This window comes from Pedobacter sp. KH_004 (assembly GCF_057840755.1).
Genome location: NZ_CM174519.1, coordinates 346028 through 402611, shown reverse-complemented (window position 1 = coordinate 402611; position 56584 = coordinate 346028). Strand labels below are relative to the sequence as shown.

Annotated in this window: 64 protein-coding genes, 2 tRNA genes and 1 pseudogene (2 of these 67 cut by a window edge); 42 read left to right on the top strand and 25 right to left on the bottom strand. The window is 37.0% G+C overall.

Annotated elements, in window-relative coordinates; all coding sequences use genetic code 11:
• From AC3ITD_RS01805 to AC3ITD_RS01790, 4 genes are all read right to left on the bottom strand, one after another.
• Nucleotides 1-173, bottom strand: the 5' portion of a protein-coding gene (locus tag AC3ITD_RS01805) for a hypothetical protein (RefSeq protein WP_489363496.1). It extends 64 nt beyond the left edge of the window; only the first 173 of its 237 coding nucleotides appear in the window; the start codon lies at nt 171-173; the stop codon falls past the left edge of the window.
• 255 nt (nt 174-428) lie between these two features.
• Nucleotides 429-1142: a serine hydrolase domain-containing protein gene (locus AC3ITD_RS01800; protein ID WP_489363494.1), complete on the bottom strand. Its 714-nt coding sequence runs from the start codon at nt 1140-1142 to the stop codon at nt 429-431.
• On the bottom strand, nt 1139-2146 hold the full coding sequence (locus AC3ITD_RS01795; RefSeq protein WP_489363492.1) for a sensor histidine kinase: 1008 nt from the start codon (nt 2144-2146) through the stop codon (nt 1139-1141). The genes AC3ITD_RS01800 and AC3ITD_RS01795 overlap by 4 nt, the downstream gene beginning before the upstream one ends.
• Nucleotides 2147-2239: 93 nt before the next feature.
• A complete protein-coding gene (locus AC3ITD_RS01790) occupies nt 2240-2722 on the bottom strand; it encodes a GNAT family N-acetyltransferase (protein WP_265798305.1) in 483 nt (160 codons plus the stop codon).
• Between the two features lie 97 nt (nt 2723-2819).
• Between AC3ITD_RS01790 and AC3ITD_RS01785 the strand changes: the two genes are divergently transcribed.
• The 4 genes from AC3ITD_RS01785 (at nt 2820) to AC3ITD_RS01770 (ending at nt 4909) form a co-directional block, all read left to right on the top strand.
• Nucleotides 2820-3236, top strand: coding sequence for a hypothetical protein (locus AC3ITD_RS01785; protein WP_489363490.1), 417 nt, complete (start codon nt 2820-2822; stop codon nt 3234-3236).
• Between the two features lie 65 nt (nt 3237-3301).
• The gene (locus AC3ITD_RS01780) at nt 3302-3904 is read left to right on the top strand and encodes a hypothetical protein (protein WP_489363488.1); all 603 of its coding nucleotides are present in this window, start codon (nt 3302-3304) and stop codon (nt 3902-3904) included.
• 182 nt (nt 3905-4086) lie between these two features.
• Nucleotides 4087-4446: a DUF1801 domain-containing protein gene (locus AC3ITD_RS01775; protein ID WP_265798302.1), complete on the top strand. Its 360-nt coding sequence runs from the start codon at nt 4087-4089 to the stop codon at nt 4444-4446.
• 16 nt (nt 4447-4462) lie between these two features.
• Nucleotides 4463-4909, top strand: coding sequence for an SRPBCC domain-containing protein (locus AC3ITD_RS01770; RefSeq protein ID WP_489363486.1), 447 nt, complete (start codon nt 4463-4465; stop codon nt 4907-4909).
• A gap of 43 nt (nt 4910-4952) precedes the next feature.
• Here the strand turns inward: AC3ITD_RS01770 and AC3ITD_RS01765 are convergent.
• Both AC3ITD_RS01765 and AC3ITD_RS01760 read right to left on the bottom strand, forming a co-directional pair.
• A tRNA-Phe gene (locus AC3ITD_RS01765) sits at nt 4953-5025 on the bottom strand.
• 125 nt (nt 5026-5150) lie between these two features.
• Nucleotides 5151-5223: transfer RNA gene (locus AC3ITD_RS01760), tRNA-Phe, on the bottom strand.
• 259 nt (nt 5224-5482) lie between these two features.
• On the opposite strand from AC3ITD_RS01760, the gene AC3ITD_RS01755 reads away from it, so the two are divergent.
• Genes AC3ITD_RS01755 through AC3ITD_RS01745 form a run of 3 tightly spaced genes read left to right on the top strand, consistent with a single transcriptional unit; the run spans nt 5483 to nt 8175 of the window.
• Nucleotides 5483-6781 carry a 4Fe-4S dicluster domain-containing protein gene (locus tag AC3ITD_RS01755; RefSeq protein WP_489363484.1) on the top strand — a complete coding sequence of 433 codons (1299 nt, stop codon included), beginning with the start codon at nt 5483-5485 and terminating at the stop codon, nt 6779-6781.
• Nucleotides 6782-6788: 7 nt separating this feature from the next.
• Nucleotides 6789-7340: a TPM domain-containing protein gene (locus AC3ITD_RS01750; protein WP_489363482.1), complete on the top strand. Its 552-nt coding sequence runs from the start codon at nt 6789-6791 to the stop codon at nt 7338-7340.
• 46 nt (nt 7341-7386) lie between these two features.
• Nucleotides 7387-8175, top strand: a complete 789-nt coding sequence (locus tag AC3ITD_RS01745; protein WP_056851773.1) for a (Fe-S)-binding protein — start codon at nt 7387-7389, stop codon at nt 8173-8175.
• A gap of 58 nt (nt 8176-8233) precedes the next feature.
• On the opposite strand, the gene AC3ITD_RS01740 is transcribed toward AC3ITD_RS01745, so the two are convergent.
• Nucleotides 8234-8707 carry a hypothetical protein gene (locus AC3ITD_RS01740; protein ID WP_489363480.1) on the bottom strand — a complete coding sequence of 158 codons (474 nt, stop codon included), beginning with the start codon at nt 8705-8707 and terminating at the stop codon, nt 8234-8236.
• A 50-nt stretch (nt 8708-8757) separates the two neighbouring features.
• Here AC3ITD_RS01740 and AC3ITD_RS01735 point away from each other — a divergent pair, with 50 nt between their 5' ends.
• Together AC3ITD_RS01735 and AC3ITD_RS01730 are read left to right on the top strand one after the other, a co-directional pair.
• A complete protein-coding gene (locus tag AC3ITD_RS01735; RefSeq protein ID WP_056851771.1) occupies nt 8758-9237 on the top strand; it encodes a hypothetical protein in 480 nt (159 codons plus the stop codon).
• A gap of 125 nt (nt 9238-9362) precedes the next feature.
• Nucleotides 9363-11780, top strand: coding sequence for an AsmA family protein (locus AC3ITD_RS01730; protein WP_489363477.1), 2418 nt, complete (start codon nt 9363-9365; stop codon nt 11778-11780).
• Between the two features lie 63 nt (nt 11781-11843).
• Here the strand turns inward: AC3ITD_RS01730 and mtgA are convergent, their stop codons facing one another.
• Nucleotides 11844-12566 carry a monofunctional biosynthetic peptidoglycan transglycosylase gene (gene mtgA, locus AC3ITD_RS01725; protein ID WP_265798293.1) on the bottom strand — a complete coding sequence of 241 codons (723 nt, stop codon included), beginning with the start codon at nt 12564-12566 and terminating at the stop codon, nt 11844-11846.
• Between the two features lie 142 nt (nt 12567-12708).
• On the opposite strand from mtgA, the gene AC3ITD_RS01720 reads away from it, so the two are divergent.
• From AC3ITD_RS01720 to AC3ITD_RS01705, 4 genes are all read left to right on the top strand, one after another.
• A complete protein-coding gene (locus AC3ITD_RS01720) occupies nt 12709-13518 on the top strand; it encodes a 3-keto-disaccharide hydrolase (protein ID WP_489363474.1) in 810 nt (269 codons plus the stop codon).
• A 30-nt stretch (nt 13519-13548) separates the two neighbouring features.
• Entirely contained in the window at nt 13549-14247 is a 699-nt protein-coding gene (locus AC3ITD_RS01715; protein ID WP_489363472.1) for an SDR family oxidoreductase, read from the top strand.
• 398 nt (nt 14248-14645) lie between these two features.
• Nucleotides 14646-15008: an IS110 family transposase gene (locus AC3ITD_RS01710; RefSeq protein WP_489363470.1), complete on the top strand. Its 363-nt coding sequence runs from the start codon at nt 14646-14648 to the stop codon at nt 15006-15008.
• A gap of 3 nt (nt 15009-15011) precedes the next feature.
• Nucleotides 15012-15638, top strand: a complete 627-nt coding sequence (locus AC3ITD_RS01705) for a transposase (RefSeq protein WP_489363468.1) — start codon at nt 15012-15014, stop codon at nt 15636-15638.
• 85 nt (nt 15639-15723) lie between these two features.
• Here the strand turns inward: AC3ITD_RS01705 and AC3ITD_RS01700 are convergent, their stop codons facing one another.
• The 7 genes from AC3ITD_RS01700 to AC3ITD_RS01670 form a co-directional block, all read right to left on the bottom strand.
• Nucleotides 15724-16947, bottom strand: a complete 1224-nt coding sequence (locus AC3ITD_RS01700; protein ID WP_489363466.1) for an IS256 family transposase — start codon at nt 16945-16947, stop codon at nt 15724-15726.
• Between the two features lie 178 nt (nt 16948-17125).
• On the bottom strand, nt 17126-18400 hold the full coding sequence (ltrA, locus tag AC3ITD_RS01695; RefSeq protein ID WP_489363464.1) for a group II intron reverse transcriptase/maturase: 1275 nt from the start codon (nt 18398-18400) through the stop codon (nt 17126-17128).
• Nucleotides 18401-19035: 635 nt separating this feature from the next.
• Nucleotides 19036-19479: a 50S ribosomal protein L9 gene (gene rplI, locus AC3ITD_RS01690; RefSeq protein WP_265798289.1), complete on the bottom strand. Its 444-nt coding sequence runs from the start codon at nt 19477-19479 to the stop codon at nt 19036-19038.
• Between the two features lie 13 nt (nt 19480-19492).
• Nucleotides 19493-19756, bottom strand: coding sequence for a 30S ribosomal protein S18 (gene rpsR, locus AC3ITD_RS01685; RefSeq protein ID WP_010599582.1), 264 nt, complete (start codon nt 19754-19756; stop codon nt 19493-19495).
• Complete coding sequence (gene rpsF, locus AC3ITD_RS01680) at nt 19756-20112, bottom strand: 30S ribosomal protein S6 (protein WP_010599581.1); 357 nt, start codon at nt 20110-20112, stop codon at nt 19756-19758. Before rpsF ends, rpsR begins: the two co-directional genes overlap by 1 nt.
• Before the next feature lie 189 nt (nt 20113-20301).
• The gene (locus AC3ITD_RS01675) at nt 20302-21000 is read right to left on the bottom strand and encodes a DUF1826 domain-containing protein (protein ID WP_489363459.1); all 699 of its coding nucleotides are present in this window, start codon (nt 20998-21000) and stop codon (nt 20302-20304) included.
• A gap of 133 nt (nt 21001-21133) precedes the next feature.
• The gene (locus tag AC3ITD_RS01670) at nt 21134-21727 is read right to left on the bottom strand and encodes a hypothetical protein (RefSeq protein ID WP_265798287.1); all 594 of its coding nucleotides are present in this window, start codon (nt 21725-21727) and stop codon (nt 21134-21136) included.
• A 177-nt stretch (nt 21728-21904) separates the two neighbouring features.
• Here AC3ITD_RS01670 and AC3ITD_RS01665 point away from each other — a divergent pair, with 177 nt between their 5' ends.
• From AC3ITD_RS01665 to AC3ITD_RS01650, 4 genes are all read left to right on the top strand, one after another.
• A complete protein-coding gene (locus AC3ITD_RS01665) occupies nt 21905-22777 on the top strand; it encodes an AraC family transcriptional regulator (protein ID WP_265798286.1) in 873 nt (290 codons plus the stop codon).
• 53 nt (nt 22778-22830) lie between these two features.
• Nucleotides 22831-23724, top strand: a complete 894-nt coding sequence (locus AC3ITD_RS01660) for a hypothetical protein (RefSeq protein WP_489363456.1) — start codon at nt 22831-22833, stop codon at nt 23722-23724.
• Between the two features lie 64 nt (nt 23725-23788).
• Entirely contained in the window at nt 23789-25615 is a 1827-nt protein-coding gene (locus AC3ITD_RS01655; protein ID WP_265798284.1) for a DNA polymerase III subunit gamma/tau, read from the top strand.
• A 1-nt stretch (nt 25616) separates the two neighbouring features.
• Entirely contained in the window at nt 25617-26141 is a 525-nt protein-coding gene (locus AC3ITD_RS01650; RefSeq protein ID WP_489363453.1) for a hypothetical protein, read from the top strand.
• Between the two features lie 76 nt (nt 26142-26217).
• Here AC3ITD_RS01650 and AC3ITD_RS01645 read toward each other — a convergent pair whose 3' ends face one another.
• A complete protein-coding gene (locus tag AC3ITD_RS01645) occupies nt 26218-26625 on the bottom strand; it encodes a hypothetical protein (RefSeq protein ID WP_489363451.1) in 408 nt (135 codons plus the stop codon).
• An 83-nt stretch (nt 26626-26708) separates the two neighbouring features.
• Nucleotides 26709-27701, bottom strand: coding sequence for a helix-turn-helix transcriptional regulator (locus AC3ITD_RS01640; protein ID WP_489363449.1), 993 nt, complete (start codon nt 27699-27701; stop codon nt 26709-26711).
• A gap of 78 nt (nt 27702-27779) precedes the next feature.
• Here AC3ITD_RS01640 and AC3ITD_RS01635 point away from each other — a divergent pair, with 78 nt between their 5' ends.
• The 4 genes from AC3ITD_RS01635 to AC3ITD_RS01620 all read left to right on the top strand — a co-directional run bounded on the left by AC3ITD_RS01635 (nt 27780) and on the right by AC3ITD_RS01620 (nt 32367).
• Nucleotides 27780-30224 carry a TonB-dependent receptor gene (locus tag AC3ITD_RS01635; RefSeq protein ID WP_489363447.1) on the top strand — a complete coding sequence of 815 codons (2445 nt, stop codon included), beginning with the start codon at nt 27780-27782 and terminating at the stop codon, nt 30222-30224.
• A 7-nt stretch (nt 30225-30231) separates the two neighbouring features.
• Complete coding sequence (locus AC3ITD_RS01630; protein ID WP_489363445.1) at nt 30232-31650, top strand: DUF4374 domain-containing protein; 1419 nt, start codon at nt 30232-30234, stop codon at nt 31648-31650.
• Nucleotides 31651-31772: 122 nt separating this feature from the next.
• Nucleotides 31773-31967: a hypothetical protein gene (locus AC3ITD_RS01625; RefSeq protein ID WP_489363443.1), complete on the top strand. Its 195-nt coding sequence runs from the start codon at nt 31773-31775 to the stop codon at nt 31965-31967.
• Nucleotides 31957-32367: a transposase gene (locus tag AC3ITD_RS01620; protein WP_489363442.1), complete on the top strand. Its 411-nt coding sequence runs from the start codon at nt 31957-31959 to the stop codon at nt 32365-32367. Before AC3ITD_RS01625 ends, AC3ITD_RS01620 begins: the two co-directional genes overlap by 11 nt.
• 58 nt (nt 32368-32425) lie before the next feature.
• Here the strand turns inward: AC3ITD_RS01620 and AC3ITD_RS01615 are convergent, their stop codons facing one another.
• Nucleotides 32426-34645, bottom strand: coding sequence for an NADP-dependent isocitrate dehydrogenase (locus tag AC3ITD_RS01615; protein ID WP_489363440.1), 2220 nt, complete (start codon nt 34643-34645; stop codon nt 32426-32428).
• A gap of 261 nt (nt 34646-34906) precedes the next feature.
• Between AC3ITD_RS01615 and AC3ITD_RS01610 the strand changes: the two genes are divergently transcribed.
• From AC3ITD_RS01610 to AC3ITD_RS01585, 6 genes are all read left to right on the top strand, one after another.
• Nucleotides 34907-35254, top strand: coding sequence for a hypothetical protein (locus AC3ITD_RS01610; protein ID WP_489363438.1), 348 nt, complete (start codon nt 34907-34909; stop codon nt 35252-35254).
• Nucleotides 35255-35641: 387 nt separating this feature from the next.
• Nucleotides 35642-36865, top strand: coding sequence for an ankyrin repeat domain-containing protein (locus AC3ITD_RS01605; protein ID WP_489363436.1), 1224 nt, complete (start codon nt 35642-35644; stop codon nt 36863-36865).
• Nucleotides 36865-38058 carry an ankyrin repeat domain-containing protein gene (locus AC3ITD_RS01600; RefSeq protein ID WP_265798273.1) on the top strand — a complete coding sequence of 398 codons (1194 nt, stop codon included), beginning with the start codon at nt 36865-36867 and terminating at the stop codon, nt 38056-38058. The genes AC3ITD_RS01605 and AC3ITD_RS01600 overlap by 1 nt, the downstream gene beginning before the upstream one ends.
• A gap of 18 nt (nt 38059-38076) precedes the next feature.
• Entirely contained in the window at nt 38077-39417 is a 1341-nt protein-coding gene (locus AC3ITD_RS01595) for an ankyrin repeat domain-containing protein (RefSeq protein ID WP_489363433.1), read from the top strand.
• 177 nt (nt 39418-39594) lie between these two features.
• On the top strand, nt 39595-40914 hold the full coding sequence (locus AC3ITD_RS01590) for a PQQ-dependent sugar dehydrogenase (RefSeq protein ID WP_489363431.1): 1320 nt from the start codon (nt 39595-39597) through the stop codon (nt 40912-40914).
• Nucleotides 40915-40999: 85 nt separating this feature from the next.
• Nucleotides 41000-43048: a TonB-dependent receptor gene (locus AC3ITD_RS01585; RefSeq protein ID WP_489363429.1), complete on the top strand. Its 2049-nt coding sequence runs from the start codon at nt 41000-41002 to the stop codon at nt 43046-43048.
• Nucleotides 43049-43106: 58 nt separating this feature from the next.
• Here the strand turns inward: AC3ITD_RS01585 and AC3ITD_RS01580 are convergent, their stop codons facing one another.
• Both AC3ITD_RS01580 and AC3ITD_RS01575 read right to left on the bottom strand, forming a co-directional pair.
• Nucleotides 43107-43208 (bottom strand): hypothetical protein, encoded by a 102-nt coding sequence (locus tag AC3ITD_RS01580; protein WP_265798269.1) that lies wholly within the window; start codon nt 43206-43208, stop codon nt 43107-43109.
• Between the two features lie 19 nt (nt 43209-43227).
• A complete protein-coding gene (locus AC3ITD_RS01575; protein ID WP_265798268.1) occupies nt 43228-43449 on the bottom strand; it encodes a single-stranded DNA-binding protein in 222 nt (73 codons plus the stop codon).
• Nucleotides 43450-43686: 237 nt separating this feature from the next.
• On the opposite strand from AC3ITD_RS01575, the gene AC3ITD_RS01570 reads away from it, so the two are divergent.
• The 3 genes from AC3ITD_RS01570 to AC3ITD_RS01560 all read left to right on the top strand — a co-directional run bounded on the left by AC3ITD_RS01570 (nt 43687) and on the right by AC3ITD_RS01560 (nt 45110).
• Nucleotides 43687-44052 carry a hypothetical protein gene (locus tag AC3ITD_RS01570; protein WP_265798267.1) on the top strand — a complete coding sequence of 122 codons (366 nt, stop codon included), beginning with the start codon at nt 43687-43689 and terminating at the stop codon, nt 44050-44052.
• A 36-nt stretch (nt 44053-44088) separates the two neighbouring features.
• Entirely contained in the window at nt 44089-44526 is a 438-nt protein-coding gene (locus AC3ITD_RS01565; protein WP_265798266.1) for a VOC family protein, read from the top strand.
• A gap of 104 nt (nt 44527-44630) precedes the next feature.
• A complete protein-coding gene (locus tag AC3ITD_RS01560; protein WP_265798265.1) occupies nt 44631-45110 on the top strand; it encodes a CPCC family cysteine-rich protein in 480 nt (159 codons plus the stop codon).
• 507 nt (nt 45111-45617) lie between these two features.
• Here AC3ITD_RS01560 and AC3ITD_RS01555 read toward each other — a convergent pair.
• Nucleotides 45618-45731 carry a hypothetical protein gene (locus tag AC3ITD_RS01555; RefSeq protein ID WP_489363425.1) on the bottom strand — a complete coding sequence of 38 codons (114 nt, stop codon included), beginning with the start codon at nt 45729-45731 and terminating at the stop codon, nt 45618-45620.
• Nucleotides 45728-46099, bottom strand: coding sequence for a hypothetical protein (locus tag AC3ITD_RS01550; RefSeq protein WP_265798263.1), 372 nt, complete (start codon nt 46097-46099; stop codon nt 45728-45730). Before AC3ITD_RS01550 ends, AC3ITD_RS01555 begins: the two co-directional genes overlap by 4 nt.
• Before the next feature lie 895 nt (nt 46100-46994).
• Between AC3ITD_RS01550 and AC3ITD_RS01545 the strand changes: the two genes are divergently transcribed.
• The 9 genes and pseudogenes from AC3ITD_RS01545 (at nt 46995) to AC3ITD_RS01505 (ending at nt 52264) form a co-directional block, all read left to right on the top strand.
• The gene (locus tag AC3ITD_RS01545; protein WP_489363422.1) at nt 46995-47234 is read left to right on the top strand and encodes a hypothetical protein; all 240 of its coding nucleotides are present in this window, start codon (nt 46995-46997) and stop codon (nt 47232-47234) included.
• Between the two features lie 170 nt (nt 47235-47404).
• Nucleotides 47405-47629: a hypothetical protein gene (locus tag AC3ITD_RS01540; RefSeq protein WP_489363420.1), complete on the top strand. Its 225-nt coding sequence runs from the start codon at nt 47405-47407 to the stop codon at nt 47627-47629.
• A gap of 14 nt (nt 47630-47643) precedes the next feature.
• The gene (locus tag AC3ITD_RS01535) at nt 47644-48069 is read left to right on the top strand and encodes a hypothetical protein (protein WP_265798260.1); all 426 of its coding nucleotides are present in this window, start codon (nt 47644-47646) and stop codon (nt 48067-48069) included.
• A gap of 411 nt (nt 48070-48480) precedes the next feature.
• Nucleotides 48481-48911, top strand: a pseudogene (gene arr, locus AC3ITD_RS01530) (NAD(+)--rifampin ADP-ribosyltransferase).
• A gap of 136 nt (nt 48912-49047) precedes the next feature.
• Nucleotides 49048-49617 carry a Crp/Fnr family transcriptional regulator gene (locus tag AC3ITD_RS01525; protein ID WP_265798257.1) on the top strand — a complete coding sequence of 190 codons (570 nt, stop codon included), beginning with the start codon at nt 49048-49050 and terminating at the stop codon, nt 49615-49617.
• A gap of 76 nt (nt 49618-49693) precedes the next feature.
• Nucleotides 49694-50431 carry an SDR family oxidoreductase gene (locus AC3ITD_RS01520; RefSeq protein WP_265798256.1) on the top strand — a complete coding sequence of 246 codons (738 nt, stop codon included), beginning with the start codon at nt 49694-49696 and terminating at the stop codon, nt 50429-50431.
• Nucleotides 50432-50597: 166 nt separating this feature from the next.
• Nucleotides 50598-51164 (top strand): DUF4256 domain-containing protein, encoded by a 567-nt coding sequence (locus AC3ITD_RS01515; RefSeq protein ID WP_489363417.1) that lies wholly within the window; start codon nt 50598-50600, stop codon nt 51162-51164.
• 101 nt (nt 51165-51265) lie between these two features.
• Entirely contained in the window at nt 51266-51640 is a 375-nt protein-coding gene (locus tag AC3ITD_RS01510) for an iron chaperone (RefSeq protein ID WP_265798254.1), read from the top strand.
• 15 nt (nt 51641-51655) lie between these two features.
• The gene (locus AC3ITD_RS01505) at nt 51656-52264 is read left to right on the top strand and encodes an alpha-ketoglutarate-dependent dioxygenase AlkB family protein (RefSeq protein WP_265798253.1); all 609 of its coding nucleotides are present in this window, start codon (nt 51656-51658) and stop codon (nt 52262-52264) included.
• 58 nt (nt 52265-52322) lie between these two features.
• Here the strand turns inward: AC3ITD_RS01505 and AC3ITD_RS01500 are convergent, their stop codons facing one another.
• A complete protein-coding gene (locus AC3ITD_RS01500) occupies nt 52323-53114 on the bottom strand; it encodes a stalk domain-containing protein (RefSeq protein ID WP_265798252.1) in 792 nt (263 codons plus the stop codon).
• A 137-nt stretch (nt 53115-53251) separates the two neighbouring features.
• On the opposite strand from AC3ITD_RS01500, the gene AC3ITD_RS01495 reads away from it, so the two are divergent.
• Complete coding sequence (locus AC3ITD_RS01495) at nt 53252-53773, top strand: GNAT family N-acetyltransferase (protein ID WP_265798251.1); 522 nt, start codon at nt 53252-53254, stop codon at nt 53771-53773.
• Between the two features lie 325 nt (nt 53774-54098).
• Here the strand turns inward: AC3ITD_RS01495 and AC3ITD_RS01490 are convergent, their stop codons facing one another.
• The gene (locus AC3ITD_RS01490) at nt 54099-54638 is read right to left on the bottom strand and encodes a hypothetical protein (RefSeq protein WP_489363413.1); all 540 of its coding nucleotides are present in this window, start codon (nt 54636-54638) and stop codon (nt 54099-54101) included.
• A 357-nt stretch (nt 54639-54995) separates the two neighbouring features.
• Here AC3ITD_RS01490 and AC3ITD_RS01485 point away from each other — a divergent pair, with 357 nt between their 5' ends.
• Complete coding sequence (locus AC3ITD_RS01485) at nt 54996-55394, top strand: META domain-containing protein (RefSeq protein ID WP_265798249.1); 399 nt, start codon at nt 54996-54998, stop codon at nt 55392-55394.
• 76 nt (nt 55395-55470) lie between these two features.
• The gene (locus AC3ITD_RS01480) at nt 55471-56397 is read left to right on the top strand and encodes a YihY/virulence factor BrkB family protein (RefSeq protein WP_489363410.1); all 927 of its coding nucleotides are present in this window, start codon (nt 55471-55473) and stop codon (nt 56395-56397) included.
• A 47-nt stretch (nt 56398-56444) separates the two neighbouring features.
• Here AC3ITD_RS01480 and AC3ITD_RS01475 read toward each other — a convergent pair whose 3' ends face one another.
• Nucleotides 56445-56584, bottom strand: the 3' portion of a protein-coding gene (locus AC3ITD_RS01475) for a porin family protein (protein WP_265798247.1). It continues 451 nt past the right edge of the window; 140 of the gene's 591 nt are visible here — the last part of the coding sequence; its start codon lies off the right edge, out of view; its stop codon occupies nt 56445-56447.

Below are 56584 nucleotides of genomic sequence, written 5' to 3'. Positions count from 1 at the left end.
CCCATCCTCACAATAATTACATTATTTTTTGGATTGACATATACGTATTGACCTAAAATACCAATAGCCGTATAATCAAAAGCTTTCACTTTGAAATAATACCCATTGTATTTAGTTTTCTTAATAGCGGTATTTAAACTCAACTTGTTAAGTGCAGCTTCGGCACCTTTCAAATCCTTAAAATAACGATAATCATAACAAGCCCACCATTGATTTTTATATCCAAGTTTTTCGAGTGTATCGGGATTTGTAGTGTCTTCAATCCATTTAGCAGAGAGAATGCGCTTGCCCTCCCAGTTTCCTTGATTAAGATAAAGCCTCCCTAATTTTGCAAAATCGAGAGCAGTTGCGTTTAAACAACAAAATGCTTTTGCTGTTTTTTGATTATCTAAACTCCAAATGGCATTTGATTCTGCCCCTAAAGGTTGTCATAAATATTCTGCTAGTAAATCTTGCAGTTTCCTATTTGTTGCCTTCTCTAAAATTGCAGCCAAAATTTGAGTATTTATGCTTTGATATTCAAATTTTAAGCCCGGCTCCCCTTTCATCTTGAGTTTTGAAACCTGACTATTTATAGAGGCACCATAATATAATTTTGTTATAGGAGAAAATGGGGTCTCTTTGTGTTCATCATAATCAATAGCGGAGCGCATATCTAATACATGCTGAATAGTCAACCTCTTGAAACGCTCATCATTCTTTTCAAGTTCTGGTAAATATCTAATCACTAAATCTTCTGTTGAAAAAACGTCTTTTTTATCAATTGCGATACCCAGTAGTGTAGCTACAAACGATTTAGCAACAAAAAAGCTTGGATGTAAAGACTCTTGATTTACGCCAGTTGCAAAATGCTCGTATACAATAGTGTCATTTTTAATTATTATAAAAGCATTGGTATTTGTGCGATTAAGAAATGTATCTAAATAGATTTTTAATTCATGGTATTTGGAAGGATCATTTCCGTTGATAAATCGAAAGGGTAATTTAGACGGCCGTACCCTAGCACTTTTAAATTTGCTACTATCATTTAAATCTGGCGACCACCATCGCACCGCTCTTATAGGAGCACAAGACGAGTATAAAGCTAAGATGACCAAACCTATCAATTTGCTAGCTCGTCTATTTAATATCTGCAGGATCATATATTCAGTATCAAAGTAGTTTTATAAGTATTCCCATTATTTGATACCAGCAATTCATGCTGATCAGGATAAATTAAATCCAATCGCCTTTGAATATTAACCAATCCCACACCACTCGAATGGTCTTTCTGCCCCCGATTTATCTTATTGCTCACTTCAAAACTCAATCGTTTAGCCTGCACTTTTAGCTTAATACGGACTGGGTGTTGCTCATCATTCAAAACGCCATGCTTAAATGCATTTTCTACAAAAGGAATTAACATTAAAGCGGCTAACTTTTGTTCTGCTATGCCTTCAGTAATAAAAATCACATAGAATTTAGGCTCGAAACGCATTCTAAAAAGCTCGATATAACTTTCCAAATATTCAACCTCTTTATTTAGCGTCACCTTGCCATCAACACTTTCATTTAAAGTATAACGCATCAAATCTGAAAGACGCAAAACCGCATTTGCAAGTTGATCAGAAACTGGAATGGCCAGCGAATAAACGTAATTTAAAGTGTTGTAAAGAAAATGTGGGTTAATCTGCGATTTTAAAAAAGCCAATTCCGATTTAACCACTTCTGCTTTCAGCTTCCGATTGGTAATTTCGGTTTTAAAGTTTTGTTCCACGCTGTAAACGGCTGCTGGCATAACTAAAAATGCCAGACTGTAATAAATATTATCTGCAATGTATTTCGATATTGGTGTATCATCTGTATAGTTTTGCATATCAAACCAATGCTTGTACAAAACCTGCTCAATGAGGTATCGCGAAGCAATAAAAACAGCAATGGTAAAAAACATTGCTCCAATAAGCTGAGGGATTTTATCTCTTTTTAAAAAATATGGATATACCCATAGATAACAGATATAAAATTCGACTATTTGAATAAAATTCATCGAAATATCAAATGCCGATTGCCTCAAGGTTACCCCTTTTATCAGCGCCCCACCATACAGATAGGCCAATACCACTAGCCAGCAAACAATGTGTATGATTACGATTCTTGTCCTTTTCATAAATAAAAGTAGTTTAACCCTGATCAGTGATAAACTTTGTTATGCCAACAGGCTGAAAAATTATCCCAACTGGCTATTTCGAGGATAATTTTATCAAAGTACAAGTAGCATCCAAACGTTGCAAGCAAAGTGGCCAGAATTGCCCAGTGGTGCTGATAAATACTTGAAGCCAGTGTTTTCATACATCGAAATGGCGGTTGTTAATTCCGGAAACGACTCCAGATAAATTTCATTGTAGCCGAAATGTTGAGCAGATTCTATACTTTTCTGCATCAATGCCTTCCCTACGCCTTTACCCCGTGCTTCAGCCGATGCATAAAGTTTCACCAGCTCTACACAACCTTCTGGCAAACCAGCGGTGGGATAAATGCCACAGCCACCCAGCAATTGTCCATCTTCTTCAGCAACCCAGTAAACAGATTGCGCTGCAGTAAAAACTGCTGATAAATGGTCAGTTGTTGGATCAGTATAAACCGTACCTGGCTTATCAATCTTAAACTCTCTAAATATTTTTCTAATTAAATCTGCAAGCGATTCGTCGTCCCGCTCCTCTATTTTTCGGTATGTAATAGCCATAGCTTTTTCCTCAAAGGTAGAAATCGCAGACTAAAGCATTGAAGAAATTTGAAACAAAATTGTGGTCGAATTCATTTAATAAAGAAAAGATATTACCATGGAAAACGAAAAAGATAAAACAACGGAAGAAAACACAAATACACAGCCGAAACCGACAGATGATGTTCAATTGGATATTGAAACAGTTGTTCCCTCGGCCCATAAAGAAGAAGTCGATCCATCAAAGCCTGTAGATGAAAATACCAATGAGGCGCAAGAACAGCCTAAAGACACCGAAGATACAGCTGAAAAAAGTGCTGAAGCAGCGCAAACTGGATCTGAAAGTAAAGCACCAGAAAGTGAAGGATTACCAGTAACTGAAGGTGAAAAAAGCGCAGAAACCGCTGATCAAAGCGAACAATCCACCAAGGAAGAAATTAGCGAAAACGAAGAGGCTACAGAAGAGGCAACTGAAAAACAAGATGATAGCAACCGGGATGATAAACGTGATGACATTGAAACGGTAAGTCCGTAATGCTAATTTTAGTTAAAGAAATGTTGTTCCTGAAATAGTTTGCCTAAATTGGCGTTATGATTAACATGAAAAACACACTATTGCTTTGCCTGGTAACTATTACCCTTTTTAGTTGCGGCATAAACAGGCAGGCGCAACAAATAAAGGCGCTGGAAGACTGTACTTATAAAATAACAAATGTTCAACAGATTACCATTGCCGGTACCGATGTTAAAAAATTAATTGATCAGCAAAGTTTTAGTTTAACCAGCTTGCCTGGGGTGGCTTTGGGTTTATTAAGAAAAGATATTCCGTTAAAAGCAAATCTAAACCTGGAGATTACAAATCCATCAGCGAATTTGGCGGCAATTAACCAGTTTGAATATAAAATTTTAGTTAATAACACCGATTTGGCAGAAGGAATTGTGAACCAGAATGTGAGCATTGCGCAAGGACAAACCGTGACTGTACCTGTTCAATTGATCAGCAACATTTATGGTTTAGTTTCAAATGGAAATGTTTTCAATGATATTGTGAAGGCTGCTCAAAAAGGGTCTTCTTCAAAAGATGAGAAGTTGGGATTATTAACGATAAAAATCAAACCGACTTTTATGCTTGGCAATACGCCAGTCAAATATCCTGGTTACATCACCATCAACAAAGATATTAGCAGCAAGATATTGCTTTAAACAAGAAACTCCCTTCAAATAATGAAGGGAGTTTTTTTATGCTACTTTTTTATCAGGAAACAATTTTATTTCTGTTTATAAAATGGTTGACTCAGGAAATTCTTAAATCACACCCGAAAAATGTCGCTATTACACCGCAACTTTAAATTTTCATGTTCTCATATTTGAATATAGAACTTTTAATGATGAACGATAAAATACAGCAGGTGATTGATACAATTGATCATCCTTTAAAAAAGGAAATGGTTAAAGTGATCACGATTATACAAAATGCCAACCCTAAAATTGAAAGCAGTATAAAATGGGGCGGACCGAGTTTTAGCTTCAAAGGCGATATGGCAACGATAAATCCAAAAATCAAAAAATATGTTATTGTAATATTTCACAAGGCATCACTTTTTAATGATGATTTTGGTTTGTTGGAAGAACAGACTAAGGGCAAAGCTTATGCTAAATTTTACAATATGGAAGACGTAGAAAAGCATGCTGATGGATTGAAAAAAGCGGTTAATGCCTGGGTAACATTGCTGGAAAACGCTTAATCAAAATTCAGATAATATGGAAAAGATTGAATTCAAAACGGAAATTAATGCCAGCGCAGAAAAGGTATGGAATGTACTTTTTGGTGGGGATACCTATCCAAAATGGACTCTAGCCTTTGCAGAAAATTCTTCAGTAGAAACCGATTGGCAAAAAGGCAGCAAAGCAATATTTGGTGATGGAACGGGAAACGGAATGCTTGCTGTTATTGAAGACAATATCCCTAACAAATTTATGTCTATTAAACATTTAGGCGAAGTGAAAGATGGTAAAGAGGAACTTAAAGACTGGGGAGAACCTTTAGAAAATTATTCGCTTAGCGAAAAAGACGGAAAAACTGAGCTGAAGATAGACATGGGTATCATAGACGAATGGAAAGGCTATTTTGAGGAAACCTGGCCTAAAGCCTTACAAAATGTTAAAGATTTGGCCGAAGGAAGTGCAAAAGATCACATCGAAACCTGATAAAAAACGAGAGCCTTTAGATTTTCATCTAAAGGCTTTTTTGTGGTGCCACCTGGATTCGAACCAGGGACACAAGGATTTTCAGTCCTTTGCTCTACCGACTGAGCTATGGCACCATTCGTTTAGGAATGCAAATGTAGTATTCTTTTCTTCAAATGCAACAACCCAATTTAATTTATTTCCCCATCGCAGAGAATCTTTTTATCAAAAAAGCCTGTCATCTCTGAAAGGCTTTTGGAAGTGGTGCCACCTGGATTCGAACCAGGGACACAAGGATTTTCAGTCCTTTGCTCTACCGACTGAGCTATGGCACCTCCTACATTAGGATAATTTACAATGAAATAACCCGTTTTGGAGGCACAAATGTAGTGTTCTTTTCCCAAAAGCAAAACTTTTTTCTCATTATTTTAGTTGAACTCTGATAATCAATTAATTAAATTTTTAGCAACCAAAAAACGCATGAATGCATGGCTTAGAATGAATACAAACTAAAAATTTTCATACTTTTTTTATGCATGCATAGTAATTTATTTCGATTAATATCATAATTTAGCATAAACAATATAATATTGCATGGTGGCTCAGATCCTATTTCTAGTAATAACCCTTGCAGCAATTGCGCTGTTTACCTTTAATTTTCGCAAAATTATTCGCAATATCCGCTTAGGAAAATCTGCTGATAGAAGCGATCAGCCTCAAAAAAGGTTAATGACGATGCTTCGTGTTGCATTCGGACAATCGAAAATGGTGGTACGCCCAATCCCTGCATTCCTTCACTTTTTTGTCTACATTGGCTTCATAATCATCAACATTGAGGTGTTGGAAATCATGATTGATGGCCTTTTCGGAACACATCGAATCTTTAATGGCTTAGGTGGTCTCTACAATTTTTTAATCGGCTCTTTTGAAATCCTAGCCTTAACGGTTTGGGTATCCTGTGTTATTTTTCTTATTCGTAGAAACGTTTTAAAATTAAAGCGTTTCAAAGGTGTAGAAATGACCAATTGGCCAAAATCAGACGCGAACTATATTCTCATTGTGGAAATTTTACTAATGAGTGCGTTTCTCCTGATGAATGCTGCTGATGCAAAATTACAAATACTGGGTGCCAATCATTATACAGTTGCTGGCTCTTTCCCTGTAAGCCAATATTTGATGAATTTGTTACCCTCAAGTGAAGGCGCATTAGTTATGATTGAACGTGGTTGCTGGTGGTTTCACATCATCGGTATTCTGGCTTTCTTAAACTACTTGCCCTACTCAAAACACTTCCATATTTTATTTGCTTTCCCAAATACGTACTTTTCAAATTTAGAACCGAAGGGGGAATTCACCAATATGGCATCTGTTACGAACGAGGTAAAAGCCATGCTGGATCCTTCGTTTGTTCCTGCAGAAACAGAGGCTGGTAAGTTTGGGGCACAAGACGCTACAGATCTTACCTGGGTAAATTTAATGAATGCTTACACCTGTACTGAATGTGGGCGCTGCACATCGGTTTGCCCTGCAAACATCACGGGTAAGCTTTTATCGCCACGGAAAATTATGATGGATACCCGTGATCGAATTGAAGAAATCGGAAAAAACATGGATAAGAATGGCACTGAACATCAAGATGGAAAGGCTTTACTAGACGATTATATCACCAGGGAAGAAATTTGGGCATGCACCAGCTGTAATGCTTGCGTAGAGGCCTGCCCTGTAAATATCGATCCACTACAAATTATAACCGAATTGCGTCGATATGCAGTAATGGAAGAATCTCAGGCGCCTGCAAGCATCAATGCCATGCTTGGCAATATCGAAAATAACCAGGCGCCATGGAAATATTCTCCGGCAGATCGTTTCAATTGGGCAAATGAAGGAAATTAATTTGAGAATGAAGTTTAGGATCTTTCATATTTTCGTTTTATTGATTACGCTAATATGTACTGCAAAAGCAGAAGCGCAAGTAAAGACAGAATTATCAAAAGAAAGTTTAGAAAATTATAGAAAACAGTTTTGGGACAGCATACCCAAACCAAAAGGTTGGGTTAATGATTATGAACAAGATTTTACTCCAAAACAGATTGCTTCGCTGGATAGCACAATTGTAAATTTTATGGAAGAATCTAGCATCCAGATTGCAATTGTAACCGTTGACTCGCTTATGACGAGCAAAAAAAAGTTTAATGATCTTGCTTTAAAGATTGCAAATCAATGGGGTGTTGGAGAGAAAGTGAAGGATAATGGAATTTTATTTGCCTTTTCCAAATTGCATCGGCAGATAAGAATTGTGAATGGATACGGAATAGAAAAGCTAATATCTGATCGGGAAACTAAAGAAATTATTGAGAATACGATCATCCCGTATTTCAAAAAGGATGACTATTACACTGGAACTTTTAATGGTTTAAGTGCGTTAATTAAATTACTGAAAACAAAAAATTAGTAATTCAAGTCTTGCTACTTGATACTAAATACTTGATACTTAAAACATGGAATTTAAAGTACCTACAATGGCCGAGTTAATGGCCGCTGGCGAAGAACCAGAAATATTATTTTGGGTGGGCTGCGCTGGAAGTTACGATGAAAGAGCACAAAAAATTACCCGCGATATTTGTAAAATCTTACATCATGTTGGGATAAAATACGCTGTTTTGGGCACAGAAGAGGGCTGCACAGGAGATCCAGCAAAGAGAGCAGGAAACGAATTCCTTTTTCAAATGCAGGCCATGACTAACATTGAGGTGCTGAACGCTTATAATATTAAAAAAATAGTGACCGGCTGCCCGCACTGTTTCAATACGATTAAAAATGAATACCCAGGTTTAGGTGGAACATACGAAGTTATTCACCATACCCAATTGATTCAGGATTTAATAAATGAAGGCAAACTTAAAGCTGAAGGTGGAGAAAGTTTCAAGGGCAAAAAAATAACGTATCACGATCCTTGTTATTTGGGTCGCGGAAATGGAATTTACGAAGCACCTAGAAAAGCATTAGAAGTGTTAGATGCCCAATTGGTAGAAATGAAACGGTGCAAAAGCAATGGACTTTGTTGTGGAGCGGGTGGCGCACAAATGTTTAAAGAACCTGAAAAAGGCAAAAAAGATATCAATGTAGAACGCATTGATGAAGCATTGGAGACCAATCCTCAGTTTATCGCAGCGGGATGTCCATTCTGTATGACAATGTTAAGTGATGGTGTAAAACTAAAAGACAAAGAACAAGAAGTTAAAGTGTTAGATATTGCTGAGATTACGGTAAGGGCAAATGGTCTTTAAACCCCTAAAGCAAACATCGCCTTGCGAACGTTTATTCAAGGCGATTGTAGGAGATTTACTAGTTGGGAGTTTGAGGGCTAATCTTCGTGAAATTTTCCCTGATCAGATTCAGTTCTTCCGGCTCAATATTTTTAAGCGGAATAGCTACCTGAGTAGCCATTGAATCTACATCTCCACCCCTATCCTTATAAGTTTGAACGATTACGTCATCACCCTTGGTGCGTAAAAATAACTTACCCGAAGTCGCATTGCCTAGATAATCCATATCCTTAAATTTTGCCAACTTGAAAGCAAAGTATTCTGTTTTTCCATTGTTAAAATATCGCTTGTAGCGGCAGAAACCATTGTTAGTAATATTGAGTTCATAGCGCTTTATCTGGCTACTTTCCTGACTAAAATCGTAATGATCTGTTAGCGATTTTTGTAAATATCCCACGTATTGTTCAATAGATTCGGGATCGGAAAAAGCACAAAATAACGTACATAGCGCTGAAATAAGCACTATTTTCAAGCCGATTGTAAACTTTTTCATGGGAATGACGTTTTAAACACCCCAATTTAATTAAAATACTAAATTTGTATATGAGTTTTTCTCCACAATCACGAGTTTGGGTCTACCAAAGCAATCGCAAATTTACGCCCACTGAGCAAAGTGACATTTTAAGTAAGCTGGCTTCGTTTACCAACCAGTGGAAGGCGCATGGAAATGAATTGCTTGCTAAAGCTGAGGTTAGATATGGTTTTTTTATTATCCTAACTGTTGATGAGTCACAAGCGAATGTTACCGGTTGCTCTATTGACAGCTCTGTAAGATTAATAAAGGAAATTGAACAAGAATTCAATGTTGATCTTTTTAACCGTTTTAATATGGCCTACAAAGTTGGCGATGAAGTAATCGTGAACAGTAAAGAAGACTTTGAAACTTTGGTCAATATTAAACAAATCACTCCAGATACTATTGTGTTTAATAACATGGTACAAACATTAGCAGAACTGGAAACCAAATGGGAAGTACCATTTAAACAAAGTTGGCATTCAACGGTGTTTGCACATTTGCTATAGTTTTTCTTTTTAAAAGAATAGGGAGCTAATGCTTTCACTTACACCTTTTAAGCCTATTTATTTTCAGTTAGGCTAAAACAATTATGCGTTAAAAAACATTATATTGCTTCAAACCAATCATGTTTATGAAACGCTGGCTCAAAATTTCGTTAGGTATTCTATCAGGGTTAATTATTTTGGTAATTATAACCTGGCTGGCTGCTGCATTCTACATCAGTAGAAATAAAAAAGAAATTTTAAGTACGATATTGGCTCAGTTAAATAAAAACTTGAATGGCCAGATTACAGCTACGGGCATGGAGCCGACATTGCTGAAAAGTTTTCCAGGTGTTTCTGTTTCCTTAAATGGCGTATTGCTACGCGATAGTTTATGGATTCAGCACAAGCATAATCTATTAAAAGCTCAGGATATTGATGTTTCGTTAAATGTACTTTCCTTAATTGTAGGGAATGTTAACATCAACCAGATCGCGATTAATGATGCATCGATCTATCTCTATACCGATTCGACAGGATATAGTAATACCAGCATTTTCAAGAAGAAAAAAGCAGTTGAGGATAATGAATCGCCATCAAAATCGCCAGATCTTGCCGTTAAAAAAATCGATTTTAATAGGGTTTCCCTCATTATTGATAACCAAAAAAGACATAAGCTCTTTAACTTTAAGATTAATCAAATCCAGGGCAGGATGCAATATCCTGATAGTGGTTGGACAGGAAGAATTAAGCTCAAAACACAGGTAAATAGTTTTGCCTTCAATACCCGGAAAGGAAGTTTCTTGAAAGACAAGTCTCTAGAAGGAACGCTTTCAGCACATTATAGCAGGGATATGGATGCCGTAATTCTTGATACCGAAGTGTTGAAAATTGGTGGTCATCCATTCAAAATCGGTGCTAAAATAGAATTAGATAAATCAGCATTTGCCATTAGCATTGCCGTTGATGATATTTTATTTAAGGATGTGGCGATGTTGCTATCGCCCAATATTTCTTCGAAGTTGTTGAAGTTTGGCATTGAGAAACCTATTGATATCAGAGGAAATATAGTGGATGATGGGTCAGGTAAATTCGGCGACCCTTTAATTAAAGTCGGGATTACCGTGAGAGATAATGTAATTTCGATTCCTGCAGGACAATTAACTTCAGCAAACTTCGACGGATCATTTACCAACCAGGATACTGTTGGAGGCATTATTGGCGATGAAAATTCGGCCATTAAGTTTCACCGCTTAACTGCTAAATATTATAATGCCCCCCTAAAAATAGATACATTTACAGTGACCAATTTATCGCGGCCCATCGCTACAGGATTGGTTACTTCGCAGTTTCCGCTCACAAATCTGAATAATTCATTAGGTACTCAAGATTTTGAATTTAAACAAGGTACTGCAGATTTGCGCCTATATTGCAAAGCAGACATAGACAATTTTAGGTTTACGAAACCCGTGGTATCAGGAAAGATAAACATTGCAAATGCCGATATTCTGTACATTCCACGAAAACTTCACTTAGTAAAAAGTGCATTGAATATCAATTTCAATCAAAACGATTTATCTATCCAAAATGGCCGTTTCCAACTGGGTAAAAGCATTTTAAATGTGAGTTGTAGCATTGAGAACTTTGCTAAACTTTACTATACCGATCCTGATAAAATTTTGGTGAATCTTAAAATGCACAGTCCACAACTATATTTAAATGAGTTTCTGCCATTTTTAGGTCCACGTACAAAAAAGAAATCTCCGTCTAGCAACTCAATGAAAGCAGCATCAAAACAATTAAGTAATGTTTTGGAACTTTCTAAAATGAACATGAACCTTCGGGTAGATAAAGCGATTTACGAAAAATTTTTAGCCAAAAACCTAATTGCTGATATCTCGTTAAGAGGCGAAGGAATCTATTTTAATAAAATTAGTGTAGCCCATGCTGGCGGAACGCTTTCATTAAACGGAAGTGTCATTCAGCAGCCAGGTTCAAATAGCTTCAAAATCAATTCAAAAATTAGCCATGTAAGTGTGAAAGATTTTTTTTATTCCTTTGATAATTTCGGCCAGAAAACGATCACGAATAAAAATCTGAAAGGCTATTTATCATCCACAGTAAATATTGCAGGAAAGATTTCTCATTCTGCAAAAATTTTACCCCGCTCCATAAATGGAAAAGTGGTTTTTAATTTAAGCAATGCAGCTCTTGTTAATTTCGATCCTATGGTTAAAGTCGGAAAGTTTGCCTTCGCTAACAGAAACTTATCAAATGTTGAGATTAAAAATCTTGATGGCACTTTAAATATCCGTGGCGATAAAGTAGATATTAGCCCAATGCAGATCAACTCCAGCGCCATGAATTTTAACGTAAAAGGAATTTATGCACTTGGCACTGGTACCAACGTAGAATTGGATATTCCGCTTCGCAATCCTAAAGGCGATGAAAACTTAACCAGGCAGGAAAAACGTGAGGCCAGAATGAAAGGTATCGTATTACACTTAAAAGCGATAGACGACGATAAAGGTGGAATAAAAATCAGATGGAATAAGGATCATGATTAGTCGTGAGTCTTTAATGCTATTTATTGAACTATAGACTGAACACTAAAGATTTGGAACTACGGACTAAAAATCAAGCGGGCCCAACCTGTTCATATTTCTCAAAATTAAATATTGTCGGTGCCTGATATAGCGGGTTGGGTTTTTGGGTGTCCATCTTATTGGGTTTGGAAAACAAGCAGCAATAAGTGCGGCTTGAGCTTTGGTTAGCTTATGACAAGATTTGCCATAATAAGCTTGGGCAGCGGCTTCCGCTCCGTAAATACCATCGCCCATTTCAATTACGTTTAGGTAAACTTCCAAAATCCGCTCTTTGCTCCAAAATAATTCGATTAGGAGCGTAAAATAAGCTTCGAAACCTTTCCTCATCCACGATCTTCCCGGCCATAAGAACACATTTTTTGCTGTTTGTTGCGAGATCGTGCTTCCCCCCTTTACCTTTTTACTTTTTGCATTGGCAGCAAAAGCTTTCTCTATTGCTTTAACATCGAATCCAATATGTTTTAAAAACAGCTGATCTTCTGCAGACACCGCTGCCCTTTTCATGTTATCAGACATATCTTCAAAATCGACCCACTCTTTCTCTGTCTTAAAAGGCTTTCCGTCAGATTTGCGTTCAATATTCCGTAAAACCATTAGCAGCGTTATTGGTGGGTTTATAAAACGGTAGGCTAAAACCCAAAGCACAGAAACCATCAAGAAATACAAAAAAACCTTTGTAGCAATATTGGTAATCTTTTTAAGTAAAGGACGTTTAGTTTTCGTTTTTGTAGAACGCGATTTAGCCATGCATCAAAGGTAATAAAAAGCAGTTTTGTAATGGAGGCGATTTTTATTTAGCAACTGTAAATATGTTCCCCTTGCTATCGATCAATCATTTCTTATCTTTCATCCTCAGAAATATGGAGCCTGCTAAAAACAAGAATTTACAATGACTAACATAAGAACCACACTTTTTCTTCTTACTGCCGTGATGTTTTTGAGTTGTAGCAGCATTAAAAATGCTGATCAGCATCAAGAGAAATGGATATCTTTATTTAATGGGAAAGACATAAAAGATTGGAATGTAAAAATTCATCACCACGATTACAATGTAAATTTCGGAAATACGTTTAGGGTGGACAGCGGAATAATCAAGGTAAGATATGATCAATACGATGATTTTAATGATCAGTTCGGTCACCTTTACTACAAAACGCCTTTTTCCAATTATCGCTTGAAACTGAAATACCGTTTCGTTGGCGATTTACACAAAGGGGCACCAAGTTATACTTTACGAAATAGTGGCATCATGTTTCATTCACAAGACCCTGCCACTATGCTTAAAGAACAGGATTGGCCGATCTCGGTAGAGATGCAGTTTTTGGGTGGCTTAAGTGATGGGAAACCTCGTCCGACCGGAAACATGTGTTCACCAGGAACAGAGATTATTTATAATGGCAAATTATACGATGGCCATTGCCTTGATTCCAAATCAAAAACCTATGATGGAGACCAATGGGTTTCGGCAGAGCTTATCGTATTGGGCGATTCTTTGGTAAAACATATCATCAACGGCGATACTGTGCTTCAGTATAGCAAGCCGCAAATTGGTGGCGGCGTTGCAAATGGCTTTGACCCAAGAATAAAGATAGATGGAAAACGACTACAACAAGGGTTCATCGCATTGCAGAGTGAAGGACAACCGGTAGATTTTAAAGATATTGAAATTTTGAAGCTACAGGCTGAGCGAAAGAAATAAACATTTCTACCCTTTTTGCGTTTAGAAAATATGAAAGTTGCATTAATTACAGGAGGAAGTAAAGGTATCGGTTTCGGTATTGCCGAGGCGCTTCTAAAAAACGGATACAAGGTAGCCATTACGAGCAGAACAATAGCTGCTGCAAATGAAGCTGCTGCCAAGCTTGTTGAATTTGGTGATGTACTCGCCATTGAGGCAGATGTTAAAAATTATCAGTCGCAAGCTGGAGCTGTGAGTCTAGTGATAGAAAAATGGGGACAATTGGATGCACTAATTGCAAATGCCGGTGTGGGTAGCTTTGCACCTATTGATGAACTGGCGATAGAAGATTGGCAAGACATCATCGATACCAACTTAACAGGCGTTTTCTACAGTATAAAAGCCAGTGTAGGAGAAATTAAAAAATCTCAAGGTAGTATTTTTACCATTTCTAGCTTAGCTGGAACCAACTTTTTTGCCGGCGGTGCTGCATATAATGCCAGTAAGTTTGGTTTAACTGGTTTTACACAATCGGTAATGCTCGATTTAAGAAAATACGGTGTAAAAGTGAGTACCATTATGCCAGGATCGGTAGCCACGCATTTTAACGATCATCATCCAGATGCAGAAAACGATTCCTGGAAAATCCAGCCAGAGGATATGGGTAAGTTGATTGTCGATTTATTGGCCATGCCAGCAAGAACTTTACCAAGTAAGATCGAAATCAGGCCAACAACGCCAAAAGGATAGGTTGTAACTGAGGAGGAGAAAATAGGAAAAAGAAAATGGAAAATGGATAAGTGAAAATCAAAGTCTAACATCCAATTCTAGCCCTTCTTTTTAAATTTTATATTAATCGAGTAAGAAGCAGGGAATTAGTTTCCCTGCTGTCTCCTCACACCTTTGTTCAGTAATTAACTTTTGAGGATATCAAAAAGGGATTAGGAAAGCAAGAGGTGTTAAACATATAAGAATAACGTTTACATAAAAGACAGAGGTGAACTTTCTCTCACACTAGAATTAAAGTTCTATCGGTGGTAATAGTCCTCTGTCTTTTATATTGCCCAAGGCCCAACTAGAATAATTTCTTTGATCCATCAAAGGTGATTGGCAAAAGGCAATTTTTTATGGTATTAAAAAGTAAACGTATGAAAACTTACAATCTTATCTTGGGAGTGGATGTTTCGAAGTTAACACTCGACATTAGTTGCGCTAAGCGCAGTCTGCATATCAAAATAGAAAATGACAGCAAAGGATTTAGTAAATTCAAAACTTGGTGTAGGACAAATAAGATTCACTTAAGCGAAACAATGGTTGTCATGGAACACACCGGAGGTTATGAGTATCGCTTCATCCAGTTCTGCGAATCAGTATCATTGCATTACTGCAGGATTTCTGGGCTAGAAATCAAAAGATCTATGGGAATAACACGTGGAAAAAATGACAAGGTGGATTCTTACCGAATAGGATTGTATGGCGAAGAGAAAATAGCGCGTCTGAAACCATCTTAACCATTGGATCAAAACATACTCACCCTTAAGCAACTATTATCATTTCGAAAAAGACTTGTAAGAGAAAACGCTGGTTTATCCGCCACAATAAAGGTGCGTCAACATATTTATGAAACTGGGTCAAAAGATGCTGTTGTGCGTATTGCAAATCTAAAAATAAGAGCTAATGCAAATCATATCAGCCAGATTGAAAAAGAAATAGATCATTTAATCAAATCCAGCGATTCTTTATCAAAAAGCTATCGCATTTTAACCAGTGTCAAGGGAATCGGTCCAATAAATGCATTAATGACGATAGCATACACAGAAAACTTTATTAGTTTCACAGATCCAAGAAAGTACGCAGTATATGTCGGCGTCGTACCATTTGACAATTCTTCGGGAACAAGCATTAAGGGTAAAAAAATGGTTAGCTACATAGCTAACAAGGAACTAAAACAAGAACTGAACCAGGCTGCCAAGTCTGCGGTAACCCACGACCCTGAGCTGAGAGCATACGCCCAACGAAAGATGGAAAATAAGCACTATAAGATCGTCTTGAATAATGTTAAATTTAAGCTCATCCTCCGAATGTTTGCTGTAATTAAAAGAGGAGAGTTGTACACCAAAGACTTTAGAACTGCTGCTTGATAACGTAAATAAATAAAGATATAAGAGGGCTAGCGGGTATGTAAAACAAACTGTGTCAATCTAAAATAATGCTTCTCAAAAAAATCTAGTTCAAATCTAATATCATTCTATCAGGAAACCAAATGGCAAGTTTCTGAGCAGTTGTAGCCCAATTGCTCAGAGGCATAGTCCATTTCTGGCTAATGTTCTTTTGCGCCAGATAGATCAATTTCAGCAACGCCATATCTGAAGTAAATGCACCCTTTGTTTTGGTGACTTTTCGAACCTGTCGGTGAAATCCCTCAATAGTATTTGTGGTGTAAATGAGTTTTCTGATTGCAGCATCATATCGAAAATAGGCGGTGAGTTTGGACCAGTTTCTTCTCCAGGACTCCAGTACCTTTTCATATTTCTTGCCCCATTTCTCATCGAGCTCATCTAGCCTCAGCTCTGCCAGCTCAAGGGTTTCAGCTTGATAGACAGGCCTCAAATCTTTCATGAAGGCCTTTTGATCTTTTGATGCAACATATTTTAAACTATTCCGTATTTGGTGAACAATGCATGTTTGTATTTCCGTTTGCGGGTAAACGGCATTGATTGCTTGTGGAAATCCATTCAGGTTATCAATGCAGGCGATTAGAATATCCTTAACTCCCCGGTTCTGCAAATCGGTAATTACGCTCAGCCAAAAATTGGCACCCTCACTCTGAGAAACGTACATTCCTAAAAGTTCTTTATGTCCGTGACGGTTTATTCCAAGTATATTGTAGACAGCATGTGAAACCATTCGGTGATCTTCTTTTACTTTGTAATGCATAGCGTCAAGCCAAACGATTGTGTAGAGCTCTTCAAGAGGCCTAGATTGCCATTCCTTTACCTCGGGTATAATCTTATCGGTAATAGCGGAAAGTGTTGTATGACTGATATCAGTATCATACATATCCTTAATATGCCTCGAAATATCCCGAAGGCTCATCCCAAGACCATACATGCCGATGATCTTACTCTCCAGGCTCTCAGCCAGAATGGTCTCCCTTTTACGGACGATCTCAGGCTCAAAAGTGGAGTTTCTATCGCGGGGAGTCTGAATTGAGATTGTCCCAACGGAGGTTTTGATGTCCTTCGAGGTCTTACCATTTTTCCGGTTACCTGAAAAACGCTCATTCTCGTCAAGGTGGGTTTCCATTTCTGCCTCAAGGGCAGAATCAAGAAAACTTTTAAGCAAAGGAGCGAATGCACCATCTTTGCCATACAAGGATTTACCCGAACGCAATTGCTCAAGGGCTTTTTGTTTCATTAACTCATAAGCGAGCTGTTCTTCTCTCGTCATAATAAACTGTATCTAAAGTTAGTAATTTAACTTTTGACACAGTTTATTTTACATTCTCGGGCTAGCACAAATGGTCAAGCTATATTAATGCTCCTCAAAAATTTTATTTTAAATTAAATTTGGATATATGGTAAACCTAGAATACCACCGTACGTACCGATCGGTATACGGCGGTTTGCTAGAAAAACTTCGTTTGGTGTGTCGTTTTCCAATAGTAATAATTGGTAAATCCATCAAGTCCATGCCTCAAAAAGAACTTCTTGTCAAGGGTTGTAAGTAATATCGGGCTGTTTGCAGTCCTACAGTACCCCTTACGGGTATTGGCCAATTGATAGGCCCTTGATTTTACCAAACCCATCTTCATTAAGTTCCGCGCTCTGCCCGTTATACTCTTCCATTGCTTCCAAAGAATAATCCGCAGTCTGGTTCTCGTCAATTCGTCCAGTTTTACCATGTACCCCTTTGCATTTGCAATAGAGAAGTAGTTAACCCAACCACGAATGATTTCCTGAAGCTTCGATATCCGTTGGTGTAATGGAAAGGGTTGGTTGCGCCTGGTCTGCTCCCTTATTTTCTCTTTGATCGCGCTTAGAGATTTGGATGAAATTCGCATCTTCCATCCCTCTTTGCTGCCATAGAATGAAAACCCAAGCAGACTACTTTGGCCCGGTCTGCTGACCTTACTTTTCTCCATGTTAACCTTCAGTTTCAGCCCCTCTTCCAGATATACTGAAATACCTGCCATTACCCGCTGTGCCGATTTCCTGCTTCTTAAATAGATACTGCAATCATCAGCATATCGTACGAACCTGTGTCGACGGTCTTCGAGCTTAACATCAAGTTCGTGAAGGATAACATTTGATAGTAACGGACTTAATGGACTGCCTTGTGGCGTTCCTTCTTTTCTTGGGCTGACCAATCCATTCTCCATGATACCAGCGCTCAAATAAAGACGGATAAGCTTCAATGTCCGCTTATCTTTTATCTTTACTGACAGCAGGTACATAAGTTTATCATGGTTTACCCGGTCAAAAAATTTGTCCAGGTCAAGTTCCACAATCCAGGTGTAACCTGTGTTAAGATATTCCTGAGCTTTTAGCACTGCCTGACGGGCATTGCGATCTGGCCGGAAACCATAACTATCAGAGAAAAAGTCGCCCTCGTACTTTGGGCTCAGCCATTGAGAGATGGCCTGTTGGATCAACCGGTCAATGACCGTTGGGATGCCAAGCATCCTCTTACCACCACTGCTTTTGGGTATCTCTACCTTTCTCACAGCGCTTGGTCGATAATCGCCTTTTAAAATATTAGCCCGTAATCTCTGCCAGTTAGCACTCAGGTAGTCGCGAAGTTCATCGGTCTGCATACCATCAATACCACCAGCACCCTTATTGGCAGTAACCCGCCTAAAGGCTTTTTGTACATTTCGGATGTCTAATATTTCTTCAAGCATAATACTAAAAAAAAAAAACTCCTTCCCAGGCATTGTGCACATTGGTTGCACGGCTCGGCTCAGCTCCTCTTATACTTTACTCTCGGATTCCGTCCTACCCTCATATAAGCAGTTCGCTAATGTGGTTCCGCTGTAAACGCTCTGCCATAAACTTCCTGTTTCCTTTGCCATCCTAACATTTGGTCCTTTCTGCATCCGAAAAATGCAGTACTATTACCGCTGCTGACTTCTAAATGAGTCATTTAGCGTCCCCGCTAAGTGTTTCTTCTCCTGTAATCGCGCTTACACTTGACAGAACTCATTCAGATCTCCCGGGGTAAGACAATCTACTTCCTATGGATGTGGCCTCTGTATCTACGTAATAGTCCCCGTGCAGTATCGGGCTTCTGTTTGTCGTGCAACATCACCCGGACTAAATCCGCCTCATATACAGTTTCTGTTCGTAAACCCCCATATTTGCCGCCAACTTCCTTCAGATTCGCAGTCACCCACGACACCCTTGTTTTAAGCTAACACTACCTACTGCTAAGCGTGTTCGGGACTCTAACCCTATAGTCGATTGCCATGCCCGGCGCACACGAAAAAAGTCCTTTCAGAAAACTGAAAGGACTTTTCTATGACTCGTTTAAGAATGCTTATTCAGCGATTACTTCAAAAGGAACCTGAACTTTAACTTCTTTGTGTAAGTTTAAGTTAGCAACGTATTCGCCAACAAATTTAGGTTCAGTTTCGAAAGTAATACGACGACGATCAACATCAAAACCTTGTGTTTTTAATGCTTCAGCGATTTGGATCGTGTTAACCGCTCCAAAGATTTTTCCGCTTTCGCCAGCTTTAGCACCGATAGAAAGTTTAACAGCAGTTAAACGCTCAGCAATACCTTCAGCATCTTTCTTAATTTTATCTTGTTTAAAAGCAGCTTGCTTTAAGTTTTCAGCTAAAACTTTTTTAGCAGAAGAAGTAGCTAAAGCGCCAAAACCTTGAGGGATTAAGTAGTTACGGCCATAACCGTTTTTTACATTTACTACATCATCTTTCTCACCAAGGCCTTTAATATCTTGTTTTAAAATAATTTCCATATCTCTGAGCCTCCTATTTTAATTGATCTGCAACGAATGGTAACAAACCGATGTGACGAGCACGTTTAACAGCTTGAGCAACTTTACGTTGGAATTTTAACGAAGTACCAGTAAGGCGTCTTGGTAACAATTTACCTTGATCGTTAATAAATTTCAACAAGAAGTTTGCATCCTTGTAATCGATGTATTTAATTCCGTTTTTCTTGAAACGGCAATATTTTTTACGGTTATCCTCTACTTTAGGGGCAGTAACGTATTGAATTTGTTCTCTTGCCATTACGCTGCAACCTCCTTAGTTTTTTTGTTAAACGCACCACTACGTTTTTTCTCATTGTAAGCAACAGCGTGTTTGTCTAAACGGATAGTTAAGAAACGTAACACACGCTCATCGCGTTTTAATTGAAGCTCTAATTTTGCGATCAAATCTCCTGAAGCTTTGTATTCAGTTAAGTTGAAGAATCCGTTTGATTTTTTCTCAATTGGATACGCTAATTTTCTCAAACCCCAATTATCCTCTTGGATAATTTCGGCACCGTTATCAACAAGAACTGCTTTAAATTTAGCTAATGCCTCTTTTGCAGCCTCTTCAGATAACAATGGGGTTAGAACGATAACAGTTTCGTACTGATTCATTGTTATAAATTATGTTTTTAATTTTTTAATCCCGAGGTATATTACGGGGTTGCAAAAGTAGCAATATATTTCTTAAAATCAAATGATTGAGCAGAAAAATTAATAAGAAAGAGTCGGAAGTCTGAAGTATATTCTTAATCATTAAATACAAAATTAGACTGATTTAGCTTCCTTATCCTTACGTCCTTTTCAGCAAATCATTAGCAATCTAAATTCACCATCTTTCTCTACAGGTGCCCGATGAATACACGGCGGAACTGGTTTTTCAGGATGATCTACTGCTAACCTCCAGATATGACCTAGCCCGAGGTTTAGTGGCTGCGCATTTGGTTTAGGCTGATAGTGCAAATCAAAATAATTTTCAATCAAAAAAGTTTCAAATTCTTCTTCTGGTCCATCATATATAGCTTTAAGTTTCTGCCGAATTTCGGGAATTAAAATCTTTTGCTCTGCTTCACCATTAGCCACAATTTCACTGGCCGCACCATAATATGTACATAAATAAGTATCAATACCAACGGGTGAGCGATCTACATGGAATGAATAAACATCTGTTGAAATGAAATCCAACTCTTCATCGCGTTCGTAATTTTTAATCAAATTAAGTGAAGGCAATGCACCACAAGCCGTTAATAAGTTGAAGTCATTTATAATAATCTCCCTTGCCCTACTTCCCTCTTCGGAAAGCTCCAACGATTTAATTGTTTCTAAAGAAACTTCTGTCAAGTTGCCCTCCAATTGTAGCTTTGATACTATTTCAACAAAATCTCCAGTTAAATTTCTGTACCAGCAGATTGCATTTTTTATGCCCTGAAAATCTGAGTTGCTTAATTGATCAAACGTTGATACTACTGCAGCACTTTTGTAATCAGAAAATTCATTGTCCATATCCAAAAATAGCCGCTTAGTAATCTATTGTCAAACAAAAATAAAGAATAATACACTTCGAACTAAAAGGCTATGAAAACAAAAAAGGAGATACTGTGAGTATCTCCCTGATTAGTTTGTTTGGTTGTTTGTTTTAGCGAGTTTGTATTGTATTTGTAAACGACTCATTGTTATGTTTTACAACAAATGTTAGAGAGTCTCCATCAGCTTTACCGATGTTAAATTTTTTGATCAGTTTCGATCTATCTTTGAAAATTTGAGAATAAAGTTCATCATTACGCTCGTTAAATACGGCAACCTCAATTGGCATATTATCTTTAACCTGATAATCAAGCGTAATTAAATCTTTTACCTTGGTAATTTTAGGCTTAATCACCTCTGTTATTTTGCTGGTCAAAATTTGAGCTTTATCATATGCTATTTTAACTGCATATTCTGCCACTGTAGTGCCCGACTCAACTTTAAGCGTATAATTCCCCTCAGGAAGTGCATTTAAGTCATATGTTTTAGTTAATCCAGCTGTTCCTTTAAACTTCTGATCAAAAAGTAAGTCATTATTCTCAGAAAAAACAGAAAAGCTGAATTCTTTATTGTTTCTCATTAAGAAACTTATTGATTTCTGTTTTTCGTTTTTAACTTTTAAAGAAAATTCATTGTCATTTGCTTGCGCAATCGAAACAGTGAATGACAAGGCAGCAATTAAACCGATTTTAAAGAACTTTTTCATAACTAAATCATTTAATGTGTGTACAATTATTTTATACTGCTAAATTACTTCAAGAAAACACACAGAAATTACGCTATATTTTCAGATATATATGTAAAATTACCCTCATTATCATTAATTTTATAGAAAACCATCAATTAAGCACATTATTTAACCCAGAATTAACATCAAATTGTCATGAAAACTTTAAAACCAAGCTTTGAAGTTGTCGAACCATCCTTTGGAAGCTCATTTTACTATTCCAAATATGTGGAAAATGAAAATAACAAAGCACATGTGTGGCATTATCACCCTGAAATAGAAATGGTGTTTGTAAACGGAGGTTCGGGGAAGCGACAAATTGGTAGTCACGTTTCTTATTATACCGATGGCGACTTGATTTTAGTAGGCAGTAACCTGCCACATTGCGGTTTTACGGATAATAATACGGGAAACAAAAATGAAACCGTCATCCAGTTCAAAGCCGATTTTTTAGGCCAGCAATTTCTTGAGCTACAAGAGAATAAATTCTTAAGAGACTTATTTATAAAAGCAAAGGGCGGCATCGCCTTCGGTGAGAAAACCAAAAAGGCTGTTGGTGTTCATATAGAAGCTATGGAAGATCAACAACCATTTGAAAAACTGGTTACACTGCTCTCCGTTTTAAAAACGCTGGATGGATCGAAAGATTTAACCATTTTGAATGCTTCGGGCTTTGCAATGGAAATGCAAATTCAGGATAACGATCGAATCAATATGATATTCAATCATGTTAAAGATCATTTCCAGGAACAAATTAACCTGGAAGATGTGGCAGAAATGTCGGCAATGACGGTACCCTCTTTTTGTCGCTATTTCAAAAAAATTACTAAGAAAACGTTTACCCGTTTTGTAAATGAATATCGCGTTGTACATGCATCTAAGCTTTTGGCCGAAAAACACATTAGCATTACCGCCATTTCTTTAGAGAGTGGCTTCAATAACTTTAGTCACTTCAATAAAATTTTCCATGAGTTTACAGGGAAAAGTGCATCAGAATACAGAAATGAACTAAAATCGATAATAAAATAATTAGCAGAGATAAACCATTTCGAATTCCTTATCTTTATTAAAATATTTACAAGATGACAAAAGCATATATTATATTGCTCCTAATAATACCTTTTGTTGCATTATCTCAAGAGAAAAACAATTACTTAAAAAGACTTAAAGCTGTTAAAAACAGATCTGTAACTTATTATAACATAGACGGAATTGATTTCACCAGCCAAACTTTTACCAGTCCCTTTACCGATAAAGATTTAAAATTTGCATACCGGAAATATTCCATTACAAACGACGATCTCAAATCGAAGGATGATAGCCTGGCTTATAATAATGTACATATCACTAAACGCGAAAAAATATCTGATAGTTTACATGCAATTTCGTCGTATTATTTTATAGAGGATAAACAAAAACTGACTACTGTAATTTGCTTCACCTATTTTGATACCCCTAACCAGCAATTTGAGCGGGAACTTATTAACCTCATTGTAGAAGATAAATTACCTCCCAATGTTTTTGAAGACAATCAAATTGACAGCATTGATTTTGCTGGCAGAAAAATTCAGTTGAGTAACAGCTGCTATTGGACCAATGTAAACACCGTTCAGTGTCCTTATTTAGGAGAAATGAATTGGTCGTTACACCAAACACTGCAAAGTGCAACAAAGGCGATTCAAAATCAACTGACTGTAACTGGATTGAGAAAAGGTTTAAAAATTATTTCCAAGACGGAGGTAAAAGTCATTTTTGAAAACACACCAACAACCGTATTAAAAGTGGTTTATGGCTTCACAGGGCTTACCAATTTAGCGGTAAAAACATCTGGAGGCAAAACGCTAATCGCGTATTATGTTGCCGATAAAGTAAGAGACAATTATGTGAGCTGCGTGATGAGCTTTTGGGATAACGATAAAATATTGGAGAATGGATTACCGCCGTTGCTCGATAAAGTGATGCAATTAAGCAAATAGTCAACTTTTCAACATTCACATTTTTCAATAAAACTCCATCTAAATTTTTCCTATTTTCGTGCCGATGGAAAATTTTATTGTTTCTGCCCGTAAATATCGTCCGGCCACGTTTGAAACCGTTGTTGGGCAGCAGCATATTACTGGCACGCTAAAAAATGCCATCAAAAACAATCAGCTGGCCCAAGCTTTTCTTTTTTGCGGTCCACGGGGCGTTGGTAAAACTACCTGCGCCAGGATTTTGGCGAAAACCATTAACTGCACCAATCCTACAGCAGATATGGAAGCTTGCGGAACTTGCGACAATTGCCTTTCTTTCCAAAACGGACACTCTTTTAATGTTCACGAATTGGATGCGGCATCAAACAACTCGGTTGATGATATCCGAAGCTTAATTGAGCAGGTTCGCATACCGCCACAAGCTGGCAAATACAAAATTTATATTATTGATGAGGTTCACATGTTATCTCAAAGTGCATTCAATGCATTTTTGAAAACATTGGAAGAACCACCATCTTATGCTATTTTCATTTTAGCTACTACAGAAAAACATAAAATTCTGCCAACGATTTTATCACGTTGTCAAATTTTTGATTTCAACCGCATTCAGGTTGAAGATATTTCGAGCCATTTGGCTGCAATTGCACAACGTGAAAACATCGCTTTTGAAACTGATGGCTTACACATTATCGCTCAAAAAGCAGATGGAGGTTTACGTGATGCTCTATCGATGTTTGATCAGATTGCAAGTTATGCAAACAAAAACATCACTTATAAGGCTGTAATTGATAATTTAAACATATTAGATTACGATTATTTCTTTAAGCTTACCTCGCACCTAACCGCAGCAGAAGTAAGTGAAACATTATTATTGTTTGATGAAATTCTGAATAATGGGTTTGATGGAAACAACTTTATTAATGGTTTAGCTACACACTTCCGTAATTTGCTGGTAGGTAAAGATGCAGCAACGATCAAACTTTTGGAGGTTAGTGAGAACATCAAACAAAAGTATTTAGATCAATGCAGGCAAACCGAGCTTTCATTTTTGTTAACTGCATTAAACCTGGCTAATACCTGCGATTTAAATTATAAAAACTCCAAAAATCAGCGTTTACAGGTGGAACTGGCATTGATTAAAATGTGCCATATTCGATCAGTAGTTCATTTAGCACAGCAACCTTTAAACACAAGTAACACAGCAACTGACGGAGATCAGGATAAAAAAAAAACTGATGTCGTAGCCGAAAAGGCTCCTGAAGTTGAAAGTTCAAAGTTGAAAGTGGAGGCTGAAAATCCTTCGTCAATTGTTTCCGATAAGCCTCAAGCTGAAATTCCTGTAAGTATTTCATTAAACGAAAAACCGAAAGAATCTCCTAAACCCAACATTCCATCCGCTACTTCCATTAGCATTAATATCCCGAAAAAAAATGTTGGAACATTAATTCCCTCATTAAATGATTTGGAAAGACTTGCTACAGGAGAAGATGATGGAACGCCAAAAACTGTAACCGGTGAAGCCAGGCAACAGTTTAGCTACGATAGACTATTAGAAGTTTGGAACAGCTACATTCAGATACTTAAGAAAGCTGATAAAATTAATTTGTTTACAATTCTCAATAATTTTGCTCCTACCCTTGTCAATCCAACGCTGATTGAAATCTCTGTAGAAAGCAAAACACAAGAACAGTTAATTGTTCAGGAGTCAGTAGAATTAATGAACTACCTGAGGAATGAACTTCAAAATTTCGCTGTTGATATCACTTTTAAACAAGTGGAGCGAAAAATTGAAAACAGACTGTATGGCAATCGTGAAAAATATGATTATTTGGTGAACAAAAATCCAAAACTCGACGAATTGCGCAAAAGATTTAATTTAGATATTAATCCATAATATGATCATCGCTGAAAAAAAAGCTACTATAAAAAGTCTAGTTTATGCCTCCATCGGTTTTGCCTTGCTATTTGGCATTTTCATAGCATTTACAAATGGCATTTGGTATGCGCTAATTGCTGGCCCCATTACAGGTGCACTTTGGGGTTTGCTGATGTACCTATTTATTAACTCTAAAAAAGTAAAAGAACAAACAATAATTGAAGGTGTGGTAGCCAACGATATTATTTATTCTGGCGGGGCAAATCATTTCAAAAATGCGGAAGCCGTTGGCGGCAAGTTGTACCTTTTGAGTGATCATTTAGAATTTAAATCACACCAATTCAATATACAAAACCATACCTTCGCCATCAATATTAATGAGATTCAGGATATTATTTTTTATAATACTTTAGGCTTGATTCCAAACGGTTTGAAGATTATTTTAAAAGACGGAGCGGAAGAGAAATTCGTAGTGAATCATCGAGATATTTGGAAAAAAAATATCCAGATATTAATTGATCAACCCCATTCACAAACCGCATAAAAAAAGCAGGATTCATTATATGTATCCTGCTTTTCTGATTATGACTGTTAAGTCAATCAACCATTTTTATGTTAAGCTATTTTAGCGGCGTATCGTTGATGGGATAACCTTCTTCGTCCAAATCATCACGGCTATCTTCTGGTGTACGGGCTAAAATTTCATCCTCTGCATTCAGTCTTACGCTTTCTCCATTATCCACATGCATGCCGAGCTCTTCTAAATTGTCTTCTGCAATACCCTCATTACTAGCATATTCATCACCAATATAAGGGTTCGCCTCGTCATAGGTAGAATCGTCATCCTTCGCTCCTGCTGCCACAGTTTCATAGCCCATCGGGTGATCATAATCTTTGTCGGTTCCATTAACATCTAGTTCGTAGCTGCCTTTAACCTCATCGTAGGCTAAATTCTCTTTGTTGATTTCAGGGTTTTCCGTTGTGCTATGTATCTTATCTTGTGAGCCTTTATTTTCGTTATTTTCCATGGTTGTTGTCTCCTATTGTTTTATAAATATACAACAAAGATGCAAAGAGATGGTTTGCAAAACAGGGTTTTATAATTTGAAATCTAAATCGTTAAAAGACTTAGGTTTTCCAATAGTGCAATAAAATCTTCAAAGAAAATTAATAGTGATAATTTACCGGTTTTAATCTTATTCGGTAAGTAGCCAAAATATTTCTTAAACGCACTTGTAAAATGAGTGGCATGTCTGTAACCCATTCTTTTAGAGATTTCTGAAACTGTAGTATCTTCTTCAATCAACATATTTTTGGCCTTTTCCATTTTATGCTGATTAAGATAGGCGAAGACAGTTTTTCCAAACAAGGCTTTAAAATCTCTTTTTAAATTAAATTCATTTGTGCCCACTAAGTGCGCAAGCGCTCTTAGCGAAAGCTGATCTCCAGATTGTTGAATTAAAATTTTTCGCACTTCGTGCATCCTCTCCACCTCTGTCTTTTTAAGCTTTGTCGGCGCGGCGCTATTCTGTAGCTGTTCAAACTGTGAGATTTGTAGAGCAAAAAGCTCGATCGCTTTGGATTCAAGCAGTAACTGATCTGAAAATGTGGATTGATCTGAATTGCCTAACTTCTGCAAAATCGCACTGATTTCTGGCGTAATAGGCATATTAATGGTTGATAATACCATTTGACTATCCAAATCTTCATTCAACAGCAGCTTAAAGGCTGGGTGGTCATGAGGTAGAAATCGTTTTAAAAAAGACTTACTTAGGTTGATGAACAACACATCATCGGAAGTATCAACCAGTATTCTCGTAGATTTAAAAGGCAATCGACAGAGATTATGTTGTTGACTTTCTATTTCGACAAACTCATGGTTAGACCCAGATTTAGTAACCTTTATATTTCCCTTCAGCACAAATATCATTTGATAGGTTTCCTTTTCCAACTCATCTGGATGGTTCAACCTGATTTCTATTTTATTCCTATCATTAATTGAAGTGCTGTAATTCACTTCCATATTTTGATTGTACAAGAATACGTTCTCCACCGCTTGTCGAGATTCTCCTTTTTGCGTTACAATTTCTTCTGATTGCGTCATATTCAGATTTTATCTTTGCGCAAAGTTATTCTTATTAAGACCTATTCTAAAGAAGAATTTAAAAAAGTTACATGATTGATGAAAATATCGCTGCTATCCCTATTCTTTCTTTGCTTTTCTATAGTTGCTATCGCTCAAACAGCCACTCTTTCCGGGAAAATCACTAATAATAGCGGACAGCCGATGGATGGTGCAACAGTTATTATCAAAGAGCTTAATAGAAGCACAATGACTGATGACAAAGGAAGGTATGAATTTAAAGACGTTAAATATGGTAGTTACACGCTGTTAATCAGTTCAATAGTATCTGAAAAGAAAACGCAAAATATAAACATCGATTCACCAAGCATTTTATTCAATACCAAAGTGAAGGAAAATGTTAATCGCGATTTGCAGGAGGTAAGTATAGCTGGCAAAACCGAAAAACGCAAAATGGAAACCAGCGGTTTTGCAATGTCGATTATCGAAACCAAAGAAGCTTCATTAAGAAACCTCACCACAAATGAACTTCTAGACCGGGCAGTTGGTGTCAGAGTTCGTCAGAATGGTGGCGAAGGATCGCCGATTGAATATAATTTGAATGGTATGTCGGGCAGTACCATTGGTTTGTTCTTAGATGGAATTGAGATATCAACCTACGGCTCTTCCTTTAATCTGAATAACATTCCTCCATCGATGATTGAACGCATTGAGGTTTACAAAGGCGTACTTCCATCGCATTTAAGTGGAAATTACATCGGCGGCGCCATCAACGTGATCATGAAAAAAGATGCCTCAGCAAATAACATAACTGCGGCAGTTTCTTATGGATCATTTAATACCTACAGAGCAGATGTAAGTGCATTATACCGCAATCAGAAAAATGGCTTTACAGCAAGAGCATCAGGATTTTATAGTCATTCGGACAATAATTATGAAATGTGGGGAAAGTTTTCAAAATATACTTTGCCTGGCGGAAGAATTGTTAGAAACTATCGCACCAAACGTCCTAATGATGAATTTGAAACCATTGGTGGCCGATTTGAAGCGGGTTTCACCAATGTAAAATGGGCAGATCAATTTTTTATCGGCTACAACATTTCAGATTCATATAAACAAATTCCACATGGGATAACGATGACTAAGCCCTACTTCGGCAGATTTAACGAGTATCAAGCGCATGTTTTAAGCTTGAATTATAATAAGAATAACTTTTTGTTGGATGGTTTAGCACTTACTGTTAATGCAGTTCACAGCAGAAGAAGCACTTATCTGGAAGATACGGTAAGTTTAAAATATAACTGGGATGGAACGCTGCTGGTTAAGAATTCCGAAGGTCCGCCAGAAACCTATGGATATAGCCCAGGCATGGGGCAGCAAGGTGTGGCGGTAATGAGTAATATCGAACGTAAAATTTCCAACATACGCTCGAATTTAGCTTACACCATCGTGTCTGGCCACCGTGTCTCATTAAATCATAAATTCGAGCAATCTGACCGGAACGACCAGGATCTGCTGATTCCGGAACGCAGTAAGTGGATTACACTTAACGGATTAACTACGAATATTTTCGCCATGAATTATGAGGCCGAACTTCTTCGTGGGAAATTGAAAACCAACATTTTTGGAAAGTATGCCATCTACAAAACTGACCAGCAAAGACCAATAAGCGAATTAAATGGTGTACTAAATTATCAAAACAGCAGCACTACCAGAGATAATAAAGGCTTCGGCGGTACGGTTTCTTATGAAGCAATTCGCAACGGATTCTTGATTCTATCCGCAGAGAAATCATTTATCATGCCTACTGATAGACATATATATGGTGAACCAGAAAACAACTTGCTAGCTAACCCAAATATTTTGCCAGAACTGGCCATTAACTCCAATTTGGGTGGACGATACAACTTCAACACCTCAAACCAGCATAAATTCTCCTTGTATGGAAATGCTTTCTGGAGAAATGGTTATGATAAAATTATTCAACAAACCCGTGTAGATCCTGTAATTGAAGGACGTGAAAATCAGGTAGAAGACATCCAGGTCACTCAGTTTGTTAACTTATCAAAAACACAATCTATTGGATTTGAGGCCGAGTTTAATTACATCTATGACAACAAATTAAATGTTATGGTAAATTTCTCAAAATTCAATTCACTATACAAAGTCGAGCTTGATGAACGCGGAAATCCAAACAGCTTATACAACAAACAGGTTCCGAATGAACCTTTCTTTACAGTGAACGGGAATATTCAGTATCGCTTCGATAACCTGTTTCAAAAGAAATCTGTAATGAACGTTTACTACAATGCCGGATATGTAGCCGCTTTTAGTACCATTTGGATTGAATCAGAATGGTTTACTACCCCGAATCAATTTACTCATGATTTAGGAGCAAGTTATCGTTTCCCTACGGGGAAACTGGTTGCGAGCTTAGATTGTAAAAACCTGCTAAATGCTGAAGTATACGACAATTTTGGCGTGCAGCGACCAGGAAGGGCATTTTATTTCAAATTGAATTACACTATAAATAACTTTAAATAAGTATAACATGAAAACTAATTTACTAAAAACCGCCTTATTCGGATCAGTATTGGCCATCAGTGCCTTAGCAGGTTGTAAAAAAGATGGTGGAGATTCACCAGAAACTGGTGTTTCGGGACCAGATATCTGGGATAGAAAATTTATAACATTGACTGCTGCTTTTCCAGATGCTGAAGGTACCGCTGGAAATGGTGGTACAAGAGCTTTTGCTATTACGCTTGCACAAGCTATTGACCCTAACTTCGAAGTAAATGTATTTGCGAATGGATACGGTTTAAGGTCTCAACGTACTGCCCGGGTACAAAGTTCTCCAAACGGAAACTTTTTATATAACATTCAGTATACAGGTACAGATGGTGGTATCTTCAATAAATATAAAGTAGAAGGCGATAAAAACTTTGTAGACACTCGTGAAGAGGTAAATACTGAGCCAATTCTTGGATCGTCTCCTCGTTGGGTAGTGGCTGGCGACGGCATTGGCATAGGTGTATTTGCATCATCTGTGATTACTGGCGCTCCGGCTACCGGCGCAGGAGCTGAATTTGTTGATGTAAAAAGTACTGCTAAACTTGCAGTGCTTAACTTAAATGATCCGCAAATTACCCGTCAAACAGAGTTTACTATACCTTTTACTGCTGAGCAAACCAAAGCAGGTTATCAAATTGGCCGAATCGATGTGCCGGTTTTAAATGCTGCGAAAACTAAAATTTTTATTGGTTGTAATGTGTCGAGAACAGATGTAACTAAGAAATCTGGTGTAAATACTGCTGGTACTGCGCAAACCTGGTCAACAGGCGTAAGAGAATTGGGTACAGCAACCTTGGTTGTTGATTACCCATCGTTAACCAACCCTAAATTGATCTTTGTAGACCCTAATATCAGTAAAGTAAACAACCACTCTTATCGCACCATGACGCAATATGTGGGTACCGATGGAAACGTTTATCAGGCTACAGCAACTTCTGGTTCTCAGATTTTGCGGATCAATGCTTCTACTAACGAATATGATAATACTTATAATTTCAATTTAAAGACTGCTTTAGGTACAGGCAATAATGTTGCTATCAGTGCATGGAGATATATTAAAGATGGTGTTGGCATCGTATTATTCACTGAAACTGGCGTTCAGGGCGGATACTTGGCATTGATCGATTTAAATGCTAAAACTGCAACCCGGTTAACTACAGAAAAACAAACTGATGGGGGTTACTCAGGTTTAACTGCTGCTCAAAATGGCGGAACAGCATTAACTGGTACCTTCGGTCAGTTTCAAAATATCGGCCTTGCAGGCGATAATGTCTATGTTCCAATGACGCCAAACGGTGTTGATGGAAATTTATATGTAATCAATTACAAAACCAAAACAGTTACTAAGGGTGCCAAATTAAAGAATCAATCGGGCAGCTTTTATCTGGGTGCTTACTAGCGAAACTAAATTATTTCTAACAGGGCAATCATTATGGTTGCCCTTTTTTGTTATTTAAATCCTTTTACATTTCAAATTAGCTCCTGATTTTATTTATATTCATAGGATGATTTAACGCTCCGATGAACGAAAAGTACCTGAACAAATACAGAAGTCCTTCTGCAAGATTGCAAACTTGGAATTATGCCAATGATGGCGCATATTTTATAACCATTTGTACAATGGACCTTCGTCATTTCTTTGGCCAGGTGAAGAGTGGGAAAATGATACTAACAAATGCGGGCGTAATTGCCGATATTTTGTGGCATGAAATATAACATCAATATCGAACTGGGAGAATTTATCGTAATGTCTAATCATATTTATGGGATTTTGATTTTGGATGGGAATAATGCGTCTCATCCCGGCTCCGAGGTACAGACAAGGCATGCCTTGTCTCTAGCGCCACAATACAACCCCCATCCCACCGTTGATATCCCAAAATCTCCCGGACAATCACGCTTTCAAAACCAGGGCAAAAACTCCATATCTTCTCTCGTCGGGGGCTATAAATCTGCTATTACCAAACATTGCAACAGACTGGGCATTGAATTTGGATGGCAAACCCGCTTTTACGACAATATAATCCGCGATAACCGGGCTTTCGAAAACATTTCTAATTACATTTTAAACAATGTAACTAAATGGGAGATCGATAAATTTCACAGCAAAAAATGATAAAAAAATCCCCAGCTGAAAAAGGTGCAGCTGGGGATTTAATGTTTAAAAGCTTATTTTATAACGATGCTAATGCAGTATTTAATGTAGGACTTGGACGCATTGCTTTACTAGTCAAATCATCATTTGGATGGTAATAGCCACCAATTTCCTGCGCTTTACCTTGAGAGCTGATTAACTCTTCTGTAATCTTCGCTTCGTTCTCAGTTAATGCTTTTGCCAAAGGCGCAAATCTTGCCTGCAACTCGGCATCCTTCGTTTGTGAGGCTAATGCCTCTGCCCAATACAAGGCCAAATAAAAGTGAGAACCACGGTTATCAATTGTTCCCAATTTTCTACCTGGCGATTTATCTGTAGCTAAGAATTTCGCATTTGCTTCATCTAGAGCATCAGCTAAAACCTGTGCTTTGCTATTATTTTGTGTTTGCGATAAATGCTCTAATGAAGCTTGTAAAGCCAAAAACTCACCTAAAGAATCCCAACGCAGGTAACCTTCGTGAATAAACTGCTCGATATGTTTCGGAGCAGAACCACCCGCACCCGTTTCAAACAAACCACCACCATTCATTAAAGGAACGATAGATAACATTTTAGCAGAAGTTCCTAATTCCAAAATCGGGAATAGATCTGTTAAATAATCCCTTAAAACATTACCAGTAACTGAGATAGTATCTTCGCCTTTACGAATACGCTCTAAAGTAAACTTGGTAGCCTCAATTGGCGCAAGAATGCGAATATCCAAACCTTCGGTATCGTGATCTTTTAAATATTTATTCACTTTAGCGATGATTTCTCTATCATGCGCCCTGTTTTCATCTAACCAGAAAACAGCAGGTGTTTCAGATAAACGAGCTCTGTTAACCGCTAATTTAACCCAATCCTGAATGGGCGCATCTTTGGTTTGGCACATCCGGAAAATATCTCCGGTTGAAACTTTTTGATCAAAGAAAACTTTTCCATCAGCATCAGTAACGCGAATTATTCCATTAGCGGCAGCCTGGAACGTTTTATCGTGCGATCCATATTCCTCTGCCTTTTGAGCCATTAAACCAACATTTGGCACCGAACCCATTGTGGTTACATCGAAAGCGCCGTTTGCTTTACAATCATCAATTGTAGCAGTATAAACACCAGCGTACGAGCGATCTGGAATTAGCGCAATCGTATCTTCAGGTTTACCTTCTTTATTCCACATTTGTCCCGAAGTACGAATCATTGCCGGCATCGAAGCATCAACAATCACATCACTTGGCACATGTAAATTTGTAATTCCTTTATCAGAATTTACCATGGCCAAAGCCGGACCATTTTCAATTGCCGCGGCTAATGCAGCTTCAACTTCTGCTTGTTGCGGATTGCCTGCAATTTTTGCATAAACATCGCCCAAACCATTGCGGGTATCAACATTCAATGCTTTAAAAAGATCAGCATACTTAGTGAATACATCAGCAAAATAAACTTCAACAATGGCACCGAAAATAATTGGATCAGAAACCTTCATCATTGTAGCTTTTAAATGTGCAGATAATAATACACCCGCAGCTTTTGCCTCTTTAATTTCTTTGGCAACAAAAGCTTTAAGGGCTGATAAACTCAAAGCTGATGAGTCGATCACCTCCCCTGCTTTTAATGGAGATAAACCTTTTAATTCAGCTACAGCACCATCTTCGGCCACGAATTCAATTTTAAACTGAGCAGCTTCTGCAACTGTGGTCGATTTTTCCGATCCGTAAAAATCGCCTTCAGTCATACTTACTACTTTAGTTTTCGAATCTGCAGACCACTTACCCATTGAATGAGGATTTTGTTTTGCATAATTCTTAACTGCCTTTGGTGCCCTCCGATCAGAATTTCCTTCACGTAAAACGGGATTAACTGCTGAACCTAAAACCTTTGAATATTTCGCTTTGATGGCTTTTTCTTCTTCAGTTTGTGCGTTGTCAGGATAGTTCGGTAATGCATAACCTTGCGATTGCAATTCAGTAATGGCATCTACCAATTGCGGGATAGATGCAGATATATTAGGTAATTTGATGATGTTCGCCTCCGGGGTTGTTGCCAATCCACCAAGTTCAGCTAATGCATCTCCAATTTTTTGATCGTCGTTTAAATACTCAGGAAAGTTTGCCAAAATTCTTCCTGCTAAAGAAATATCTCTGGTTTCTACATCAATACCTGCTGATGCGGTAAAAGCTTGTACAATAGGTAAAAGTGAATAAGTAGCCAACATTGGCGCCTCGTCGGTTTTGGTGTAGATAATTTTTGATGTATTTGACATGTTTAAATTGATTTTGCTTTAATAAGTTAAATATTACCTCGATTAAGATTGCAAACCGAGTTTTTTTAAATCGCCTAAAGATAAAATAATCGAATGAATTAAGGAACATTGTAATGTTATTTATAGCATCGATAAGATTGTGGCAACTATTTTTTCTAAAATGATCTAGTTAATGATTTTAGTTTTTAACTTTCAATTTGTCTACTGCAAAATGTTGCGTAATTACAAAAGTTAAACCTCCATGAACTTAATTTAAAATTGATGAAAACGAGATTTACAACTTCCTTATTTTATCTTCTATTCCTGTTAATTTCATGCAAAGCAGAACTGGGCAAAGGAAAATTGCTTCCTAACAAAGATGCTAAAAGTGTTTACGAAACACTGTATGCCAACAACAACCATGATGGACAAAGGATAGCCATCGAAGGATTTCTAAGTATTCAAAACTGGAGACAAAGAGGCGACGAAATTTACGGTGAACTGGTTGATGAAAAGGGCGAGCACCTTCTTTTCATCAAATTAAAAAATGACAAGAAAAATTCAATCAACCTTGGCAAAACAGGTGATTCAGAAAAGAAAAATAATCTGCACTATGAAGATTATGATTAAAAAAAATCGTTCTCTATCGCTAATGATGGAAAGCATATTCCTTTAGCAAACAAAATCATACTATCCTTCGATATTGTTTATTCTAAATACAAAGATACTGGTAAATATGTTGTAGTAGAGGTACCTGAAAAAACCAATGGTTTACCTTTTGAAAAATACATTAAAAAAGGAGACAAACAATTTCTATTTCAACCAGAGAACATCAGAATTGACGAGTCAAAATAAAATTTCTACACTTACTTCAGTACTTCCCTCCAAAAAATCAGCCCTAAATATTTTTATTATTTTACCCTAAATAATTGGCGATAAATGAATATTCGTTGGTTGAGTAATGAACAATCTCCGACTCATTTACGTTTATTATTTAGAAAACATGTATACAAAAACTTGACTACTACAACTAATATGAGTGAGCAGACTTTAGAACAACTTTTTAATTCAGCAAATTTCACAGACGCCTATGCTAAACTTTTAGCTGGCGAAAAACTTTCAAAAACATTGCAACCCCATCAGAAATCCCAAATATTAGATAATCTTTTCCGTGGTGAGCAATACGAAATTATTTTTCATTTGATTAAGGATAAAACCATCGAAACAGATGTTTATGAGTTCGAAAATTTTGATGGAAGCATTTTTCAAACGGTAATCAGGTATTTAAAAGCAGACGAAAAAGGTCGGGAGTTTTTCAAGGGTTTTATCTCAAAATTCGACAACCTTAATGATGAAGTTTCAGCACAAACCTTAATGGGCTATTTTTTTGAAAAGCTAGTGCCTCTTGAGCTGATCCAAATTTTAATTGATGCTGGTTGCGACGTGAATTTCAAAACCAATGCAGAAGAAAGCTACATCCACCAGGTGGTAAAAAACAACCAAAAAAGATTTGATTTAAATGAGGAGCAATTACATGAACTCCAAATAAGTTATCTCAATTTATTAATAAATGAAGGCTTAGAAGTCGATGCACAAAACATCGTGGAAAAAACGCCATTGATAAATGCAGTTGAATCTAACAAAATACAATTTCTCTCATTTCTACTAGAAAATGGAGCCAATCCAAACCTTTTAGATAAAACAGGAAATTCGGCTTTCTTTTATGCGGTAGCACATGTGCAAAGCATGAAGATGTACGATATCATGCGAGAATTTACACTACCGAATTTCGAGATGATAAATAAAAATCAAGTCACTTTATTATTTGAGTATGTAAGAATGATGTACAATTCGGATACTGAATGTACATTCCTGATTAAATTGTTGGAAGATGGGGCAGATCTTTACCAGCCTTCCGTTTATTACGGTACCGAAACCACACCACTGGATTTAATTGCTGAAAAACCTGCGGCAATTTTAGAAGCCGTTTTAGAAACTGGTAAAGTGGATATGAATAGAAATGATAATAAAGGGAACAGTTTACTGCATAAAGTTTGTGCGCAAAACGTCAATTATGAACCTGAAAAAGCAAAAGAAATTTATCGAAAAGTAAAGCTATTAATTGAAAATGGTGCTGACATCAAGGCTACAAATGACGAGGATAAAACCGCTTTAATGTTGGCTTCTGATGATAATTTAAAAATAAAAACAGTAGAATTGTTAATGAAAAACGCTCAATAATGTTAGAAGAATCGATACGAAACAGAGATTTTGCCAGCACAATTGCAGCACTTGCGAACGGTGAAAAATTGCCAGCTGATCTAAATATTCAGGTGAAAGCTATGCTGATGGAGATTTTAATTGAACAAAAGCAATTCGACATTCTACATCTTTTTGTAAAAAATAAAATAATCGAAACTGATATTTATGAATACGACAGTTTCCAATATAGCTTCTTCGATGTTTTGTTCAATTACAGGAAAATTGATGATGAAATAAATGCGTTTTTTGACACGTTTATCAGTGATTTTACGAATATAAACGATGAGATAAAAGGTGAAACTTTACTCAGCTTCGCATTTCTTCGTGGTGCTACTTTAAGCTGTATCCAAAGCTTAGTTAATTATGGTTGCGACATTAATTTCATGAATCATGAGGATGAAAACATCATTCATCAATTGGTGAAAGCGAATGCACCACATGGGCTGGGTGGCGATGAATATATTCAACGCATGCATCATTATATCAGTCCATTGGCTCAAATGGGATTAAATGTAGATGCGCCAAACATCAAAAATGAAACTGCCTTAATTTCTGCGCTAAGGTTTCGAAAGCCATTTTTTATCGACGTACTTTTAGCCAATGGCGCTGACCCAAACCATGTTGACAATGAGGGAAACAACGCATTTTACTACGCCATCATCTGGAATCACGACCTTAATGCTTACTTAAAACTTAGCGAATATGCATCGCCAAATTTAAATGAGATAAACGGTGTCGGCCAAACAGCGTTGTTCAATTATATCACAGAAATTAATTTTGATAGTTTGGAAACCAACCAGGCTATCATTAAGCAGTTGATAAATGATGGTGCAGATTTACAAAAAGCATGTAACCGTTATGGAGAGCAAAAAACAGCTTTAGATATGGCTGCAGGAAAATCTGTCGAAATTATTCATGCGATTTTAGACGCAGGCATTGTTGATATCAATGCTCAAGATGAAAAAGGCAATACTTTATTGCATAAGGTTTGCGCTTATGATGTAAATGACGATCATGAAAAAGCGAAAGAAACCTACCGAAAGGTCAAACTTTTGCTCGAAAATGGTGCCGATGCAAGTATCAGTAATGATCAAGACCAAACGCCAATGATGCTTGCATCGAATGATAATTACAAAATAAAAACAGTAGAACTTTTAATGAAACAAGCTTAATAGAAAAAAATTATGTCGATGTCATTTATAATTGCCTGCGAAAGCGGTAAGCGAAAAATTGCCGAGCTTTTATTGGCAAACAAAGAAGTTGAAGTTGGTTATACCGATGAAAAGGGCAGAACTGCGCTGCACTATGCAGCCCACCGCGGCTATTTGGATTTAGTGCAGATCTTGATAAATGAGGGAACTGATTTGGATTATGCCGATCACGCAGGTGAAACACCATTTTACTTCGCTTGCTTACAAAAGCAGAAACAAACGGCGCTGTATCTTTTAGATCAAGGCGCAAAAATCGACATTAACGATTATAAAGGAAACAGTCTGCTACACATTACCGCTCAAAACGGACAAATAGAGGTTTTGGAAAAATTATTAGAAAAAGGTTTGGAGGTTGATAAAGAAAACAACGAAGCGCAAACTGCCTTACTTATTGCTGCCAGTTGGCGAAATAAAGACGTGGTACAAATGCTTTTAAACCATGGCGCAAATATCAACACCACCGATAAAGAAGGAAACTCACCTTTACTTTTTGCAGTAAAATCCAAAAACACGCCAATGGTAGAATTGATTTTGGAGAATGGCGGCAACATTAACCACGTAAATCACCAGGGCGAATCTGCTTTATTAATTGCCTGTTACGGTTCGAACAGAATGCTAACTAAAATTTTGGTCGATAAAGGTGCTGATATTTTTGTCTCCTCAAAAAACGGCCTCTCTCCTATCTGGTATGCCTGTGCCAATAATCAAAAGGAAATTGTTGAGCTCTTTTTAAACAATGGTGTAAATGTAAATTATGCAAAGCCATTAACCCACAATGATGATTCGATGTATTCTTACCTCGACTGGGTGGAAACCGCCAACAATATTTCAATCTCGGCGAGTTTTTCTTTGAATGGTTCTTATGAATATGGTGGCGAAAGTATGCTACATGTTGCCGCTAAGAGTGGCCATTTAAATATGTTGAAATTACTTTTAGAGAAGGGTGCCGATGTAAATATTCAAGATGAAAGCGGCAACACAGCTTTGCACTATGCGTCTGCAAATGGCAAGAAAGATGTGGTAAAATTTCTTCTGGAAAAAGCTGCCGATCCTACCATTGTAAATGTTAAGGAGCAAAAAGCGATCGATTATTCAAACATTAAAGGCTTTAATGAGATTACTGAGTTATTATTGAAATTTGGACCATCAAACATTTCTCCGCAAGCCACTAAAACACCTTTACAAGAAACGGCTGAACCGGCCAAAAATGATATGGCAAGTAAAAAGCAAGCCTTGCTTGATTTGAAAGAATTGTTGGATGCTGGAATTTTATCGCAAGAAGAATTTGATGGTGAAAAATTAAAGATTTTAAAGGGATAGTGATATTTGCTATAAGAGTTTGCAATAGTTAAAATCTTCAATAAAACATGCAGTACAGTTGCCTTGATAAGTAAATAGCTTATCGAGGCAATACGCTAAACCAGCACCGCAAAACATCTGCTTTAATTTTCTGTTATATTTTGCGTGAAACACATCCCTTTCTCAAAAATACAGATTATGAAAAAACAGATTCTCTACACTACTTTATTTTCAGCCACAATATTATTCGGCTGCCAATCTAACAAAACATCAGAAAAGCAGGGCGACTCCACTACGGTAAGCACAGAAAATCAACAGGTAAATTTACCAGCTCCAGATACAACAGCGGCTAAAAATAAATTTAGCAAAGTGATAGGTTGGCCAGAGAATAAAATGCCAACAGCACCCGAAGGATTTGTGGTAAGCAAATTCGCATCAAATATTAAAAGTCCGCGGAACACTTATATTGCTCCTAATGGAGATGTATTAATTGTTTTGAGCAACTCCGAACGCAGCACAAAAGAAAAAGTGGCAAATGCGGTTACTGGCAAAGCAAAATCTGAAGTTGCTGGCGAAAGTGCCAATACCATTCTATTGTATCGCGATGCGGATAAAGATGGTGTTGCAGAGTTGAAAACCACTTTCTTAACAGGTCTCAATCAACCTTACGGCGTAACCATCATTGGAAATTCGTTCTATGTCGCGAATACTGATGGTCTTTTGCAATATCCATATAAAACTGGTGACACCAAAATTACGGGCACCGGCAAGAAAATTTTGAGTCTTCCTGCTGGCGGATATAATAACCATTGGACCAGAAATTTAATTACCAATGCGGACAAAAGCAAAATCTATATTACTGTAGGTTCTGGTAGTAACGTCGGCGAAAACGGCATGGAAAATGAGGTAAAAAGAGCAAATATTTTAGAAATAAATCCTGATGGGACAGGGGAAAAAATTTACGCAAGCGGGTTGCGCAACCCTGTTGGCGTAGATTGGGCGCCTGGCACCAACATGTTATGGACTGCGGTTAACGAGCGTGATGGTTTGGGCGACGATTTGGTTCCTGATTATATTACCAGCGTAAAACCAGGTGGTTTTTATGGATGGCCTTATGCCTACTTCGGTCAAAATGAAGACCCACGGTTGAAAGGGCAAAAGCCAGAATTGGTAAAGAAAACAAATGTGCCAGATGTGGCAGTCGGTTCACATACGGCTTCACTTGGCTTGGCATTTTATAAGGGCGATAAATTCCCTTCGAAATACCAGGGAGGTGCATTTGTTGGTCAGCATGGTTCGTGGAACCGTTCGGCTTTAGCAGGCTACAAGGTAATTTTTGTTCCGTTTAAGGATGGTAAACCTACAGGGAAACCAGAAGATTTTTTAACAGGTTTTATCGCTGATGTAGAAAAAGCAGAAGTTTATGGCAGACCAGTTGGCGTGACCCAAACACCAGATGGTGCAATTTTAGTTGCTGATGATGTGAGCGGTGTAGTTTGGAAGGTTGCAGCCAAGTAATTTAAGTATTGATCTTCAATTCGCAGATTAAAGTTCTACATTAGGCTTTATCTGCGAATTGCTTTTTATTCCAAATCATCACGTATTGAAATCGTTTCCATTTTTAATTTTAGTAGTTTTTAGCTTAGAAGTTGGCGCACAAAACATTCCAATTGATACCGCTAAAAAACTTGAAGAAGTTGTTGTAAAAGGCTATTACAATAAGCAGCCCTTGTTAAGATCGGTTTCAGCGGTAAATTTACTCGATAGCAACCAACTGAAAAACCAGCAACATTCTTCGTTGGTAAGTGCATTCAATTCCGTTACCGGTGTAAGGATGGAAGAAAGATCGCCTGGCAGTTATCGCTTATCGCTACGCGGAAGTCTATTGCGTTCACCTTTTGGGATCAGGAACATCAAAATTTATCTAGACGAAATTCCACTCACAGATGCAGGAGGAAATACTTATTTAAATTCAATTGATCCTTTGGCTTTGCAATCAGTTGAAATTTACAAAGGGCCTGAAGCCAATATTTTTGGCGCCAATACAGGTGGAGCAATATTAATTTCTTTAACTGATGAAAATACAAATAAGGCTAAAGCAACAGTTACTGCCGGGTCTTATGGCTTATTTCATCAAACTGCGCAAATTCAGCACCAATTCAAAAAATACAGTTTCAATATTTTCCAGGGTTATCAACGGAGCGATGGATATAGAGAAAATAGCGACATGAGCCGGAAGTACTTTCAAACGGCACATCAATTAAATTACAATAAGGGGAGCTTAAAAGTTTTTGCATTTTGCAGCGACTTAAATTACAATACTCCTGGCGGACTTACCTTTCAGCAGCTGGAGCAAAACCCCAGATCGGCGAGACCCGCAACAGCCACATTACCCGGAGCGATTGCCCAAAAAGCAGGTATATTTAATAAATCAACGCTAGCTGGCCTCACCAATAGCTATCAAATTGCATCAAAATTTAAACATGTCATTTCCCTTTTTACCTCTTATACCGATTTCAAAAACCCATTTATAACTAACTATGAAAAACGTTATGAAAGTACATTAGGATTAAGAACTTTCGTTGAATATGCAGAATCGGAAAACGACCTTAAATGGAATGCACAGCTTGGTGCCGAAGCTGCAGGAACTAAAACACAAATTAAAAATTTTGACAATAGCGCAGGCGAGCCTTCAAATCTGCAAGCATTTGACCGGTTAAAAGCGAACCAGGATTTTGCCTTTGCCAGGATAAATTTTGACATTAAGAGAAAACTTTTGGTGGAGCTGGCTACAAGTATTAATTTCTTCAATTATGAGTACGAAAGCGTTTTCCCAATTCCTGTAGAAGTACAAAAACGTAAATTCCGTAACCAGGTAATGCCAAAAATTGCAGCCTCCTATTTATTAAGTAAGTCAGTTTCGTTAAGAGCATCCGTTAGTAAAGGTTATTCGCCACCTACTATTGCCGAAGTTCGGGCATCAGATACTAACATAAATAATAACCTCCAAGCCGAGCTAGGCTGGAATTATGAAGCTGGTATGCGCTTTAACAGCAAAAACAACCGTTTTTATGCCAGTGCAAATATTTTTCATTTCGAATTACAGGATGCCATCGTAAGAAGGTTAAACGCAAATGATATGGAATACTTTATTAACGCTGGAGGAACCAAACAACAAGGCGTTGAATTGGAAACATCACTTTGGGTATGGAAAAGCGATATTTCATTGGTTAGCGGCATTCAATTTAGAAGCAATTATACTTACAACCATTTCAGATTTAGGGATTTTCAAAATGGAAATTTAAATTTTTCTGGCAATAGATTGACTGGAGTACCTGCTAATATATTGGTGAGCAGTTTGCTGATGGAGTTCAAAAAGGGAATTTATCTTTTTGCTCAACATAACTACACTTCCGCCATACCGCTTAACGATAGCAATGCTGCTTTTGCAGAAAAATATAACCTCGTAGAAATAAAAACCGGCATCAATAAATTAAAAATTGGCAAACTAAATTCTGATCTTTTTGTAGGAATAAATAACCTGTTTAACGAAAAATATAGTCTAGGAAATGATTTAAACGCAGTAGGTAACCGATTTTACAACCCGGCTGCTGGCATAAATTTCTATATCGGCACCGCTTTAAAACTTTAGTAGCAAATTAAAACTGAAACGCCGATTTGCTAAGCTCAGCATTTCAGTTCTTTGTATGCTAATTGGTTATTTCTATTTCTTGTACTATTAAACCGCTTACTACGACATCGGTGGTAAATCTTTTTGAACCATCTTTTGCTTCATAACTTCCCGTTTGCAACCTACCTCCAACGGTAATCTTAGTCCCTTTTTATTTGAGCTAAAGGCAATTCTGCTTTTGCATTCCAGAAAGTAAGATTGAACCATTGCGTTTTCTTCACTTCCTCGCCTGAGGAATTTTTGAAGTACTCATTAACAGCTAAGTTAACTTTTGCTAGTTTTTGATTTCCTGATAAATTTTTGAAGTCTGCATCTGCTCCTGCAAATCCGCTTAATACTACTTTGGTAATTGCACTTTCCATAATAATAAAATTTAAGTATTGATGTTTAACGAACAATAGTCACCACGACTACCGACAGAACAAAGGTGAGAAGGTGCTCAAAATTTATTCGGTTTTTAAATAATTATAGTCGGTTATAAACGCTTAAAAATGGATAAGTGTCAATAGAAATCAATCGAAATGGATTATTTATTTATTTAAAAGGTAATTAATTAGTACTTTTAAAACATCATCCCGTAATAAACTTAACAAATTATTATGGACCGCTCCTGTTTAGATTGTGGCAAACCTCTTGTAGGTAGGGCCGATAAAAAATTTTGCGACGATGCTTGCAGAAATAATTATAATAATCACACCAAAAGTGATGATACGGTTGTAATTAAAAAAATTAACCTGATTTTAAAAAAAAATCGAACCATTTTAGCCGCACTTAATCCAAATGGCAAAGTAAAAACTATGAAAAAGAAACTGGCATCGGCAGGTTTTAATTTCGAATACCATACCCATACTTACCAAACCCAAACTGGCAATACTTATCATTTTTGTTATGAGTATGGCTTTTTATTTCTGAGCGAAGAAAAACTTTTGTTGGTAAAACGCGAAGAAAAGCTGTGGTTATCTTAAGCTCTTAATTTAATAATCCAATCAAATATTCAGATTATGGCAACAGTAAATGTTTACCTCACTTTTGATGGCAATTGTGAAGATGCTTTCAATTTCTACCGCTCCGTTTTTGGGGGCGATTTTGCATACATTGGCAAATTTAACGAGATGCCCCAACAAGAAGGACAACCCGCTATGAACGAAGCGGATGGCAACAAAGTGATGCATGTTATGCTTCCGATAAGTAAAGAAACTTGTTTAATGGGTAGCGATACGGGTGGCGAATGGGCAGCGAGCTTTAAACAGGGCAACAATTATTCTATATCTATAAATGCAGATAGCAAAGCGGAAGCCGATAAACTTTTTGAAGGACTATCTACGGTTGGCCAAATAACCATGCCAATGAACCACACTTTTTGGGGTGCTTATTTTGGGATGTTTACTGATCAATTTGGCATTAATTGGATGGTGAATTTTGATGAAAATCCAATGTAGGAAGTAAGAGTCAACCCGATTAATTTAACCGATTATAAACGTTTACAAACGCTTAAGGTGCGTGAAGATAGATGTTAGCGGTCAGCTTAAAAGACGACACCAAAATGAAAGAATCGGAAGAACATATTGATAATATTAGAGTACGACGAGACTTTTTTCAGAAAAATTTTGACTTAAAAATTGGTTTACAAAGAACAGATGTGAATAGCGCTGAAGTTTTAAAAAACTCTTGCCCAGTTTGCGGTTATTTGACATTGGACGAAAGAAATACATTTGATATTTGTGGCATTTGCTTTTGGGAAGACGATGGAATTGATGACTTTGAAGAAAATGAAGAAAGCGGACCAAATCATATGACATTAAAAGAGGGACGATTAATTTTCCAAGAAGCTAAAAGTAAATTATTGAACACAAAATTTAATGACAACAATTTAATAGAAAAATTAAAAAGCAGTTTTATTAAACTTGACAATTTCATCAACCAAAACAATTCCATAAATGAAATAATTAAATTACAAAATGAAATACTTGACTTATTGACAAAAAATAAAGTTTATGGAATTGAAAAACTATTCAACAAATAAAGCCGAACCGCTAACAAGGGTTCCTATGTAAAGCAGTTTTCCTAGAACCAAGTTAATCAATCCTTTTAAATATTCCAATAAATGGACATTTGGGGGCTAAATTAATGCTCCTCAAACACCTCCATAATCATTAAGCTCAGGCTCCTATGTGTGGCTGCCCATTTTTAGGACACCACAAGCACCCCTTTGGTTTTATTGATTTAAATACAGCTACCTGCTTTGCGGTGTGACAGCCTGACGCTTCACAACCCATGTTTTGTAGTCTGGATCTCTTTTTTGATGAGCTTTTAACAATTACGCTTTCTTTTATAAATCTCCTTTTTTATGCCATGGCCCGTGGTTTTTGATAATTGATCTCATATGGCTTTTCTGTTTTGATAACCGATAAAATACGGTTCAGTAATTTTCTGGCGATCTTAACCACAATACTCTTGGGGTTCTTGCCGATATGGCTCCGGTAATAGGCCTGCAGCTGTGGGTCCAAACGCAGGGCAACCCAAGCAGCTTCTATAATGTAACTGCGCAACAGCCCACGGCAACGGGCGTTACACCAAATACATTTTCTGTTCCTCCGCTGTTGCGCATCATCGGCACAAGACCGACGTAACTCGCAAAGCTCACCTCGTTACCAAAACGCCTAATATCCCCAAGTTCGGCAAGAGTGCAGCGGCAAGATAGCCACCAATGCCAGGGATACTCTTCAACAGGTAATAATCTTTTTTATGGTGCTTCCTGCAGTGGGCACGAAGTTCATTGGCCAGCTGAAGATATTCTGTATGGATAAATTCGTAGACCCTCAACTTGCTCTCCAGACAAAGTTTGCCTGTAATTGAACACCATTTCACCTCTTTCAGCCAGTTTATAAAAGCCTTCGTCCAGTTAGGGTTATCGTGCTCCGCAGGAATTTTTATACCATGATAAAGCAATAAGCTCTTGATGTGCGCTTTTGCACTACGGAGCTGACGGGTAATGGCTGCACGGTGACGCAAAAGGCTCTTGAGTTCATCTTCCGCCCCGGTTGGAACATGGATGGCCTTTAGTTAGCCCAATGATAGTTGTCGGCTCAGATTACGGCAGTCCAGCGCATCGGTTTTCTGATAGTACCGGTTGTTATTGGTGGGCACATCGGCAGGGTTAACAACCCTAACAGCCCAGCCCATCTGCATAAAATACCTCGCCGCACTGAAGCCACAGCAGCCGGCCTCGTAGGTTAAACTAACCTCGTAGCTGGGAAAGTTCCGCTCAACGTAATCGTAAACCACAGCAGCGTCTGCCGGAACGGTAAAACTTTTGTGGTCGATGATATCGCTACGGATGTGGACGGACCAACTTTTCTTGTGGATGTCGATACCAATGTATAACTTCGGTAAAGCAGTAGTTTGTGTTGCAATATTTCAATTGTTTTGGTAGCTAGTTAACGTTAGACTACACCTTTTTTGGATGGAACAGGATTACTGCTTTTACATGGGTGCTTTGCGTCAGGCGGGCTGAAGTGCAAAATTCAACAGCAGTTTTTCAAATGAACGTTAGTAATAAAACCAGTCTTTGTGCTTCGAAATCCCGCCACATCGCCAAGCCCCGGAACGTTGTGCGATATGCTAAAACAACACTTGCACAAAATGAAACGAAATAAGACAGATGAAAAAAACATTTAAAACTACTTCACTCCTTTTGTTAACATTTAGTGTCATATCATGTTCTGTTTTCTAAAAAAAACAGAAGTATATATGTGGAAACGACATTGATTATATATTTAAAGAGTTGTTGCAGGCCAGATTAAACCAAAATTTATTAGGCACTTGGTGTTTCGTAAAATACTCACACATTAACTACAGTTATAATTGGGAACAATTATACGAAAGTGTAAAATATGATAATTCGAAAATGAGAATATCATTCAAAAATGATAACATTTTTGAAGAGACGTTACGTAGTAATATTGAAAGCACGGGAACATTTGTTAAAGGTAAAAATAACACTATCATATTAAGAGAAAGTAAAACATTGAAAATCGATACTCTTACAGTGATAAACATTGATGATAAGTTTTTACGGATAACTAAAAGCAGTGAAAAAGATTCTAGTTATGCTTTTATTTATGCAAAAGAGAAAAGTGAGTACTAATAAAAAAACCGAGCCCACAAAAAAAATGAACTTGATAAAAACGGAAATTTTGAAAAAGCACAATTGCACAAAAAGGGATTCGCATCAGGCCGCCTGATGGCAAAATTGAACAAAGTGGCCAAGAAAAAATAGATTTATTGGAACTGAATTTAAACGAACCTGCCTAAACATTGATTAGCGAAAATGAAAGCACTCATAAATTCATCGGAACAGAAAGTGTGGAATATCTTTTTGCTATCTTGTGTGGAGATGCAAATGCTAACAAATTTTTCAATTTCAGAAATTCCTGGTGCACGCTGAATAGTTGGGCTTCGCTGCCTATCCGCCTGTCGACAGGGATTACTACACCCTCGCAAAGCCGAAAAATCCTGGCCGACACTTATAACCGACCGTAATTAACAATCAACCAATGAAAAAAATATTTACACTTATATTATTTACCACATTTTTTACAAATGCGTTTTCACAAAAAAAACCAAAATTGGAATTAAGAACAGTTGGAACTTCCGATATCTCTAAAACCGACAAATGGAAAGAAAACTTTACAATTAAAAAGAAAAAATTCAATGTGTATCTAGGTTATCAGTATCTGAGTCAAAATTTAAGACAAGCCAAGGGTGATACGTTAGAAGTATACAAAATCACTTTTGATAAGCTAAAATCAAGTGAAATAGAAATTACAAAGTATGCAACAAGAAACGGGAGAATTATTATTGAAGGTTCGTATAAAGTAGAAAACGACACATTAATCGTTTGCACTAACACCTACGATTATATCGGTGCTTATCGTATGACTGACAAATACGTCATCGGCAAATATGGTCTGAAAAAATAAGTGATACAATGAAAGGAATTGATACACAGAATTTATCGGACAAGTATCAAAAATTTGCTGAAATGAAAGGTCCTATACTTCAAAAAATTAAAATGTATTAAGATTTAACGTCTAATCCAACTTGAATAAATGTAGACAGACTGATTATTTTAATCTTCACTTCCTTGTTTAGCTGTGCTAATATTTCGGCACAAAGCTAAAAATATCTAGAAAACTCTGAAAGCTCAACGGAATCTTTTTAATTAAAACCTAGTACTTACACAAGGCTTTGTGCATCCATAAGTAGCGGCAGTAAGGCTGGCCTCTTATCAGCAGGTACCAAATTGTTAGCTGTGCGTTTTAAGGCAGCACTTTAAACTAACTAAATAGATTAAAAATTTTTAATTTTAATTAGCTTAAGCCATTCACTATATGGAAACAATCAAATCTGAAACTATTAATACTGAATTTATACAAACATTTTTTCATGGAACCAAGGGCGATTTAAAACTTGGCGACCTCATAAAAGTTGGGTTAAATTCCAATTACGGCCAGCAAAAAGAAGCCAGGTTCATTTATCTATCCGCTACGCTAAATGCAGCGGTTTGGGGGCAGAGCTTGCTTTAGGTGATGGAAAAGAAATGATTTATTTGGTAGAACCAACTGGACCTATTGAAGATGATCCAAATTTAACCGATAAAAAATTCAAGGGAAATACAACCAAATCCTATCGTTCTAAACATCCCTTCAAAGTGGTTGGAGAGGTTGCCACTTGGCAAAGCCATCCAAAAGAGCAGGTTGTGGCAATGAAAACAGCGTTGGCTGCTTTGAAGGAAAAGGGAATAGATGCTATTGAAGATTAGTTTGAACATTGTTCCTTAGCCAATTATTTCCCTTTCGGGATTTAAGAATGTCATTATACAAAAAGATAACCATATCTGGCAGTCATTTTTGTCAAATGGCAATTCTTGTGAACCATGATTTATCTATCTTGCACACATGAAACAACTTTTTGATTTTATCTTGAGATTTGGCAACCTGAACCAACAACAAATAGATTTTATAGCATCAAAATTGGTGGTGGTCGAAATCAAAAAGGATGATTATTTTTCTGAAGCTGGCAAAATTTCCCGACAAGTAGGTTTTATTACCGAGGGTATTTTAAGAGTTTGCTATTACAACAATAAGGGCGAAGAAGTAACCAAATACTTCATCGAAGAAAATAATCTGGTTGTAGATTTGGAGAGTTTTGATAATCAGATTTGTTCAAGCGCTTACGTACAGGCAGTAACAGATTGTAAAATGATGGTTTTTGAAAGAAAAGACTGGTTAGAACTTCTACAAACCATTGTGGGCTGGGATACCATCGTACATAAAATTATTGCAAGAGCGCTGATGCTAAAAGTAGAGAGAAGAAGTCCATTGGTATCAGAAGACGGTACAACCCGTTATTTAAAATTTATGGAAATTTACCCAACTTTAGTTAACCGCGTACCGCTTTCTTATATTGCTTCCTACCTTGGCATAACCCAATCATCACTAAGTAGGATAAGAAAACATATACGGTAGCTACTTTTTGCCAAATGGCAAATGATTTCATCAATAAAACCTGCAGTTTTACATCATCAAATTAAAAAAGATAAAAATGAAATCAGCATTAATTACAGGAGCGAATAGAAGCATAGGATTGGAAACTGTTAAACAGTTATCTCAACAAGGAATATTCGTTTATTTAGGAAGTCGCTCCCTTCAAAAAGGAGAAGCAATAGCAAATGAACTTGCGGAAAACGGCTTTCAAAATATTAAGGCCATCGAGATAGATGTTTTAGATACAGATTCTATTATTGCGGCTAAAGATCTCATAGAAAATGAACAGCGCAAATTGGATATCTTGATCAATAATGCCGGCATTCTTGGTGTAAGCCCACAAACAGCCACAGAAACTTCAATTTCGGAAATCAAAGATGTTTTCGATACCAATTTTTTTGGTGTGATTCAGGTTACACAAGCATTTTTAGCACTCCTTAAAAAATCGGATGGTCCGAGGATCAGCAATATTACATCCGGTCTTGGATCATTAACCCTTCATAGCGACCCAACTTGGAAATACTATCCGGTAAAAACTGCTGCGTACGGCACGTCGAAAGCTGCTTTAAATGCCTACACAATTGTATTGGCTTACGAATTAAAGGACCTGCCTTTCAAAGTAAATGTAATTGACCCAGGATATACTGCTACCGACTTTAACCATCATAATGGGCCAGGTACAGTAGAAAGCGCAGCAAGTTTTATTGTTAAACATACCCTTACCGATGAAGATGCACCAACTGGTCAGTTTTACAGTAATGATATTGAAAATGAAAAAGGCATAAGCCCATGGTAAACATCATTTAGTAGTGTTTTTAAGTCCAATGGTAGGTGTAACTATTGGACTTTTTATTTTCTTAGGTTCTCTTCATTTTTATTAACCATCTGAATTTTCCCCTTTGCACTAAATAATAATTTAACTAATTTTATTTGTAATCTAATCACTATTACGACCAAATAAAATGAGCACCTCGACTAGAAAGCCTTCCGAAGAACAGCGTGACGAACTTTTAAATATTTTAAAACTACGTTTCGAAAAGAATATGAATAGACATGAAGGTTTATCATGGGCAGATGTTAGATCGAAACTTGATGCACAACCTGAAAAACTATGGTCGCTTAATGAAATGGAAGTTACTGGCGGTGAGCCAGATGCTATTAGATATGAGGAAGAAACTGGCGAGTTCCTTTATGTCGATTGTGCTACTGAAAGCCCGAAAGCAAGAAGAAGTTTGTGTTATGATTTAACAGCCTGGGAATCGAGGAAAGAAAACAAGCCACAAAACAACGCTTTGGATGTAGCTAGTGAAATGGGAATAGAATTATTAACTGAGGATCAATATCGCCGGTTACAAGAATTGGGCAATTTCGATTTAAAAACCTCCAGTTGGATTAAAACGCCTGAAGATATCAGAAAACTTGGTGGTGCCCTTTTTTGCGATAGGCGATACAACAAAGTTTTTACCTACCACAACGGAGCAGAATCGTACTATGCTGCCAGAGGATTTCGTGGCTTGCTAAGGGTTTAAGTCACGTATAATTTGTCGCAACCGCCAATAAAATTTGCCATTTTTACACCATCTATTTATTTACGATTGGTTGTAACTTCAGCTATTAAATTTGGCAAAGAATGAGCAACGTTAACCCAGAAATAGACAAATACATCGCTAACTTTCCCACAGAAACCCAGGAAAAACTACAGCTAGTTAGAGAAACCATAAAGGAAGCCGCCCCAGAAGCCAAAGAAAAAATCAGCTACGCCATTCCTACCTTCGATCTGTATGGAAATCTTGTTCATTATGCAGGTTATAAAAACCATATAGGCTTTTATCCGGGAAATGGTGGCATTGAAGCTTTTAAGGAGGAAATCTCAATCTACAAAAGCGCAAAAGGATCAGTTCAATTTCCTCTGGATAAACCCTTACCTTTGGATTTAATTAGCAGAATAACCAAGTTTAGCGTTATCCAAAATTTGGCAAAAGCAAAGCTAAAATCTAAAAAATAAACTGAGTGGCACTTAATGGATTTATTTAATACCAAGAGCGATCCCGATCAAAATTTATTGCCCCATAGTGGTACCGTAAATTATTTCGGCAAGTTATTTACGCCTGAAACTGCTAACAAATACTTTAGCGAGTTAATGCACACCATCGAGTGGAGAAATGACGAAGCTTTTATTATGGGCAAACACATTATTACCAAACGAAAGGTAGCTTGGTATGGCGATGAGGGTTACGCTTACACCTATTCAAATGCCACTAAACATGCGCTTCCATGGACTAATTCTTTATTGGAGCTTAAAGCCATTGCAGAAGAAAAAACAGACACCAAATTTAATTCGTGCCTGTTAAACTTATACCATAATGGTGATGAAGGAATGGCCTACCACAGCGATGATGAAAAAACTTTGGGAAAAAATACCGCCATCTCCTCTATGAGTTTTGGTGCCGAAAGAAGATTTTTATTTAAGCATAAGCAGACCAAAGAAACCATCACTACTTTTTTGGAACACGGCAGTTTACTGGTGATGAAGGACGAAACCCAAACCTTTTGGTTACACCGCTTACCTCCGAGTAAGAAAGTAACTAAGCCCCGAATCAATTTAACTTTTAGAACGATGGTTGTTTAATGAATCATCTGATAAAAAATTACTAGTTATCTATTTCATCAGATGAAACCATTAAAACTTAGTGTTTAAATTCTCTGATGTCTACAATGCGGTCATCATCTGGGTTTGCTTTCAAAAACGAAGTGCCACGACTGTTTTTCTCCCAACTATAATTTTGTTGAATCTCTCTCACCATGGTTTTAGAGTTTAACACCTTTGCAGGAACTGGTAAAGTCATGGTTTCACCCGTTAAATAATTTACCTGGTATAACCCTTTATCAACTGCGAAAACAAGTGTCGATTTATCAGCAGAATATAAAATGAAGTTACCCTGAATCAATTCTGATGGATTTTGTCTTTTAATAGGATAAACCTTTCCACGCACAGTAGCCACCACAAAATCGTTATTTACCACTACCGTTGTCCGGGTGATTTCTTCCAAACCTTTGGCAAAATCTTTATCCTTAGCACCATTTGATGGCATTGATAATGCTACCGCCATTGGCAAGCCATCTTTAAGTGTGATGATATAGAATGGCGAAATTTTTCCGGCACCATCTGCTATTTGTACCAAAACTGCAGTTTTTTGTGAGTTGATAAATCTGGCGTCCTGATATTTTTTGGCCAGAGGTTTCGATCCATCTTGAATGTATAACGCAGTATCTTTTAATTTAACCGTAAAACCACCAGAGCTATCCGGATTCTTATCGTAAACATCTTCAACAGACAAAATCTTATCCTTGAATTTGGGAAATTCATTAAAATCATCTTGATCAGCAAATGCTTTTGATGTTAGGGTTTTTTCGAGCCCTCCGCCCGTACAGCCAAATAAAATAACCGATAGAAAAAGAGCAAATAGTGTGTTTTTCATAAAAAGGAATAGCTTTAATTTTTTGGCTAATTTATCATCTTTTGTTGCTTTAAAATTAAAAAGCCAATGAATAAATTTCTGATTAACAAAAAAAATACATGATTGTATTCTATTGAAAACTAACTAAATTCAGAAAAATGAGTGTTACGATAGAAACAGAAAGGTTAATTCTTCGCGAATTGGAAGAAACTGACGCAAAAGGAATGTTTGACTTAGACAGCGACCCTGCCGTACATCAGTTTTTAGGCAACAAACCAGTGTTGACCATCGAACAAAGTTTGGCCGATATTGCCTACATTCAGCAACAGTATATTGAAAGCGGCATTGGCCGTTGGGCAGTAATTGAAAAAGATTCCAATCAATTTGCGGGCTGGAGCGGTTTAAAATTAATTAAAGAAACTTATAATAACCATTGCAATTATTATGATCTTGGTTATCGTTTCATCAAGAAGTTTTGGGGTAAAGGCTATGCTACTGAATCTGCTCAAGCATCGATGAAATACGGCTTTGATATCTTAAAACTAAACGAAATTATTGGTATTGCCGATACAGAAAACATAGCTTCAATAAAAGTTTTAGAAAAATTAGGCTTGCAAAAAATCAATATTTTTGATTACCATGGGAGAGCGCATCACTGGTTGAAAGTGGAACAACCATGAAGTTTCTAAAATATCCCTTGAAAAATTTATGCGTCATAGATAAGATAGATTTCTTGAATTCTGACTATATTAGTTTAAATACCTTTATCTGTTATGCTGCTTTTAATCCCATTCATTTTTATCCTGCTGGCGAAGAAAGCAAATGACGCACGGGCTGCCTATAACATGAAGAATTATGCAAGATTAAAAGTTCAACTGACCATGCTTATAATAATGGTAGTGATCGGATCAGGCCTCTTGATTTTTTTGCAACTGAGGTTTTTTAAATAAGTGGAAACTAATTTGACTTCCTATCTAAAAAATCTTTCTCAAGCGAATCAATTGCTTACCATTTCCACTTTAGATCTTCCTGATATTGTACATTCACTTTTCGGGCAAGCTCAATTAAATCACTCCTGAAATCGCTAACATTTTTTAGTTCACTTTTCGGAATGATTATCCCTTCAAATTTTAATTTAATAAAGAAATAATTTTGAGTTTCATCGATGGAACTGATTTGAGCTAAAAACACATTAGATTGCCCAGCAACGCTTTCGTTATTTAAGTGAGTATCCGTAACTTTCAACTTTACTTCCTTAAAAAATCTACTCTCATACACCATTACTTTCTTTTTATAATAGTGAAAATAATGTCTTCTCATCCTACCCGAATGAAAAAATGTAATGATTGCCAAAATACAAACAAGCACTAAAGCCATCATCATTTCTTCTTTCCAAACAAGAAACCCAATGATAATTGAAATAATAAACAAGTAGGCTAGCCAAGTTCTCAGGATGATTTGCTTTAGTTTTCCTTCCTTTTTGAAGAAGTAAAGATTGGCCTGTAAAAAATCCTCTTCTTTTAAAATATATTTAATGTCGATCACTGTTTATTATTTATAATGAGCGCTTTGAAGGGTATAACTAAAAAATGTTCGAACCAACCCTTATCAGCTCAAAATTAATTAATCTCTCTATAGTTTGAAATTATAATGCAGTGAATTTTAGATATTCAGCTGGAACATCCACAAATTCTTGACGGCTATTCGGATTAGCAGGCTTATCATTTCAGCCGTTTGTCTGGCAACCCTAAAGCAACGACATCAACTGTAATCTTTGCGCAGTATGGTTTTGCAGATTTGTATGCTTCAAATTAGAATCCAGCTTTCTTAAACCAAACCATATTACTTTTGTAATTATGATCTTGGTTTAGTTTTTGATATAATTTTGAAAAATAAAAATCCATGAAAAATTTACTTATTTGTTGCCTGGTAGTGTGCCTATTTAGTGCTTGTTTAGAAAAATTTGACCAAAATAAATTGACTCAAACCAAATGGGAACTCACTGAACTACCAGGTTTAACTTTACCAACCACCGCAAAGGCAACTTTGAACTTCGGCGACAGTTTAAAAGTAACTGGTAAATCTTTTTGCAATAACTATGGCGGTAAGGCAGAGGTAGTTGATAATAAAATTATGCTTAGAAACTTATTTAGCACCAAAATGTTTTGTCAGGAAACCGATGCTGCAGAACGTGCTTATTTACAAGCAATTAATCAGGTTAATGCCGCAAAAATTGAAAACAACCAACTTACTTTATTAAACGGGACACAAAAGTTGTTGGTTTTTAGAAAAATAGATTAGCAACATTTTAAAAATTCAAAAGCCCGAAATAAACCTTTTTTAGTATTTTCGGGCTTTTAGTTTTTATATTGAAACAATGCCATTAAAAATCAACCTGGATTTTAAGTTCTTTTTTGCTACTGCTAGAAATGCTTTTTCTTTGTTTCAAAAAAACGACCCATTACGTTTAGCAGGGGCAACCGCATTTTTCACCAACTTTGCCCTTCCTCCCATTTTGATTATTTTAATCAGGTTGTTTGGGATGTTTACCGATAGGAGAATGTTGGCAACTAACCTGTTTGAGCGTTTGGCAAACATTCTTGATGATGACAGTATCCAACAAATTAGATCAACCTTAAGAAACATTCGGGGGGTAGATCAAGCCTGGTACATCACCCTTTTCAGTTTTATTTTTTTTCTTTTCGTAGCTACTACCCTTTTCAACGTGATCAAAAATTCGCTGGAACAAATTTGGAACATCGGACAAAAAGAGAAAAAAGGAGTTTTAAGTACATTAAAGTCTCGGGCAATTTCTGTGATAATTATCCTTTTGGCGGGCATTCTTTTTTTTATCGGCCTGCTTGCCGATAGTGTTCAAGCCATTATAGGTGCTTATTTAAAAACAAATTCTCCATCATTCGGATTGATTTTAACATCAATTTTAAATCAGATTGTATTTGTAATTATCGTTACAACCTGGTTTACCATGCTGTTTCGGTATTTAACCAATGGAAGGCCAACATGGAAAGCGGCATTTTCTGGTGGTTTACTTACAGGCTGCTTATTTACTGCGGGAAAATACATTTTGCGGATTTTGTTGCCACTCAGTAATATCAGCAACATTTATGGCTCTGCAGGGTCGCTCATTGTAATTATGCTGTTTGTATTTTATTCTTCCTTGATTTTTTACTTCGGAGCATCTTACATAAAGGCTTTAAGCATTGGTCGAGAAACACCGATTATTCCAAAAAATGGCTCTTACGCTTACGAGTTAACAGAAGTGGATACAGAGAAACCGGAATAAAAAAAAGCAAACCTTTCGATTTGCTTTCTTACATGGGATGCTTTTTTCTAGAATAATCTGTAACCAAGGCCTACAGTAAACAAATTTAATTTCGTTCCTGGATAACCTGATTTGTTAATTTTTGACAAACCAAGTTCGTACCTTGCTTCCAAACTAAGCTTCTTTATATCTACTCCCGCCCCAAATT

Bases quoted from the DNA above. Each gene is read 5' to 3' on its own strand.
- AC3ITD_RS01770 (WP_489363486.1), top strand. From the start codon at position 4,463: ATGGAAAAGATTGAATTCAAAACGGAAATTAATGCCAGCGCAGAAAAG.
- AC3ITD_RS01575 (WP_265798268.1), bottom strand. From the start codon at position 43,449: ATGGAAAGTGCAATTACCAAAGTAGTATTAAGCGGATTTGCAGGAGCA.
- AC3ITD_RS01640 (WP_489363449.1), bottom strand. From the start codon at position 27,701: ATGACGCAATCAGAAGAAATTGTAACGCAAAAAGGAGAATCTCGACAA.
- mtgA (WP_265798293.1), bottom strand. From the start codon at position 12,566: ATGGCTAAATCGCGTTCTACAAAAACGAAAACTAAACGTCCTTTACTT.
- AC3ITD_RS01755 (WP_489363484.1), top strand. From the start codon at position 5,483: ATGGTGGCTCAGATCCTATTTCTAGTAATAACCCTTGCAGCAATTGCG.
- AC3ITD_RS01600 (WP_265798273.1), top strand. From the start codon at position 36,865: ATGTTAGAAGAATCGATACGAAACAGAGATTTTGCCAGCACAATTGCA.
- AC3ITD_RS01665 (WP_265798286.1), top strand. From the start codon at position 21,905: ATGAAAACTTTAAAACCAAGCTTTGAAGTTGTCGAACCATCCTTTGGA.
- AC3ITD_RS01570 (WP_265798267.1), top strand. From the start codon at position 43,687: ATGGACCGCTCCTGTTTAGATTGTGGCAAACCTCTTGTAGGTAGGGCC.
- AC3ITD_RS01505 (WP_265798253.1), top strand. From the start codon at position 51,656: ATGGATTTATTTAATACCAAGAGCGATCCCGATCAAAATTTATTGCCC.
- AC3ITD_RS01700 (WP_489363466.1), bottom strand. From the start codon at position 16,947: ATGACGAGAGAAGAACAGCTCGCTTATGAGTTAATGAAACAAAAAGCC.
- ltrA (WP_489363464.1), bottom strand. From the start codon at position 18,400: ATGCTTGAAGAAATATTAGACATCCGAAATGTACAAAAAGCCTTTAGG.
- AC3ITD_RS01790 (WP_265798305.1), bottom strand. From the start codon at position 2,722: ATGGCTATTACATACCGAAAAATAGAGGAGCGGGACGACGAATCGCTT.
- AC3ITD_RS01675 (WP_489363459.1), bottom strand. From the start codon at position 21,000: ATGGACAATGAATTTTCTGATTACAAAAGTGCTGCAGTAGTATCAACG.
- AC3ITD_RS01740 (WP_489363480.1), bottom strand. From the start codon at position 8,707: ATGAAAAAGTTTACAATCGGCTTGAAAATAGTGCTTATTTCAGCGCTA.
- AC3ITD_RS01800 (WP_489363494.1), bottom strand. From the start codon at position 1,142: ATGATCCTGCAGATATTAAATAGACGAGCTAGCAAATTGATAGGTTTG.
- AC3ITD_RS01500 (WP_265798252.1), bottom strand. From the start codon at position 53,114: ATGAAAAACACACTATTTGCTCTTTTTCTATCGGTTATTTTATTTGGC.
- AC3ITD_RS01730 (WP_489363477.1), top strand. From the start codon at position 9,363: ATGAAACGCTGGCTCAAAATTTCGTTAGGTATTCTATCAGGGTTAATT.
- AC3ITD_RS01595 (WP_489363433.1), top strand. From the start codon at position 38,077: ATGTCATTTATAATTGCCTGCGAAAGCGGTAAGCGAAAAATTGCCGAG.
- AC3ITD_RS01660 (WP_489363456.1), top strand. From the start codon at position 22,831: ATGACAAAAGCATATATTATATTGCTCCTAATAATACCTTTTGTTGCA.
- AC3ITD_RS01485 (WP_265798249.1), top strand. From the start codon at position 54,996: ATGAAAAATTTACTTATTTGTTGCCTGGTAGTGTGCCTATTTAGTGCT.
- AC3ITD_RS01775 (WP_265798302.1), top strand. From the start codon at position 4,087: ATGATGAACGATAAAATACAGCAGGTGATTGATACAATTGATCATCCT.
- AC3ITD_RS01785 (WP_489363490.1), top strand. From the start codon at position 2,820: ATGGAAAACGAAAAAGATAAAACAACGGAAGAAAACACAAATACACAG.
- AC3ITD_RS01745 (WP_056851773.1), top strand. From the start codon at position 7,387: ATGGAATTTAAAGTACCTACAATGGCCGAGTTAATGGCCGCTGGCGAA.
- rpsF (WP_010599581.1), bottom strand. From the start codon at position 20,112: ATGAATCAGTACGAAACTGTTATCGTTCTAACCCCATTGTTATCTGAA.
- AC3ITD_RS01735 (WP_056851771.1), top strand. From the start codon at position 8,758: ATGAGTTTTTCTCCACAATCACGAGTTTGGGTCTACCAAAGCAATCGC.
- AC3ITD_RS01750 (WP_489363482.1), top strand. From the start codon at position 6,789: ATGAAGTTTAGGATCTTTCATATTTTCGTTTTATTGATTACGCTAATA.
- AC3ITD_RS01625 (WP_489363443.1), top strand. From the start codon at position 31,773: ATGAACGAAAAGTACCTGAACAAATACAGAAGTCCTTCTGCAAGATTG.
- AC3ITD_RS01515 (WP_489363417.1), top strand. From the start codon at position 50,598: ATGAGCACCTCGACTAGAAAGCCTTCCGAAGAACAGCGTGACGAACTT.
- AC3ITD_RS01655 (WP_265798284.1), top strand. From the start codon at position 23,789: ATGGAAAATTTTATTGTTTCTGCCCGTAAATATCGTCCGGCCACGTTT.
- AC3ITD_RS01645 (WP_489363451.1), bottom strand. From the start codon at position 26,625: ATGGAAAATAACGAAAATAAAGGCTCACAAGATAAGATACATAGCACA.
- AC3ITD_RS01560 (WP_265798265.1), top strand. From the start codon at position 44,631: ATGAAAGAATCGGAAGAACATATTGATAATATTAGAGTACGACGAGAC.
- AC3ITD_RS01615 (WP_489363440.1), bottom strand. From the start codon at position 34,645: ATGTCAAATACATCAAAAATTATCTACACCAAAACCGACGAGGCGCCA.
- AC3ITD_RS01670 (WP_265798287.1), bottom strand. From the start codon at position 21,727: ATGAAAAAGTTCTTTAAAATCGGTTTAATTGCTGCCTTGTCATTCACT.
- AC3ITD_RS01520 (WP_265798256.1), top strand. From the start codon at position 49,694: ATGAAATCAGCATTAATTACAGGAGCGAATAGAAGCATAGGATTGGAA.
- AC3ITD_RS01710 (WP_489363470.1), top strand. From the start codon at position 14,646: ATGAAAACTTACAATCTTATCTTGGGAGTGGATGTTTCGAAGTTAACA.
- rplI (WP_265798289.1), bottom strand. From the start codon at position 19,479: ATGGAAATTATTTTAAAACAAGATATTAAAGGCCTTGGTGAGAAAGAT.
- AC3ITD_RS01545 (WP_489363422.1), top strand. From the start codon at position 46,995: ATGAGAATATCATTCAAAAATGATAACATTTTTGAAGAGACGTTACGT.
- AC3ITD_RS01720 (WP_489363474.1), top strand. From the start codon at position 12,709: ATGACTAACATAAGAACCACACTTTTTCTTCTTACTGCCGTGATGTTT.
- AC3ITD_RS01510 (WP_265798254.1), top strand. From the start codon at position 51,266: ATGAGCAACGTTAACCCAGAAATAGACAAATACATCGCTAACTTTCCC.
- AC3ITD_RS01650 (WP_489363453.1), top strand. From the start codon at position 25,617: ATGATCATCGCTGAAAAAAAAGCTACTATAAAAAGTCTAGTTTATGCC.
- AC3ITD_RS01565 (WP_265798266.1), top strand. From the start codon at position 44,089: ATGGCAACAGTAAATGTTTACCTCACTTTTGATGGCAATTGTGAAGAT.
- rpsR (WP_010599582.1), bottom strand. From the start codon at position 19,756: ATGGCAAGAGAACAAATTCAATACGTTACTGCCCCTAAAGTAGAGGAT.
- AC3ITD_RS01630 (WP_489363445.1), top strand. From the start codon at position 30,232: ATGAAAACTAATTTACTAAAAACCGCCTTATTCGGATCAGTATTGGCC.
- AC3ITD_RS01480 (WP_489363410.1), top strand. From the start codon at position 55,471: ATGCCATTAAAAATCAACCTGGATTTTAAGTTCTTTTTTGCTACTGCT.
- AC3ITD_RS01780 (WP_489363488.1), top strand. From the start codon at position 3,302: ATGAAAAACACACTATTGCTTTGCCTGGTAACTATTACCCTTTTTAGT.
- AC3ITD_RS01495 (WP_265798251.1), top strand. From the start codon at position 53,252: ATGAGTGTTACGATAGAAACAGAAAGGTTAATTCTTCGCGAATTGGAA.
- AC3ITD_RS01635 (WP_489363447.1), top strand. From the start codon at position 27,780: ATGAAAATATCGCTGCTATCCCTATTCTTTCTTTGCTTTTCTATAGTT.
- AC3ITD_RS01620 (WP_489363442.1), top strand. From the start codon at position 31,957: ATGAAATATAACATCAATATCGAACTGGGAGAATTTATCGTAATGTCT.
- AC3ITD_RS01610 (WP_489363438.1), top strand. From the start codon at position 34,907: ATGAAAACGAGATTTACAACTTCCTTATTTTATCTTCTATTCCTGTTA.
- AC3ITD_RS01795 (WP_489363492.1), bottom strand. From the start codon at position 2,146: ATGAAAAGGACAAGAATCGTAATCATACACATTGTTTGCTGGCTAGTG.
- AC3ITD_RS01590 (WP_489363431.1), top strand. From the start codon at position 39,595: ATGAAAAAACAGATTCTCTACACTACTTTATTTTCAGCCACAATATTA.
- AC3ITD_RS01525 (WP_265798257.1), top strand. From the start codon at position 49,048: ATGAAACAACTTTTTGATTTTATCTTGAGATTTGGCAACCTGAACCAA.
- AC3ITD_RS01535 (WP_265798260.1), top strand. From the start codon at position 47,644: ATGAAAAAAATATTTACACTTATATTATTTACCACATTTTTTACAAAT.
- AC3ITD_RS01715 (WP_489363472.1), top strand. From the start codon at position 13,549: ATGAAAGTTGCATTAATTACAGGAGGAAGTAAAGGTATCGGTTTCGGT.